The following is a 57,671-nucleotide window of genomic DNA, read 5'->3' as shown; positions in this document are numbered from 1 at the left end:
TAACCAGGAATCAAGCTAGGTTAGATATATTTGAATATATTGCTGGTTACTATAATAAAGTTAGACTACATTTATATTTAAATTACATGAGTCCGAAAAACTACGAGAAAAAGAGAAAAATGGCTTAATATAGTGTCTAATTTAATGGGGGAACCTCACATCTCCTACTTTCATTACAATATGAAATTTATCTACTACTATTTTAGCATTTGGAAATACTTCTTGAGCCATTGAATTATAGGTACTCCACATATCCATCGAGATAACTTTTATATTCTTTCTAACCTCTTCTGGCCATTCTTGTTCAAAATAGTTTATTAGATCATCTTTCTTTCTGCTTGGAAGAATAGCAATTAATTCTTTCTCTTTTGGATCAGAGTGTGCTACAGCATATTTATGCTTTTTAGGAATTGAAAACTCATCTAAATTTATATTCTCAATCAATGATTTAGCCTTATCTTCTACTGAATTTGAAATAGAAGTAAGTTATACTTCTATTTCCTTAGCTATATCTGTATAATCTCTTCTTTGAGCTAAATCCACTATATATATGCATCTGATCTTTTAGTTTTTCTAGAATATTTATCAATAATTTCATATTCTTCGTTAAATGGATTGCTATCACAGCTTTTACAACGATATCTTTTCTTTTCCAATCTAATTATAACCTGATTTTCTCTGATAGGACATTTCCACTCTTTCTTTTTAGCTTCTGCTATAAGGATATATATACCATCTAAAATTAATAAACCAGTAGCAATTAAGTTTGGTAAGTCAAGTAATTTTGTGATATTATAAGTTTACATTTGCTTAGATTCCTTTCTCTTAATCAAAATAAATTAAAGAAAGAAGAATTTCTAATGGAAGTTGAATCGAAACAAATAAATAATAAATTAAAACAAAAATTTGCTTAATAATATACTGAGTATAAATAAAGGGAAGAGAAAAGGATTAACTAGAGCATTAAAGTAAATTGTCTGATTATTAAAACAGTTTTAACTATTAACCTATAAAATTGAAATAATTCTTGATAAATTATAACTGAAGTGTTATAATTTTAGTAGAAAAATTGAAAATCAAATATAGTTGATAAGTGGATTATAATTACTACATAACTTATATTTATAATCCCTCCACATTATCAGTAATATTAAATTTGCGTAGTTAATGATGATGGGAGGGATTTTATGTTTTTTTTGAAATTTAATAAATTTTTAGTTAGCCTTATGTGTTATAAAATATAAGATTATTATTTTATAAATTTTATTAATGGTCATACCATTATAAGTGGTCATACCAATAGAACAATCTTCCTATAGTCCATATTAGGTGTAGGAAGTTTAAGTAATAGGGGTTAGGTAAAATATAATTCAAAGAGGGAGTGGTATTTATGTGGGAACAGGTAATTAATCCGCTAGGTAATATTTATTTGTCGGCACTAGTCTCCGCTATTCCTGTTTTAATTTTGTTCTATGCTTTAGCTGTTCAAGGTTTAAAAGGTCATCATGCTGGGATTCTTACTTTGGTTTCATCTATTTTAGTAGCTTTATTCATTTATGAAATGCCATTTAAATTGGCTATGTTATCGATGGTTTATGGTGTGTTTGTTGGTTTGTTTCCAATTGGTTGGATTGTTCTTTGTGCTGTCTTTTTATATAACTTAACTGTAAAAACTGGTTATTTTGAAGTTATTAAGGATTCTGTAGCTTCTATTACTGAAGATCGTCGTTTACAAGCTTTATTAATTGCTTTTTGTTTTGGAGCTTTTTTAGAAGGGGCTGCTGGATATGGAGCTCCAGTAGCAATTACAGCAGGAATGTTAGTAGGATTAGGATTCAAACCACTTTATGCTGCAGGATTATGTTTGATTGCTAATACTGCTCCCGTTGCTTTTGGAGGAGTTGGTATACCAATTATTACTGCAGGTAAAGTTGCTGGTATTAAGCCTTCTGTAATTAGTAATATGGCTGCTAATCAGTTGCCTTTATTATCCTTTGTAGTGCCTATGTTTTTAGTGTGGATTATGTCTGGTTGGAAGGGAACTAAGGAAGTTTTACCAGCTATTTTGGTTACTGGTATTTCGTATAGTGTTTCCATGTGGTTTGTAGCTGCTAAGATAGGTCCTATGTTACCTAATATAGTTTCTTCTATAGTTTCTATTATAGCTTTAGTGTCTTTCTTAAGGGTTTGGAAACCTAAAAACATTTGGAGATTTTCAGACGAGCCAGAAACTAGTATGGAAGTTAAAGAACATCCGCTTAGTAAAATTATAGTAGCTTGGACTCCATTTATTGTATTAACTATATTAATTGCTAATTGGAGTATTCCGACTATTAAAACTTTATTAAATATGGTTACTTTAAAAATTCCTATTGGTGGTTTAAATAATGCTATATTAGCTGGCAATGATCCAATCTCAGTAGTATATAAATTTGATTGGTTAGCTGCTGCTGGAACTGCAATTTTATTATCAGCTGTAATTTCTTCGATTATATTGGGTATTAAGTCTAAAACCTTTATTAAAGTATTTGCTGAAACTGTTAATGATTTAAAATTTTCTTTATTAACTGTAGCTTCTGTATTGGGATTTGCTTATATTTCTAATTTTTCAGGTATTACTCCTACATTAGGAAAAGCATTAACAGTTACTGGTAGCTTTTTTCCATTTGTGTCTCCATTTTTAGGATGGGTTGGTGTATTTGTAACTGGGAGTGATACATCTGCTAATGCTTTATTTTGTAATATGCAAAGAATTACAGCAGAGCAAATTGGAATTAATCCAGTATTAACCGTAACAGCTAATACTAGTGGTGGTGTAGCTGCCAAAATGATTTCTCCACAGAGTATTGCAGTTGCTTCTGGTTCGGTTGATTTAGTAGGAAAAGAAGGGGATTTATTCCGATTTACTGTTAAATATAGTCTTCTGTTCACATTTATTATGGGGATTGTAACTTATATTCAAGCTTATTTCTTGCCTGATATGATTCCAGAAATGATAGAAATTGGGCAGGCAGCTAATAAGACTGCTTCCAATGATGTGTTTGGTTTTACATTTGCAATTGTAAGTTTATTAGTTTTAGCGGGATTAGGTATTTTAGCAGCAAAAAGAGAAGGGAATGAAGTTAATGTTAGTGCATAAATAGTATTTTGAATTGATAGAGATATTTTTAGAATTTAAAATATAATTAAGGTGGTGATAGTTTTTTTAGTATAAATGGTTAGACCATTAGTCCAAGTGGAGTTTTTAATAATATAAAAGAGGGGTGAATCAATTGGAAATTTTAGTGTGTGTAAAACAAGTTCCAGAAACTAAAGATGTTGAAGTTGATGATGAAACTGGTAATTTAATTCGTGAAGGTGTAGATTCTATCATGAATCCGTATGATATGTATGCTCTAGAAACTGCTTTGAAGTTAAAAGAAAAGCATGGAGGAAATGTTACAGCTATTACTATGGGTCCTCCTCAATCTAAACAGGTTATTAGAGAAGCATATATGATGGGAGCTGATAAGGGATATCTACTTTCTGACATTAAGTTTGCTGGTGCTGATACTTTAGCTACTAGTTATTCTTTAGCTCAAGGCTTAGAAGTAATAGGAAAAAGGGATGCTTATGATTTGATTATTTGTGGAATGGAGAGTACTGATGGTGATACTGCTCAAGTTGGTCCTGCAATAGCTGAAACTTTGCAAATTCCACATGTGTCTTATGTTAGTGCTATTAAGGAATCTAGTGAAGAAAAATTAGTTGTGGAAAAAGAAATGGCTGATACTATCGAGGTAGTAGAATTTACTTATCCTGGATTAATTACTGTAACTAAAGATGTAAATCAGCCTCGCTTACCTTCTTATAAACTTAAGTTAAAAACTGAAGATAAAGAGATTAAGGAACTTAACTTTGCTGATTTACCTGATGATGATGAAACTAATTTTGGTTTAAAAGGTTCTCCAACACAGGTAGAGAAGGTATTCCCACCAGATGATGATATAGAGCAGGTTATGTGGGATGGAAGTGGAGAAGAATTATCAGATAAAATGTATAATGAGTTGAAGGAGTTGAAAATCATATGAGCAACTACACCATAGATTATGCAAATTGTAGTCTTTGTAAGAAGTGTGTTGAAGCATGTCCTTTTGATGCTTTAGAAGTAGAAGATGGAAAGCTTCAAATGACTGCTGCTTGTAAGGCCTGTGGAGTATGTGTTGATGCGTGTCCTGAAGACCTTATTCAACCAATTGAGGATGAAAGTGAAGCAATCAATAAAGAAGAATATGAAGATGTGTTAATTTTTGCCGAACAATTAGAAGGAGAAATTCATCCAGTAACTTATGAATTGATGGGAAAAGGTAGAGAGTTAGCTGATAAAATAGATCAAGAATTACAAGTGATTTTACCAGGTTATGAATTAGAAGATGCTCCTCAACAGATACTTGAACGTGGTGCTGATAAAGTATTTGTTTATGATCAAGAAGAATTGCATCATTATAGTGTTCAACCCTATACAGCAGTAATAGAAGATTGTGTTAAAGAAAATAAACCAGCTATTTTATTAATAGGAGCTACTTCTATTGGACGTTCTCTTGCACCGCGGGTTGCTACTAGATTAGGAACTGGTCTAACTGCAGATTGTACCATTTTAGATGTTCGAGAAAATACAGATTTAGTTCAAACTCGGCCTGCTTTTGGTGGTAATATTATGGCCCGGATTTTAACTACTAATCACAGACCTCAGATGGCTACTATGCGGTATAAGGTTATGGAACCTGCAGAAAAAGTAGCAAATCCAACTGGTGAGATTGTGGAATGTAAGGTTTCATCTACAAAGTTAGAAACTAAAGCTAATTTTGTAGATATTACTAAGAAGCCAGAAGTAGAAAGTATTGAAGATGCTAATATTATTGTAGCTGCTGGTCGAGGGATTCGAGAAGAAGATGATTTAGAAATGGTATATGAGTTAGCTGATTTATTAGGAGGAAAAGTTGGTACTACTCGTCCGTTAATTGAAAAAGGTTGGACTGATCATAAGCAACAAATTGGTCTTAGTGGTAGAACAGTAAGGCCTGAATTGATAATTACCGTGGGAGTTTCAGGAGCAGTTCAGTTTGTAGCTGGAATGAAAAACTCTGAGAATATTTTTGCTATTAATAGTGATGCAGAGGCTAATATTTTTGATGTAGCTCATTATGGAATAGTGGGTGATCTTTATGAGGTAGTACCTCAATTAATTGAGAATATAAAAAGTGGAGAGGAACTGGTTAAAGAACAGGTAGCTGCTGCTAGAGAGTAAATAAAGGGGGAAAATTAATGAGTTATAATAAAATTACTAAAAGTGATATAAAACGTTTAGAAGAGATTATGGATTCAGAGCGTATAACTTTAAGAGAAAATATTAATGAAGATTATTCTCATGATGAATTAGCAGAACTTCAAGTATATCCAGAGGTAATGGTAAAACCTGAAACAACAGAAGAGGTATCTGCAATTATGAAGTTTGCTAATGAAAGAAATATTCCGGTAACTCCGCGAGGAACTGGAACAGGACTTTGTGGTGGAGCAGTAGCTATGGAAGATGGAATTCTTCTATTAACTACTGGTATGGATGAAATTGTTGAAATTGATGAACAAAATTTAACAGCTAAGGTTCAACCTGGAGTTATTTTGATGAGTTTTGCTGAAAAAGTAAATGATTTAGGATTTATGTATCCCCCAGATCCAGGAGAAAAGAGTGCTACTTTAGGCGGTAATGTACTAACTAATGCTGGTGGGATGAGAGCTGTTAAGTATGGTGTAACTAGAGATTATGTATTAGGAATGGAAATTGTACTACCAACTGGTGAAGTCATTAATACAGGTGGTAAAGTAGTTAAGAACAGTTCTGGTTATAGTATCCAAGATTTAATGATTGGTTCTGAAGGAACATTAGGAATTGTTACGGAAATTACTTTAAAGTTAGTTCCATTACCTAAAAAAGAACTTACTCTATTATTGCCTTTTGATAGTTTAGAAGAAGCAATTGATACTGTACCAGAAATTATTAATGCTAAGATAATCCCAACAGGTATTGAATTTATGGAGCGAGAAGTATTATTAGCAGCAACTGACTATCTAGGTAAAGAATTTCCTGAAACATCTGCTCCAGCATACTTGTTATTAAAGTTCTATGGTAATGATAAAGAAGAGTTAGAAAAGAAATATGAAGCGGCAGCTGATGTATGTTTAGAAAATGATGCCTATGATGCTTATATTGCTAATACAGAAGAACGACAGGATGTAATTTGGGATACAAGAGGAGCTTTGCTTGAGGCACTAAAAGCTGTAAGTCATCTAGATGAATGTGATGTAGTTGTACCAAGAGATAAAGTTGCTGAGTTTGTAAAGTATACCCATCAATTAGAAGATAAGTATGATTTAAGAATCCGTAGTTTCGGTCATGCTGGAGACGGTAACTTGCATATTTATACTTTAAAAGATGATTTAGATGAAGAAACATGGGAGAAAAGAAATAAAGCTGTAATGGATGATATGTATGCTAAAGCTAGAGAAATGAAAGGCCAAGTATCTGGAGAGCACGGAATTGCTTTTGCTAAAAAGGAATACTTGCATCAAGATATAGGAGAAGTTCAAGTAAACTTAATGCAAGGAATTAAAGATGCATTTGATCCAAATGACATCTTAAATCCAGGTAAGACTGTATAATAGGATTATTTAAATGAATTAGTTTGTTTCTCCTTTCCAGAAGATCTTCTGGAAAGGAGAAACCTTATTATTTAATTTTAATAAAAATAATGTTAACTATAGCTTAATTATAAGCTGTTTTTTTGGTTTACATATCCTATTTTTTACTTTAAATTAAAAAAATATAATTTAATTAACTTATTTAATGTTATAGAAATTATATTAACTATAGGTTAATTATAGTTCATTTTATTTGTTGAGATATCTGATTTTTATACATTTTATTAAACAAAGGAGGAATACAATTGACAATAGTAAATTTACCATATGGAAAAGAAACTTTAGATGTTGAATTACCTGAGGAAAGATTAGAGGGAGTTCTTGTTTCTAAAGCCCATGAATATACTGCAGAAAAATCAGAAGAGGAATTAGTCAAAGAAGCTTTAAATAATCCAATTGAAAGTCCTAGATTAAGTGAATTAGCTCAAGATAAAGAGGAAGTTGTAATTATTTCTAGTGATCATACTAGACCAGTGCCTAGTCATGTTACAATGCCCATTTTATTAGAAGAAATCAGAGAAGGAAATCCTGATGCTGATATTACTATTTTAGTTGCTACTGGTTTTCATCGAGCCTCTACTGAAGAAGAATTAAGAGATAAATACGGTGATGAAATAGTAGATAATGAAAGAATTATTAATCACGATAGTCGAGATGAGGAAAGTATGGTAAAGGTTGGTATTTTACCTTCTGGGGGCGAATTGATTCTTAATGAAATTGCTATGGAAGCTGATTTATTGATAGCAGAAGGGTTTATTGAACCTCATTTCTTTGCTGGTTTTTCTGGAGGAAGGAAGAGTATTTTACCAGGTATAGCTAGTAAGATGACTGTGTTAGCTAATCATTGTTCAGAATTTATTGGACACCAAAAATCAAGAACAGGTATTTTAGAAGGTAATCCTTTGCATAAAGATATGCTTTATGCTGCTGAACAAGCTGATTTAGCTTTTATTCTTAATGTAGCTATTGATGACCAGAAAAAGGTAGTTAATGCTTTTGCTGGTGATCGAGAAAAGGCTCATTTAGAGGGTTGTGATTTTGTTGAACGGTTATCAGGAGCAGATGCTAAACCAGCTGATATAGCAATTACTACTAATGGTGGATATCCATTAGACCAAAATATTTATCAATCTGTAAAGAGTATGACTGCTGCTGAAGCTACTTGTAAAGAAGGTGGAGTAATTATAGTAGCTTCTCAATGTTCAGATGGACATGGTGGGGAGGAATTTTATAAAACTTTCCATGAAGCCGAGAAAGTACGGGAGGTAATGGATCAGATAGAAGCTAGAGATAGAAATGAAACTATACCTGACCAGTGGGAATCACAGGTTTTAGCTAGAATATTATTAAAATTTGATGTAATAATGGTAACTGATGTAGATAAAGAGATGATAGAAAATATGCATATGCATTGGGCACCTGATGTGCAAACTGCTATTGAAATGGCTGAAGGAATATTAGATAACGAAGAAGCTAGTATTACTGTTATTCCTGATGGGGTATCAGTTACGGTTAAGTAGTAGTTAGTTAAGATTAATTGATATATTGTGTCACCACAGGTGACACAGTCGTCAGCTATCTGCTATCTGCTATGAGCTATCAGCTAATTCAAAACCTTTAAATTCAACATTTAATTCTTTAAGATTACTATGTTTTCAGAGGTTGAACTAGGTTTATAATTTTGAATTGAAGAATTTGATTTGGCTCACGACAGACAGCAGACGACAGATAGCTGATATAAAGTGGCACGAAAGTGCCACTTTATATCAATAATATTTCATTTGATTATATTATAATAAGTTAATATAGACAAGAGAGTAGGTATAATACCTACTCTCTTGTTTTTTTAGTTTATCTATGCTAAAATATTAGTTAGCTGTTATATTATACTGAATGGGGTTAAAAAATGATTATTTTCTTTACTTTTTTGACTATTTTAATACTAGATCAATTAACCAAATACTTAGTTGTTAAAAATTTTTTTCTTTATCAATCAATACCAATTATTAAAGAGTTTTTTCACTTAACGTATGTTCAAAATAAAGGAGCAGCTTTTGGTATTTTGCAGGGTAGATTAATCTTTTTTATAGTTGTTACTTGTTTATTAGTTGCTATGTTGATTTATTTTTATCAAGAATTGCCCTTAGATAACCTAGGGAATCAAATTGCTTTAGGTTTAGCTCTAGCAGGAGCACTAGGTAATTTAATTGATCGAATTAGGTTAGGTTATGTAATTGATTTTTTGGACTTTAGAGTCTGGCCTGTATTTAATATAGCGGATTCAGCTATTGTGGTAGCAGTTTTTATTTTTAGTTATTGGATATTAATAATAGATGCTGATTAATAAAGGTGGAGTGATAATATGGAAGAACAACATAAGTTTAAGGTTTCTAGTGAAGCTAGTGGGCAGCGAGTAGATAAATTTTTAGCTACTCAAAATGATAATTTATCGCGGAATTATTTACAGAATTTGATCAAGGATGGACAAGTTTTAGTTAATGATAAGCAAGTGAAGAAAAGTTATCAATTAGAAACAGATGATCAAATAGAATTGACGATTCCCGAGGCAGAAGAGATGGATTTAGAGCCAGAGGATATTCATTTAGATATTTTATATGAAGATCAGGACTTAATAGTGATTAATAAACAACCAGATTTAGTTGTTCATCCTGCTCCTGGGCATCCGAATGGTACTTTAGTTAATGCTTTATTATACCATTGTGATAATCTATCAGGAATTAATGGAGTTATTAGACCTGGAATTGTTCATCGGTTAGATAAGGATACTTCGGGATCTTTAGTAGTAGCTAAAAACGATGAAACTCATCGTGGATTAGCTAACCAATTTAAAGAACGAGAGACGAAAAAAGAATATTTAGCTTTAGTACAGGGCCAAGTTAAATATAATAAAGGTAAAATTGATGCTGCTATTGGTCGTGATCCTTCTGACCGAAAAAAGATGGCAGTAACAAGTAAGAATAGTAAACGTGCTATATCCCATTTTGAGGTCCAAAAGAGATATCAAGATCATACTCTAGTTAAGGTTAGATTAGAGACAGGTAGGACGCATCAGATTAGATTACATATGGATTATATGAGCAATGCTGTAGTAGGAGATCAATTGTATGGGCCAACTAACAGCAAGTTAGATGTTTCTCGCCAGATGTTACATGCCCATAAATTAGGTTTTTATCATCCGCGAACTGAAGTCTGGAAAGAGTTTAAAGCACCATTATTAGCGGATATGAAAGAAACTATAGCTAACTTAGCCTAAAATATTGACAAACTAAATTTCTTATGATAATCTTCAGATAGCAAACTAAAAACCGCCCTTTTAAATTAGTCCAGTGAGACTAAGAAGGGGTAAGGTTACTGTTAATAAACATAACTTTGCCCTCCTTCTTACTGGCTATAGTAAGAAGGTTTTTTATTTAAAGGAGGAGTAGTCATGGTTGAGTTAAAGCGAAAGAAAGAATTAATTGATGCTACTGGTATCCGACGAGCTTTAACTAGAATTTCTCATGAGATTATTGAAAAGAATGAAGGACTAGAAGATATTGTAGTAATCGGAATTAGAACTCGGGGAGTTCCTTTAGCTAATCGGATTGCTAATAAATTAGCTGAGATTGAAGAGCAGGAAGTACCAAGTGGAAGTCTAGATATTACCCTTTATCGTGATGATTTAACTACTGTAGCTAACCAACCAATTGTACATAGAACAGAGATTCCTTTTGATATTACAGATAAAAAAGTCATTTTAGTAGATGATGTCTTATATACTGGTCGGACAGTCCGGGCTGGATTAGATGCTTTAATGGATTTAGGTCGGCCAGAAAGTATTCAGTTAGCTATTTTAGTTGATCGAGGCCACCGGGAATTACCGATTAGGGCTGATTTTGTTGGTAAGAATTTACCAACGTCTCAAGAAGAGGTTATCAGTGTTAATCTAAAAGAAATTGATGAAGCAGAGTCAGTTATTTTAAAAGAATATCAAGATTAACAAAGCCCTTTTAAGTTAGTCCTGTGAGGCTAAGAAGGGGAGTAGTGGTTAGTTATTATCCTAACTCCTTAGCCTGCGCAGGCTAAGGAGTTTTTTTATGGCTAGTTAGATTTATAATGAAATTAAATTTTAATAACCTAATAAATTAAGGAGGAAATGATAATGATCAAACAACGAATTGAAGAAAGCGATTTAGGATTCTCCAGTTTAGTAATTTTAGCTATCCAACATTTATTTGCTATGTTTGGGGCTACAGTCTTAGTCCCTAGTTTAACAGGTTTAAATCCTGGGGTGGCACTTTTTAGTTCAGGAGTTGGAACTTTATTATTCCATTTAATTACTAAAGGACAAGTGCCAGCTTACTTAGGTTCTTCCTTTGCTTTTATTGGGCCAATTATTGCTGCTAAAGAAAGTTATGGTCTGCCGGCAGCCTTATTAGGATGTTTAGTAGCAGGATTGATTTATATGACTTCGGCTTTTTTAATCAGTAAGATAGGTACTAATTTTATTGATGATTATTTACCACCAGTAGTAGTTGGCCCGGTAATTGTAACAATTGGTTTAGGTTTAGCACCTACAGCTAAAGATATGGCCATGAATCATCTTCCTACGGCTATTTTTACTTTAGCAGTGGCAATTGCTGTTAGCGTGTTAGGGCGAGGCTTATTAAAAGTGATTCCTATCTTAGTAGGTATTATTGCGGGATATTTATTTGCTTTAGCTAATGGGCTGGTAGATACTACTGCTATTATAGAAGCTAGTTGGTTTGCTATACCTGATTTTACTTCTGTATTTGCTTTGGATTCTATTAAAAATGGGATTTCAGCTATTACTTTGATTGCTCCAGTAGCAATTGTAACAATGGTAGAGCACTTAGGTGATGTCTTAGCTTTATCTAAAACAGTTGATGAAGATTTTATTGAGCAACCAGGATTACACAGAACTTTAATGGGGGATGGTGTAGCAACTGCTTTTGCCTCTCTAGTAGGTGGTCCACCGAATACGACTTATGGGGAAAATATAGGAGTTTTAGCTTTAACAGGAGTTCATAATCCGGTTATTGTAGAGTTGGCTGCTGTGATTGTATTAGCCATTAGCTTTATTGAGAAGATAGGAGCTTTAATTCAGACTATACCCGAAGCAGTAATGGGTGGGATTGTAATCTTACTATTTGGAATGATTGCTTCTATTGGGCTACGGACGTTAGTCGAGAATGAAGTTGACTTAAGTATTAATCGGAATTTAGTAATTGTCTCCACTATTTTAGTGATAGGTATCAGTGATATTCCTTTCACTATTGACTTTGTTCAGTTAACAGAGTTTTTACAATTAGCCAAGATAGATATAGTTAGTAGAATAGCCCAAGCAATTGATGTATTAAAGTTTCAAGGTATGGGATTAGCTGCAATGGTAGGTATTTTATTAAATATGTTATTACCTCAGCAGTCATAAATAAAATAATTTTATTATGCAACTCCTTGTCGTAAATTTCTACGGCAAGGAGTTTTTTTATGTCATAAATAACATTTTTTACTAATTTATTTTGATTTTTTGCAGGAATCTCTATTTTAAATATCTAATTAATAAAAAGAGATAAGGCTAGGTGGTGTTAATGTGAAAAAAATAATAAACAAATTATTAATTAATGTTTTATGGTTGATTTTATTAGCTGGGGTTGGTATAGTAATCCCTACAATCTTAAATCTTGATATTTATGATTGGATTAATAAATGTCCTTATTTTATTAAAATAGATAAATTTTATTTAGTTGAGTTTATATTGGAGGTAGGGGTTACATTTATTTGTTGGAATATTTTTTTATTATTGCTTCATACCTATCAAGCTAGTAAAAATAGTAAACAAATTTTTTTAGCAGTCAATTTTTTGTTTGCTGGAATAATCAATTTAAGTCATACAGTGTTAGTTTTTAGAAATTCCTATTTACAGTATTCTAGTAGTTCTCATCTATTTGCTTTAAGTACTCGCTTTATAGTAGTACTGGCTATTTTAATTAGTTGGTTGATCACTAAAGAGAAATTATCTAAATATTATTTTTCTTTAGTAAGTTTATTTAGTGGTATATACTTTATAAGTATAATTATGCTAGTACTTAATTTACAGGCTAACTATAGTGGAGTAATAAGGATTGTTAAATTATTATTAATTATTAGTATTATTTATGGTTTAAAGAAATTTATCAAACAACGAATAAAATCTGATCTATTATTAATTAATACTTGTATATTTTTAATTATTGGAGAAATTATTTTATTATTTAAAGTTGATATTTTTAGTTCTGCTTATTTTGTAGCCCATGTCTATAAAGTAACCGCTTTTATTTATTTGTTTAGAAAAATTTTCAATGAGGAAGTAACTAATGGGATTTTAGCTCAACAAGAAATTGAACTTAAAAATGTTAAACTAAATCATCAACAGGAGATGATTCAAGAGCTTAAAAGTCAACGACATGATTTTAAAAATGAATTACAAACTATTTATACTATGTTACAGTTAGATAAAACTAAAAAAGTTAAAAATTATGTTAAGGATATTCAAGTTGATTTAGATGAAACTAGAACTACTTTAAAGAATGAAGGGGGTGAATAATGATTACTGATAAATTGTATTTAGGAAAGAAATTTTATGTACAAGTAATTTTAATAACTATACTGTCTTATGTAGGATTTTATTTTATTTGTCAGAATGATCTAATATTTAATTTAAATTTACCAGCTTATTTAGTTGAAGTGATTTTAGAGTTAATAGTTAGTTTCATTTGTTGGAGTATAGTTGGGTTATTGTTATTAGTATATAAATATACTACAAAATTGAAAAATCTATTTATTGCTAGTTGTTTTTTATTCGCTGGAATAATGATTTTAAATCATAGTATTTTAGTATTCAATTATGAAGTTTTTGTGTATAATTCTAGTTCACATGTTTTTGCTGTCACTGCTATTATGTTAGTAGCCATTGGATTATATGTAATTAATAATAACAAGGAATATAATAATTATTTACTCTATTGTATTTTATTTAGTATAGGTTCAATTGTAATTATTATTTATCTAATGTTTAAAGTTTGGTCTGTTTTTCCTAAAATAACTTGGGTGATTAATTTTATATTAAAAATATTATTGTTTATTAATATTTTTAATAATAGATTTAAAGTAGAGGATAATAAAGAAAGATTATTATTAGTTAAGGGATTTATTTTTTTGTTGTTAGTTGAGTTATTATCTGTTATACAGATAAAAGTATTTGGAGTATTATATTTGATGATTCATTCATATAAAGTAATTGGTTTTAGTTATATTTTAATGAGTATCTTTAAACAGAAAATAACTAAAGGTATTTTAGCTCAACAGAAGTTAGAATTAAAACAGACTAAGGTACAATTAAAAAATGAAAAAATCAAGAGATTAAAGAGTCAAAGAGATGAATTTAAAGAACAATTAGAGACTATTTATACTATGTTACAGTTAGAAAAAGTAGAAGAAATAAAAGATTATATTAAACAGATACATAATAAATTAAATAATGTAACTGCTAAAGAAGAAAACAATGAATTATCAGTAGTTTTAACGCCTAAAAAGCAAGAAGCAGAAGCTAAAAATATAGAATTCAGTGCCCAAATTGATGCTCAAGTTAATAAGGTTAAAGTCACCCAAACTAAAGTATTAAAGATTTTATTTAATCTAGTGGATAATGCTATTGAAGCAGTTAGTACAGTATCTAAAGCTAAAAGAGAGGTAAAGGTAAAGTTAGTTGAGCAAAAAAATAGCATTGAATTGATTGTATATAATAGTGGGCCAATTATTCCAGAGGAAATGCAGAAGAATATTTTTACACCTGGTTATACTACCAAAGAAGATGGGAGTGGCTTTGGATTACATATAGTAGAAAATATAGTAAAAAAACATGGAGGTCAAATTGAATTTTATAGCCAAGAAGATTTTGGAACAGAGTTTATTTGTCAGTTTCCTAAAAAGTATTGACAGGATTATATAGATATGATAATCTTAGTTTAACTTAAAAGGAAAATGTAATGAATTTTTTTAAGTTAGTCCTGTGAGGCTAGTAAAGAATTCTGGGATATAGGATAACCAGCTCCTTCTTACTAGTCGTAGGAAGGTCTTTTTATATTATAAAAATTAAAATCCTTTAAACTAGTCCAGCGAGGCTAGCAAGGGTTGAATATAGTATACTTTAACTTTAGGTTATCTAGACCTAAGATATGGTATATAATTCTCGCCTCCCTTGTCGGCTTTGCTGGCAAGGGATGTTTTAGTTTTTTGATGAGTAATTTTTATTGGTAATTAAGTGAAAACTAATAATGTTGATATAAAGTGGCACTTTCGTGCCACAGCTATTAGCTATCTGCTATGTGCCGTGTGCTAATTCAAAATCAAAACCATTGATCTGATTCAAGCCCTTAAAACATAATAATTTTAAGGGGTTAGATTTTGAATTTAAAGGTTTTGAATTGGCTGATAGCACACAGCACACGACACACGACTGTGTCACCTGCGGTGACACAATATATCACTTAAGTTGTATTCTAAAGTTGGAGTATCAAGTAAAATAGGGGAGGGAATAAAGTGGGTTTAACCAGAAAGGATTTGTTAGGATTAGAAAAGGTAAGTGCTAAAGAGATAGAATCAATTTTAGATACAGCACAATCAATGACCGAAGTATTAACTAGGTCAATTAAAAAGGTGCCAACTTTAAGAGGCAAATTAGTTGTTAATTTCTTTTATGAACCTAGTACTAGGACTAAATCTTCTTTTAGCCTAGCTGCTAAAAGATTAAGTGCTGATGGGATGAGCTTATCTAAGTCAGGGAGTAGCTTACAAAAAGGAGAAAGTTTAGTTGATACAGCTAAGACTTTAAGAGCATTAGGGGCGGATGCTGTAGTAATGAGACATAGTATTCCAGGAGCAGCTAAGTTATTAGCCCAAACAGTTGATATTCCTGTCTTAAATGCTGGTGATGGAATGCATGAACATCCCACGCAAGCTTTATTGGATTTATATACAATTAGAGAAGAAAAAGAAGCTATTGCTAACCAAAAGGTAGCGATTATAGGAGATATTAAGCATAGTCGAGTAGCTAGATCAAATATTTGGGGCTTGAATAAATTAGGGGCTGAAGTGAGGTTAGTTGGCCCTAGTACATTAATGCCTGCTAATGTTGCCGAGATGGGGGCCCAAGTTTATACTGATTTAAAAGCAGGACTTAAAGATGTTGATGTAATTTATCTATTAAGAATGCAACGGGAACGCCAGGATAAAGGCTTCTTTCCTACTATTAGAGAGTATACTAAATTTTATGGTTTACGAAGAAGACATTTAGAGTTAGCTCAGGAAGATGCTTTAATTATGCATCCGGGACCAATTAATCGGGGGATTGAGATTTCAAGAGAACTAGCTTATAGTGATCAATCGGTAATAGAAGATCAAGTCTCTAATGGAGTAGCTATTAGAATGGCTTTATTATATTTATTAATAGAAGGAGGGTTAGAAAATGAATAAATTACTACTTAAAAATGGAGAAGTAGTTAATCCTATAACTAAAGAGAGAAGCCAACAAGATATTTTAATAGACCAAGGAAGTATAGTAGCAGTAGATAGTAATTTAACAGCCCAAGCAGATCAGGTAGTTGATTTGACAGGAAAAGTAGTTACTCCAGGTTTAATTGATCTGCATGTTCATTTAAGAGAGCCAGGTTTTGCTTATAAAGAAACAATTGCTTCTGGGACTAGAGCAGCTGCTAAAGGAGGCTTTACTACTGTAGCAGCTATGCCTAATACTGATCCAGTGATTGATAATCAATCTTTAGTTGAATCAGTATTAACTAAGGCTAAAAATAAAAGCTTAGTTAATATGTATCAGATTGGGGCAATTACTAAAGGAAGTCAAGGCCAGGAATTAGCTGAAATTGGGAGTATGCAACAAGCAGGAATAGTTGGTATTTCTGATGATGGTAGTGGAGTGATGAATGCTGAACTGATGCGATTAGCTTTCCAGTATGCCCAAGATTTTGATTTGCCAGTTATTTCTCACTGTGAAGATGAGAATTTAGCTGGAGAAGGAGTTGTTCACGAAGGGTATTATTCTACAGTAACAGGTTTAGAGCCGATTCCAGCTTCAGCCGAGGAAGTAATGGTTGCTAGAGATATCTGTTTAGCTGAAGAGACAGATAGTCAATTACATATTGCTCATATTAGTACACAAGGTGCTGTTGAATTAGTTAGACAGGCGAAACAGCGAGGAGTAAAAGTAACTTGTGAAGTCACTCCTCATCATTTTTCCTTAACTGATGCCCAAATCACTTCTTTTGATACTGCTACTAAAGTTAACCCGCCTTTAAGAAGTCAAGCAGATGTAGCAGCAGTTAAAGAAGGGCTCCAAGATGGAACGATTGATGCTATAGCTACTGACCATGCACCTCATGCTACTCAGGAAAAAGATGTAGAATATAATTTTGCTCCCTTTGGGATTTCTGGTTTAGAAACAGCTTTAGGATTAGTAATAACTGAGTTAGTAAAGCCAGGAGTTTTAAGTTTAACAGAAGCTATAGCTAAGTTAACTATTAATCCAGCTTTTATTTTGGGACTAGATAAGGGAAGGTTAGAAACTGGAGTAGAGGCTGATTTGACAGTTATAGATCCAGCTCAAAAGTGGCAAGTGAAAACGGAAGAATTTGTTTCTCAGGGCCCAAATACTCCCTTTGCTGGTCAGGAGCTACAGGGAAAAACAGTGCTGACCATTGTAGATGGAGAGATAGTCTATCAAGTTGAGAATTGATAGTAGACAGTGGATAGTTAAAACCAACTTCAAAAGCAAGTAATAAAGAACGAATAATAATGAAATGTAAGAGTGAAAGCAAGTGAAACATTATTGTCAATTCTAAATTAAAAAGTGTGGGGTGTAAAAATGAATTTTGCGGATCAATTAATAGATGAAGTACTAGCTAAACAAAGTCATGTTTGTGTTGGACTTGACCCTAGATTGAATAGAATTCCAGCTGAGATAAAAGAAAAAGCAGTTAAGCAGTATGGTAAGACACCAGAGGCTGTAGCAGAAGCTTTTTTAGACTTTAACCAAGGAATTATTGATGCCGTTAAAGATCATGTTCCAGTTGTTAAACCTCAAATGGCATTTTATGAACAGTATGGCTACCAAGGAGTAAAAGCTTTTGAAGAAACAGTAGCTTATGCTAAAGAACAGGGCTTGTTAGTAATTACTGATGCTAAACGAAATGATATCGGTTCAACTGCTAAGGCTTATGCTACTGGTTATTTAGAAGGGCCAACTGATTCCTTAACTGTTACTCCTTATCTAGGTGCAGATGGAATTAAACCTTTTCTAGATTATTGTCACCAGGATAAAGGAATTTTTATTTTAGTTAAAACTTCTAATCCTTCTGCTGCTGAACTGCAAGATTTAAAAGTAGAAGAGGGAGAGTTAGTTTATGAGAAGTTGGCTCAGTTAGTAGTAGAGTGGAGTAAGGGAACAATAGGAAATCAAGGATACAGTGCAGTAGGGGCTGTAGTAGGAGCAACTTATCCCCAGGAAGCTAAAAATTTAAGACAGTTAATGAAGCAAAATTATTTTCTAGTTCCTGGTTATGGAGCCCAAGGTGGAGGAGCAAAAGATGTTCTTCCTTGTTTTAATGAGGATGGTTTAGGAGCAATAGTTAATTCCTCACGTGGCATTAATTTTGCTTATCAAAATGATGATTATAGTGCTGACTATCAGCAAGCAGCTAAAGAAGCAGTAATTAAGATGAAAGAAGATATCAACAGTGCCTTAGAAAAAGCTGATAAGATAGCGTGGGAGTAATAATTGACAATTGATAATGTAGAATTGAGAATTAGTAAAAATAATAAAAACAAGAAAGATTTAGTTTTTAAGGTTTACTCAGACTCAAACTTAATCTAATTTTAATCATATTTTTGTTCTCTAATTGTCAATTATCAATTCTAAATTGTAAATTAAATACCTGGGAGGGATATAAATGCGACAAGCTAAATTGGTACTAGAAGATGGAACAGTTTTTACAGGGGTCAGTTTTGGAGCCCCCAAAGAGACTAGTGGAGAAATAGTCTTTAATACTTCAATGACAGGTTACCAAGAGATTTTAACAGATGCTTCTTATAAAGGTGAAATAGTAACAATGACTTATCCTTTGATTGGAAATTATGGGACTAATGAAGAAGATATTGAGTCTTATACTTCCCATGTTAATGGATTTATTGTTAAGGAGTTTTGTCAAGAACCTAGTAATTGGCGTTATCAAGATAAACTAGAAGAATATTTGCAAGAACATGATATTGTAGGACTTGCAGATATAGATACTAGAGCTTTAACTAAAAAGATTAGAATTGAAGGAACAATGAAAGGAATTATTACAGTTGAAGATAGAGCAAAGGAGGAATTGGTTACAGCAGCTAAAGAGGCTCCTGGATTATCTGGTAGAGATTTGGTAGGGGAAGTAACAACAGATGAAGTTTATAACCAAGGAGCAGAAAAGGAAGAATATAAAGTTGTATTAGTTGATTGTGGAGCTAAGAAGAATATAGTTCGTTCTTTAGTAGGGCGAGATTGTCAAGTGATAGTAGTCCCGGCTACTACTTCAGCTGAAAAAATCTTAGCTTATGATCCTGATGGGGTTATGATTTCTAATGGGCCAGGTGATCCCGAAGATGTTCCTTATGTAGTAGAGACAGCTAAAGAATTAATGGGCCAGAAGCCACTCTTTGGTATCTGTCTTGGTCATCAGATTATCGGACTAGCTTGTGGGGCAGCCACTTATAAATTAAAGTTTGGTCATCGAGGGGCTAATCATCCTGTCAAAAACTTAGCTACAGAGCGAGTATATATTACTTCTCAAAACCATGGGTTTGCTATTGAACCTGAGTCAATCCAAGACTTGGATTTAGAAGTAACTCATACAAATATTAATGATAATACTGTAGAAGGGATGAAACACAAAGAATATCCAGTCTTTTCTGTTCAGTACCACCCTGAAGCATCGCCAGGACCAGAAGATTCTCATCACTTATTTGATCAATTTATAGAACTGATGGATAATTCAATTGACGGTTAACAATGTACAATTTACAATTAAATTCAAAATAAAATAATAAAGGATTATAATTATTAAGATTATATATTTTGATATATGCTAATAGATTGTGTAATAATTGATTAGTAGTTTGTTTTATGTTTTTAATTCTCAATTGTCAATTCTAAATTGTAAATTATAATATTCAGGAGGTTATAATATGCCAAAGAGACAAGATTTAGATAAAGTAATGGTGATTGGATCAGGGCCAATTACTATTGGACAAGCAGCAGAGTTTGATTATTCAGGAAGCCAGGCTTGCCGGGCATTAGAGGAAGAAGGAATGGAAGTAGTACTAGTTAATAGTAATCCAGCGACAATTATGACTGATAGAAATATGGCCGATCGAGTTTATATTGAACCGTTAACTGTAGAATCAGTATCTCAGATTTTAGAACAAGAAAAGCCAGATGGTTTGTTACCTACTTTAGGAGGGCAGACCGGGCTTAATTTAGCAACAGACCTAGCTGAAGCAGGAATTTTAGAAGAATTAGGAATAGAATTATTAGGAACACCAATTGATACTATTCAACAAGCAGAAGATAGAGAGTCTTTTAAAGCGCTAATGGATGAAATTAATGAACCAGTTTTATCTAGTCGGATTACAGAAAATATAGTCGAAGCTAAGCAGATAGCTACCGAGATTGGGTATCCAGTTATTGTCCGTCCGGCTTATACAATGGGGGGCGCTGGAGGTGGTGTAGCTGAGACTCCAGATCAATTAGAAGAGATTGCTAATCGAGGTTTCAAGCATAGTTTGATTGGCCAAGTGTTAATTGAAAAAAGTATTAAAGGTTGGAAAGAGATTGAGTATGAGGTAATGCGTGATAGTAATAATAACTGTATTACAGTCTGTAATATGGAGAATTTTGATCCGGTAGGAGTGCATACTGGAGATAGTATTGTCTTTGCTCCTAGTCAGACTTTATCTGATAAAGAATATCAAATGTTACGTTCTTCAGCTTTGAAGATTATCAGAGCTTTAGGGATTGAAGGAGGTTGTAATGTCCAGTATGCTCTAGATCCAGATACCTTCCAGTATCAAGTGATTGAGGTTAATCCGCGAGTGAGTCGTTCTAGTGCATTAGCTTCTAAGGCAACAGGATATCCAATAGCTCAAGTATCAGCTAGAATTGCTTTAGGATATACACTAGATGAAATTGAAAATGCAATTACTAAAGAGACTAAAGCTTGTTTTGAACCGGCCTTAGATTATGTAGTAGCAAAGATTCCGCGGTGGCCTTTTGATAAGTTCCATTATGCTGACCGGGAATTAGGAACCCAAATGAAGGCTACTGGAGAAGTAATGTCTATCGATCGGACGATTGAAACATCATTATTAAAAGCAGTCCGTTCTTTAGAGATTGGAGTTTATGGCTTTAAACACGAAGATATAGAGAATATGTCAGAGGAAGAAATTGAAGAACAACTAGAATGGCCTACAGACCAAAGATTATTTGTCATAGCAGAAGCTTTACGAAGAGGTTATACAATAGAAGATATTTATGAGATTACAGAGATTACTACTTTCTTCCTGCATAAAATTAAACGAATTATTGATTATGAACAAAGATTAGAAGAAGAAGAGTTAACACCTGAATTATTAACCGAAGTTAAAGAATTAGGATTTGCTGACCAAGAGATTGCCCAGTTAACTGATAAACAAGAAACAGAAATCAAAAGTTTAAGGACAACCAAAGATATTAAACCAGTTTATAAGATGGTTGATACTTGTGCAGCTGAATTCGAAGCTAAGACTCCTTATTATTATTCATCTTATGGTCGAACTAATGAATCGGCTACTACTGGCCAAGATAAAGTAATGGTTTTAGGTTCAGGGCCAATTAGAATTGGGCAAGGAATTGAATTTGATTATTGTAGTGTTCATTCCGTCTGGGCTTTAGACGAAGTAGGTTATGAATCAGTCATTGTTAATAATAATCCTGAAACAGTAAGTACAGATTTTGATACTTCTGATAAATTATATTTCGAACCACTAACTAAAGAAGATGTAATGCATATTGTAGAACAGGAACAACCAGAAGGAGTTATTGTCCAGTTTGGAGGCCAGACCTCAGTGAATCTAGCTAAGCCTTTGGCTAAGGCAGGGGTTAATATCTTAGGCACAAGTGTAGAAGCAATTGATTTAGCAGAGGATAGAGATAAGTTTATTAATTTACTGCAGGATTTAGATATCCCAGCTCCAGTGGGCGATGTAGCTGCTTCTCAACAAGAAGCACGAGAAATAGCTGAAAAGATTGGTTATCCAGTCTTAGTAAGACCATCATATGTGCTAGGTGGTAGAGCAATGGAAGTTGTTTATAATCCAGAAGAATTATTTAATTATATGGAGACAGCAGTTAAAGTCTCTCCTGAACAGCCAATCCTAGTTGATAAATATATGGTAGGAACAGAAATTGAGATAGATGCTATTTCTGATGGAGAAGATGTAATTATTCCAGGGATTATGGAACATGTAGAACGAGCTGGAGTTCACTCTGGTGATAGTATAGCAGTTTATCCCGCTCAGAATTTATCAGCAGAGTTAGAAGCTAAAATTGAAGAGTATACTACTAAATTAGTTAGGTCTATGGATGTTAAGGGCTTAGTTAATATCCAGTGTGTGATCCATGATAATCAGGTTTATGTTATTGAAGTCAATCCGAGATCAAGTAGAACTATTCCTTATTTAAGTAAAGTAACTGGAGTACCGATGGTTAAATTAGCTACGAAGGCAATGTTAGGTACTAAATTAGAAGATATGGATTATCCAACTGGATTGGTACCACAACAAGATCACGTAGCAGTTAAAGTACCAGTTTTCTCTTTCTCTAAATTAACCAAAGTTGATACTAACTTGGGACCGGAAATGAAATCAACTGGTGAAGTATTAGGGGTCGATGAAGATTATGAAAAAGCTCTGTATAAAGGTTTTGTAGGAGCAGGGATGGATATTCCAGCCGAAGGAACTATCTTAGCTACAGTAGCAGATAAAGATAAAGCAGAGGCTATTCCGTATATTAAAGAGTTTGCTCAGTTAGGATTTAATATTGTAGCTACTAAAGGAACTGCTCAAGCACTGCGAGAAGAAGGATTAGAAGTAGAAGAAACTAAGAAGCTATCAGAAGGCTCCCCAAATGTAATAGATTTAATTAAGGAAGATCAGATTGATTTAGTAGTTAATACTTTAACTAAAGGTAAAGTGCCAGCTAGAGATGGATTCCAAATTAGAAGAAATTCTGTAGAGATGGGGATTCCTTGTTTAACTTCCTTAGATACAACAGAAGCAATCTTACATGTACTCCAAGAAATGAAATCGGGAGTTGAAATTACAGCTAAAGCTTTACAAGATTACGTGTAAATAAGCTGTGAGCTATGAGTCGTGAGCTTTGAGTTTAAAACTCAAGGCTCATTGCTCAAGACTCACGACTATAAAAGAAAGGGTGTTAACATGCCACAACGAGTAATTAGAGAGATTATTGCCCAGGAAAGAATCTGTCCTGATCATTATAAACTGGTGATTAATGCTCCTCAAGTTGCTAAAGAAGCTCAGCCAGGCCAATTTATCCATTTAAAAAGAGCTAACTTGGAAAATCAAACTGATCCTTTATTAAGAAGACCAATTAGTTTTAATCAAATTGATCAAGACCAAGGAACGATAACGATTGTTTATCGAGTAGTAGGCCGCGGGACGAAATTATTAGCTAATTTAGAAGCTAACGATAAACTGGATTTAATGGGGCCGTTAGGAACAGGATTTGAGATTTCTGAAGGTAATGAGATTGCTGTAGTAGGCGGCGGAATGGGGATTGCTCCTTTGTTGCCGCTAGTAAATAAATTAGTAGCAGCTGATAAAGAGGTAACAGTCTTACTAGGAGCTAATCAACAAGAGCAAGTCTTAAATTTACAAAAGTATCAACAGTTAGATGTAGATTTAAAAGTAGCTACAATGGATAATAGTTTTGGTTATCAAGGTTTTGTAACAGATTTATTAGCTGATATTAATGTAGATTATGTGTATACTTGTGGGCCTGAGGTAATGATGAACAAGGTCCAAGAGTGGGCCCACCAAGAAAATATAGCCGGCCAAGCTTCTTTAGAAGAAAGAATGGGCTGTGGAACAGGAGCTTGTTTATCCTGTGTTTGTAAGATCAAAGTAGGAACTGAAGATGATTGGCAGTACCGAAAAACTTGTACCGCAGGGCCCATTTTCCCTTTGACTGAGGTGATTTTTGATGAGTAAGGTAAATTTAGAGGTTGACCTAAATGGACTTAAATTCCACAATCCAGTAACTACTGCCTCGGGAACCTTTGGCTTTGGAAAAGAGTATCAAGATTATGTGGATTTAGATAAATTAGGTGGAGTCATGGTTAAAGGGACTACTTTAAATCCTAAAGAAGGTAATCCCACGCCACGAATTGCTGAAACAAAGGCTGGGATGTTAAATGCTATTGGACTCCAAAATCCAGGGGTAGATTACTTTTTAGAAGAAACTTTACCCCAGATTAAAGATTATCAGTTTAAAACGATTGTTAATATTTCTGGTAATACTGTTGCTGATTATGCTCAATTAGCTAGTAGATTAGATCAGGCTGCAGTAGCTGCTTTAGAGATTAATATCTCCTGTCCTAATGTGAAGAAAGGTGGTTTAGCCTTTGGAACACAACCTGAAATGGCTGCTGGAGTAGTTAAGGCGGTGCGCGAGGAGACAGACTTGCCGTTAATTACTAAATTATCTCCTAATGTAGCTGATATAACTGAAATAGCTAGAGCAGTAGAAGAGGCGGGAACTGATATTATTTCTTTAATTAATACTTTATTGGGGATGAAGATTGATATTAATACCCAACAACCTATTTTAGCTAATAAAATGGGAGGTTTATCAGGACCAGCTATCAAGCCAGTAGCAGTGAGAATGGTTTATCAAGTTGCTCAAGCTGTAGATGTGCCTTTGATTGGGATGGGCGGGATTAGTACTGCTCAAGATGCTATTGAATTTTTATTAGCAGGAGCTACTGCTATTTCAATTGGGACAGCTAATTTCGTGAATCCCGAAGTAACACTGGAAGTGTTAGCAGGAATAGAAGAGTATTTAGTAGAGCATGGTTATGATGATGTTAATGATATAGTGGGGCAAGCAATTGAGAGTTGAGAATTGATAATTGACAATTAATAATTAAAATCAAAAGTTATCAAAAGATTTCAAGGGTAGAACAATTAATGCTTTCTACGGTTAAAAAGTTATTAGAGATAGCAAAGAATATTAGTCTATATATTACTTGCTTATCTCAATCGTGATTCGCACCCCAAGAGTATTTCCTCATTTTATTCGGGGCACTGATTGTTCTAATCAAACCAAAACCAAAGCAATCTTTTTTAATTACTAGGTAAGAGTTTCACAACGACATTTGAATTTTTTAGTAACGAATCTTAGCGAACTGGAGTAAAAATAAGGCTCGAATTATCTAATTTGCAGAATATTAAATTAGATTAGCCTTATTTTTAAGCAGTGAGCTCTAGATGAGTTTAAAAAATTCAGGGAGTGAGAAAACTTTTGTCTAGTAAACTATAAAAGTTATACTTTATATCAATTAAGTTTCATTTAATGTTAAAAATCTATTAGCAACTATTAATTTTAAATTGTAAATTAATATAAAAATGGAGGGATAATTATGAAGAAAGAAAGAGTAATTGAAATTTTTAAGAAGACTGGAGTATTACAGGAAGGACACTTTAAATTAAGTTCAGGATTACATAGCAGTCAGTATTTACAGTGTGCTCAAGTTTTACAGCATCCTGTTTATGCCCAAGAATTAGCAGCTGCTTTAGCTGATAAATTTGTTGATATAGAGTTTGATGTGGTTGTTGGCCCGGCTATGGGAGGAGTTACTTTATCTTATGCAGTAGGTCTTGCTTTGGAAAAAAAGACAATCTTTACTGAACGAGTAGAGGGGGCGATGGCTCTCCGGAGAGGTTTTCAGTTGAAACCTGATGATCAAGTACTAGTGATTGATGATGTACTAACAACTGGGACATCTGTTGATGAAGTTATTGAAGTACTAGATGCTAATGATGCTCAGTTAGCTGGAGTAGGAGTCTTAGTTGATCGGAGTGGAGGAAAAGTTGATTTTGGTGTACCTATTAAAGCAATGCTGGAGGTAGAGGTAGAGGCTTATCAACCAGAGGAATGTCCTATGTGTGAAGAGGATCAAGGTTTTGATCAGCCAGGGAGTCGTTACTTAAAGAATTAATAGCTAAAAAAATAAAACCTATTAATTAATCAGCTAGCCTGTAAAGGCTAGTTTTTTTATTAATTATAATTTCTTTAAAAGTAGCTATTATATGATATAATTATAGTGATTAGTGTTTTAACTTGTTTAGAGAGGTTAAATGGAGGGGAAAAGATTGGTTACTGATACTCAAGTTTCTTTATTTGATATGGTGATGTGTTTATCGGATGCTTTAGATTTAGTTAATCCGGTAGTTACAGGGCATCATAAACGAGTCGCTTATATTGCATCTAGTATAGCAGAAGAAATGGAATTGTCTAATGAACAAAAGAAAGATATTTTAATTGCTGGTGCTTTGCATGATGTAGGGGTTTTATCTCTAGAGCATGATGTTAGCGATCTATTTTTTGATTTTAATATTTTTTATGATACAGGTGATCATGCTCAATTAGGTTATCAGTTATTACATAAATTTTCTCCTTTTGGTCAGATTGCAAAAATAATTCGTGATCATCATAAGCGTTGGGATGAAGTTACTGATCAATCACAGCTAGCAATAGGAAGCCAGATTTTGCATTTAGCAGATAGAGTTGATGTATTAACTGATCAGGAAGCAGAAATTTTAGGTCAAAGAGATAATATAAGAGCTCAAATAAAAGATAAATCAGGTACTGTTTTTGCCCCAGAAGTAGTCACTGCTTTTTTAAAGTTGATTAATCGAGAAGCATTTTGGTTTGATATAAGTTCCCAGGAAATGTATTGGATCTTAAAGAATAAAGACTATGGGGTTACTGTTGATTTAAATCTGAAGCTGTTATTAAAATTATCGAGATTATTTGGACAAATTATAGATTTCAGAAGTCAGTTTACTGCTACCCATTCTAGTGGGGTAGCGGCTAGTGCTGAAATATTAAGTGAATTAATTGGCTTTTCTGCCGACCATTCTACTCTAATTAAGACTGCTGGTAATCTACATGATTTAGGTAAATTGGCTATTCCTGCTGATATAATTAATAAAGAGGGTAAATTGACCCAGGAAGAGTTTAATATTGTTAAGCAACATCCTTTTTATACTTATCAAATTTTATCTAGAGTTAATGGCTTAGGAGAGATTATAAATTGGGCAGCTTTTCATCATGAGCAGTTAGATGGTAATGGTTATCCCTTTGCTTTAGCAGCTGATCAATTATCTTTAGAAGCAAGGGTCATGGCTGTAGCTGATGTATTTACTGCTATTACAGAAGATCGTCCTTATCGGGTAGGTATGAGTCAAGCAGAAGCAATTAAAGTGTTGACTAATATGGTGGATAATGAAGCTTTAGATGGAGAAGTAGTAGATGTGTTAATAACAAATTATGGTCAGGTAAATAAAGTTCGTAATTTGGTTCAAACTAAAGAAAATAAAGAATATAATCAGTTGAAGGTAAGTTCTTAAGTTTGTTTGTGCTATAAACACATATTTTTTGTTAGTTAAAAACATAATAATAAGGTGATTATGGAAAAAAGAAGGAATTAAAGGCTTTAGCAAGAAATTATAAATAATTAGCTAGTTACATATTATAGACTAGTTATTTCTTACAAAGAGGTGATGTTATGCAGCAGTTTGTATATACGAATGAAGGAAAAGTTTTATTGCGAGAAGCTAAGGAAAGTGATATTCCAAAGATTTATGATATGTATCAGGATTATTATCCAGAGTCCTGGTGGCAGAGTGAAGAGTTAAATGATCTACGGTATGAGATAATCAAGGAAGCAAATGGTAAAGTTTTTGTAGCTGTTTTAAATGAGGAAGTGATTGGTCATGCTGAAACAGTTTTACCAACAGATAAAGAAAGACCAGTTTATCTAGTTAGATTGGATATTCATGATGACTATAGGCGGCGAAAATTTGGAATAGAGTTAGTCCGTTATTCAGCAATTATTATGAAGGACCTTGGTTACGAAGGATATGTTACTTGGCCTGATGTGGATAAATCAAAGGGCTTATTTAAAAAAGTTGGTCTGAAAGAATTAACTAGAGACCCTCAATTAGAGGTTACAATTACTGACCAGAGATCAGTTGAGGTAGAGAAGATAACAGAATTATCTTTTGCTGATCGTCCTAGTGAGTTAGAAGTGGCAGTTGGTTGCCCGTGGGGTAGAGAATATAATTGGAAGAAAGTTTTTCGGGCTTGCCAAGAGGAAGTCTTAGATTATCAAGGACCTTTTATTCACCAAGTAGAAACGCAAGGGGTAACAGGAGTAGTTTTATTAGATGGAGTTAGCTTACAGATTTATTTACCTGCTGATAAGCAAGAAGATGTAGATTTGATTACGGAATTAATAGCTTATGGTTCTAATTTAGCTTTGGAGCAAGGTATTGAAGAGTTACGGATTAATTTACGAACAGATTTATGGGCTGCAATGGATATGTCAGATATTTGGGAAGTCGAAGATAATCAGGAACGATTAGAAATGAAGATGGATTTTTAGATTAAATTGGGGCCTTGTTAGTTGGCCCCAATTTAGTTATTCTTTTTTTAATTCTTCAATTAATTCTTTATCTGGGGTAGCATACAGAGTTGATTCCTGTTTATAATAGACCAATCCTGGTTTACCTCCTGGAGCTTTAGCAACGTATTTGACTTGAGTGTAATCGACTGGTACATTACTTGATTTACGACCTTTACTATAAAAGGCAGCAATATGTGCTGCTTCAAATAATGTTTCTTCTGGGATTTCCTTTCCTGTATGATTTCTGATAATTACATGAGAGCCTGGTAGATCTTTTACATGAACCCAGGTGTCTTGGTTATTAGCTATCCTGTGGGTTAATTTATCATTTTGTTTGTTATTTCTGCCGACTAGAATTTGATAATCATCTGAAGATGTAAATTTTAAAGGAGGTAATTTTTTGTCTTGTTTATCATCATTATTACCAGTTTGTTGTTTGATATATCCTCCTTCAATTAATTCTTCTTCGATTTTTCTTAATTCAGCTAAAGATTCTGCCTGTTCTATATTATGTTTTACTTGTTTTAAATAATCTAGCTCAATATCAGTCTTTTTAACTTCTCTTTTCAGATATTTAACACTGCTTTTAGCTTTTTCGTATTTATCAAAGTAACGTTGAGCATTTTCCGCTGGAGTTAATTCAGGATCCAGTTCAATAGTAATTTCTTGGTTATTCTCGTCATAGTAATTTTCTAGGGTAACTTTCTTGTGCCCTTGTTCTAAGCGGTAAATATTAGCAGTGATTAATTCACCTTTGAGTTGGTGTTTATCTGCATTTTTAGCTCCTTTAAGTTGGCCTTTGACTCTACGGTATTTTTTTTCTGCCTTGTTTAAATTATCAGTGACTACTTTTGTCATTTTTTTAGTTAGTTTACTTATTTTACGGCGGGTGATGCGGTTAGTAAAGTAGTAATCGAGTAATTTATTAATAGATGAAAAACTTTCTGTAGGTAATTGAAACTGTTGTAAGTCAAATGGTTTATATTCTTTAAAGTTATCATCTGTATCTAAGACTAAGGTATGATTAAATTCATTATTTTGGACTCTAGTAAATAAATTATTAAAGGCTGGCCACAAATTATTTATTTCCTGGGGATTGGTTAATTGTTGATCAGTTGCAAATCCAGCCCGACAGGTGATTTCTTGGCCCATAGTTGGCCCGATACCGCGGTAGTTATCCATAATAGCTTTATACATTGGCTCTTCTAATTTAGTAGTTAATAATTCTTTAAATTCTTCTGAATTAGTAGTTAAAGGATTGACTTTTCCTTGTTCAGGAGGTGGGGAATACTCTTTACCAGGTAATAATTCTCGGTAGCGACTAATTTTTTTAGTAACTCGTTTAATACAATCTAGAATCTGCTTATCAGGTTTGGTTAAAATAATATTACTGTGTCTCCCCATTAATTCCACTACCAGCTTTTTATCTATTAGTGTTCCTTCGTTATTCTTAAACTGGATAACAATTTCTAAAATTCTTTCGAAGTCTGGTTGCTTTATTTCCTTAATTCTACCACTATGTAGATGTTTTCTTAATAACATACAAAAAGCAGGTGGCTTATAAGGATTATCAAAGTCTTGTTCTGTGATATAGATTCTAGGATTTTGGGGATTAGCTGAAATTAATAGTTTGATATTTTCTCCAGGCTGTCTAATTCTAATAGTTAATAAATTATCTTTAGGTTGATAGATTTTATCAATTCGACCGCCAATTAATTTATTCTTTAGCTCTGTTTTGATTGCTGCTATGGTAATACCATCTAAAGCCATGTTAACAACTCCCTATTATTAGTAATTAGTACGTATATATAATGTAACATTTTATAGCGTTGATTTCAATCACGTGAGATGATTTATAGTTTATTGTTGCATTTTTACTAGTGAATTATTTATAATGTATATTATAAAGGTATATAATAGTTTCACTAATATAAGTATAATAGATTTTAAATAGTAAAAAATCAAGTAGGTAGGTGATAAATATGGGGCGTTTGAATACGTTTAAACAAATTATTAATAGTATTAAGTTAGCAGCAGATTATTTAAAAGACCCACAAGCCTCAATGGGAAAGAAGGTATTATTAATTTTTCCTCTAATTTATATTATAACCCCTTTTGATTTAGTTAGCGATTTTATTCCTTTATTAGGTTGGTTAGATGATACAATAATTGGATTAGTTGTTTGGAAGTATGTTTTTTCTTCTTTAAACAGTTATCAATCTAAGAATGATGAACACCAAGAGCAAGAGGAAGAAGCGGAGGAAGATGCTGATTATACATTAGAAGATGATGAATATGATATAGAGTAATAAGTTATGTAGTATAGGTTAATTGAATATATATTAAGTAGGTGGTTATAGTGGATAAGAAATGGAAAAAGGTGCAGGAAAAAATCATATATAGTCAAGGTTTTGTGCAGTTGAAAGAAGAATTATGTAATCATACACAGAAAGAAATTCAACATCGTTTTTTTAGAATGGAGTTTTTGGATTGGGTCAATATTGTACCGATTACTGCCCAAAATGAGGTAGTATTAGTTAACCAGTATCGTTTTGGAACTGAAGAAGTTACTTTAGAAGTACCTGGAGGGACTTTAGATGAGGGAGAGAATCAACCTTCTTTAGCAGGACAAAGGGAATTACTAGAAGAGACAGGTTATCAAGCTGAAGAAATTATTTCTTTAGGTCAAGTAGCTGTCAATCCAGCTATCCAGAATAATTACTGTCATTTTTATTTGGCGCCTGAGGTTACTAAAATTCAAGAGCAAAATTTGGATGCAACTGAAGATATTAGTCTTGAGTTGATTCCTATAGAAGAAGTGTCTTCTCTACTCCAGGCTGGAGAAATAGAACATTCTTTATCAGTATTAGCTTTATTGTATGCGCAAAGTTATTTAGGTGTTTGAGCTAAGAATATAGTATTTAGAGGTTAGTAACTGTACAACTCCAAGAATAGGAAAGGGGGTGAATTATTTTATCAGGTTTATTATTTGAAATTTCTGTTTTTGGGATGCTGACTTATTTTATAATGAAATTAGATATATTTTCCCAGATTTTAATGAAAGATTTAGATTATAAAAGAAAAGTTTATTTAAGTTGGATCTTATTAATTATTTCCATGGGACTATTGTATATTTTTACAGTAGATCAGCTACCAATTTATACTTTAGGGATTATATTAAGTGGTAGATTATTTGGTTTTCCTTATGGTAGTTTAGTAGGTATAGTACTTTTTTTACTGGGGAGGCCCTTAGTAGATTTACACTGGGTAGTGATTATAATAGGAGGAATTAGTGATTTATATCATGCCCCCTTATTAAACAGACTAAAATTAAGACTTAAAGATATAGTAGTTAGTTTATTGTTGACTTGCGGTTATCTTTTATATATCAGAAATTATAAATTATTATTATATTATATATGCTTTTATGTAGTACTTACTATTGTTAGTAATTTTAAATTACAGTTAAAATCATTTCAGAGACAAAAGCGAGAGTTTAAGAATGCTTGTCAAGCTCGAGATAGTTTAGAGCAGTTACATTCTATTAACGAAAAACTAATTTCTAATTTTAAAGTTGAAGAAGCTTGTGAAGAATTAGTAAAAATTGGTTGTCAACAGTTAAATGCTAAATATGGAGGAGGTCTACTTTATAATAAAACTAAAGAGAAATTTGAATTAAAGTGTAAACAAGGCTTGGATAAAAAATATATAACAAAACTACAGTTAGCTAAGTCAGCTTCTTTTGTTGCAGATTTAGAAAAGGAAGATATTTTAGTTATTGATAATCTGAAAAAATACTGTTATTATAACTGCTCTATTTTTTTAGAAGATGGTTTTAGGTCAGCTGTAATAGCACCTGTTTTTAAACAACAACAAATAAAAGGGGTTCTTTTCTTTTTAGCTAAAAAGAAAAACTTTTTTTCTGATTTAAATTTAACTCCATTACAAACTATAATTGATCAAGCTCCTTTAGTAATTGAAAAAGCAGAGATTTTTGAGAAGATGGAGCGTAATGTAGCAGGTCTATCAATGTTACAGCGGACTAGTAATATAATTAATTCTACCTTGAAGCAAGAAAAGGTTTTTGAACATACAGTAGATATGATAATGGGAACAATGGGTGTTTCGATGAGTGGATTGTTTTTGGTAACTGAAGAGGAGTTAGATTTAGTAGCTGCTCGAGGGGTTCCTGACCAGAATCGAGAATTGATAGTTACAGAGACTAAAGAAGTTGCGTGGGAAGTAATTGAGAGCAAAGAAATTTTAATTAATGATCAATTAGAGAATAGAAGTGATAAATATAGTTTTGAATTGATAGATGTAAAATCAGTAATGTTCGTTCCGCTAAATATTAGAGGAAGAGTAATAGGAGTAGTTGCTGCTGCTCAGATAGGTTTTGAGCGTAAATTTAAAAAAGCAGATCAAAGATTTGTTACTACTTTAGCCAATCAGATAGCTGTTGCTATTGAAAATGCTAGTATGTATAAAAAAATGGAAAAATTAGCTAATGAGGATGGATTAACTAAATTATATAATCATAGTTTTTTTCAGGAGCGATTGGGAGAAGAATTAGAAAAAAGCAGTCGCCATAATCGTGACTTATCTTTGTTGATGTTAGATATTGATAATTTTAAAGATTTTAATGATTTATATGGGCATCAGGCAGGAGATAAAGTTTTAAAAGAGATAGCTAAGTTATTAAAAGAAAATGTAAGAATAGCTGATGTGGTAGCCAGATATGGAGGAGAAGAATTTGTTATTATTTTACCTGAAACTGATAATCAGGGAGCTTATGAAATGGGACAGAGAATTAATCAATTAGTACGCAATAACATTATCAAGTATAATGGCTTAGAATTAACAGTAACAACCAGTATTGGCGGGGCTACTTATCAACCTAATCAATCCCCAAAAGATTTGATCAGTCAAGCGGACCAAGCCTTATATAAAGCAAAAAGTAGTGGTAAAGACCGGATTTATATAATTGGCGGGAGGTTTGTAGGTGAAGATAGGAACAATTAGTGATTTACTTTTAATAGTTGGAGATATCTTATATCATGGAGCTAGGAATCCCTTACCAGCTGGTTATGATACTCCAGCTGTAGTAGAAGAGCTAAACCAAATGGAGGATGATTTCTTAGCTATTAAAGGGAATGTAGATACAGTAGTTGAAGATAATGGGCGAAGAATTGCTATGTATCATGATTATCAGCATGAAACTAAAGAGGAACGGGTTGATTTTGCCTAGCAATTAGGAGCTGATATTTTAGTATTTGGCCATACTCATGTGCCTTTAGTAGAGGAAGTAGATGGTGTTACTCTATACTACTTAACCCAGGTAGCATTGCTCTTTTTAAGCAAGAATCTGCTATTCCTGCATTAGCAGTAATTGAAAGGGATAAGCTTCAATTAATTTCACTCGAGACTAAAGAAGTACTAACAGAATATAGTTTAGAGTAAGTAGTAAATAAGAGCTAACAATTTTGTTAGCTCTTTTAAATATATTCAACAGTTTATAGAAAACAATTAGCAACTATAATCTAAAGTGAGGGATGAATATGTATGATTTTGACCAAGTAATTGATCGTAAAAATACTAATTCTTTAAAGTGGGATAAGTACAATGGAGAAGATATCTTACCAATGTGGGTAGCAGATATGGATTTTGAGAGTCCACCACAAGTGAAAGATGCTTTAGCCAACAGAGTAGACCATGGTGTTTTTGGTTATGCTGGGGATTATGATCAATATTATAAAGCAATTGTTAATTGGATGGAACAACGTCAACAATGGCAGATAAAGAAGGATTGGATTTCTATTAGTCCAGGAGTTGTACCTGCTTTAAATATGTTAGTAAGATCCTTAACTAATCCTGGAGATAAAGTAATTATTCAACCTCCTGTTTATTATCCTTTCTATCAGGTAGTGGAGAATAATGGTTGTCATGTAGTGGAGAATCCTTTACAGTTTACTGGGCAGCAGTATCAGATGGATTTCTCTGATTTAGAACAAAAAATTGATAATCGAGTTAAGTTACTGATCTTATGTAGTCCGCATAATCCAGTAGGGCGCGTTTGGACGAGAGAAGAACTGAATAAATTAGGAGAGATTTGTATTGAAAATGATATACTTGTGATTGCTGATGAGATCCACTCTGATTTAATTTTACCAGGTAATGAACATACAGTATTTGCTTCTTTAGCAGAAGAGTTTGCGCAAAATTGTGTAGTTTGTAATGCTCCTAGTAAAACTTTTAATTTAGCAGGAATCCAAACCTCTAATATTATTATTCCTAATGCCCAATTAAGACATCTATTTGAGACAGCTTTGGAGAGTAATGGCTTAGGTAGACCAAATGTATTTGCTATTCCAGCTTTACAAGCAGCATATAATCATGGTCAGGAATGGTTAGATGAGTTATTAGTTTATTTACAGGCTAATTTAGAGTTTTTACAAGATTATATAGCAGAGAATATACCGCAAATAAAGGTGATTGAACCAGAAGGAACTTATTTGTTCTGGTTGGATTTTCGCCAGTTAGGTTTAGATGATAAGCAAATAAAAAGATTATTATTTAAAGATGCTAGATTGATTTTAAATCCAGGAGATATTTTTGGAGAGCAGGGAAGAGGCTTTCAGAGGATTAATATTGCTTGTCCTCGGTCGTTACTAAAAGAGGGATTAGAAAGATTAAATAGGGCAGTCAAGGAATATTGTTAAAGTAGTGAAAGTAGGAAATAATCATTTTAATAATGAGAAGAGTGATAAAAATAAATAATTAGCTGATTAACATACCCAAATTTGGGTATGTTATTTTTTTCTGTGCACTTCTTTTGTTTAGCAGGCATAAACTGATACAAAGATCTATTAGTAAAAAGGAGGGAGTTTATGCCTGTTACCCTAAATGCTTTACATTGGGTTTACTTACTTTTCATTTTAGTGATTATTGGGTTTATGGTTTGTAAGCGGGATACATCATTAATATGTATTATAGGGATCTTTACTTTAGGTTTCTTGGCGACAGGTACTTTAGCCCAAGCAGTAATTGGTGTTTTTAATAGTTTGATTTATGCTACTAAGGAATTAATGGGGACTATATTTATTATTTCAGTAATTTATGGAATGAGTCAACTATTGCAAGTTACAGGGATTAATGAAGTAATGGTAGCTCCAGTTACTAAATTTATTAAGACACCTACTTTAGCTTATTGGATTATAGGATTTTTGATGATGGTTATCTCTTGGTTCTTTTGGCCTTCTCCAGCGGTAGCACTTATGGGGGCAGTTTTGTTGCCTATAGCACTTAGAGTGGGTCTGCCAGCTATAGGCGTGGCAGTAGCTATGAACTTATTTGGGCATGGAATTGCTTTATCCAGTGATTTTGTTATTCAAGGTGCACCTAAGTTAACAGCTGATGCAGCTGGTATTCCTGTTGGAGACGTCGTTAGTGCTAGTCTTCCTTTAGTTTTGGTTATGGGAGTTGTAACAACTGTAGTAGCTTTTTGGTTCTTAAAGCGAGATCTTAAGCAAGGAAAGTTGACAGTTGATCAGGAAACAATAGAGGATATTTCTACCGAAGATAGTACAGAAGAAATTGAGGCTACTTTATCAGCTACTAGGCAAAAATTACTTGCTTTATTGATTCCGGGATTATTTATTCTTGATGTAGTAGTAATGATTATGGCCGGATTGCAAGGTGGTGATGCTACAGCTTTAGTAGGAGGAACTGCTTTATTTATTCTACTTCTTATTGCTATGTTGGCCCACAAGAAGGAAGGCTTAGAAAAGGTCACAGAATATTTGATTATCGGGTTGAAGTTTGGGTTTAAGGTATTTGCTCCAGTGATTCCGATAGCAGCTTTCTTCTATATGGGGGATATGGGTATTGTATCTGTTTTTGGTAAGGTGCTACCAGCTGGCTCTAATGGTTTAGTTAATGATTTAGGTGTAGCTTTAGCTCATACTGTTCCACTTAATAAAGGAGTTGGAGCTGTAACATTAACTCTTGTTGGTAGTATTACTGGACTAGATGGTTCTGGTTTTTCTGGTATTTCCTTAGCAGGTTCAGTAGCTAAATTATTTGCTACGGCTATTGGTTCTGGAGTAGCTACTCTGACTGCTTTAGGACAGGTAGCAGCAATTTGGGTAGGTGGTGGTACTTTAGTTCCCTGGGCTCTTATACCAGTGGCTGCTATCTGTGGAGTAAGTCCTTTTGAATTAGCTCGCAGAAATTTAATTCCAGTTATTATTGGGCTGATCGTAACTACGATTGTAGCTATCTTTTTAGTTTAAGAAAGTAATTATTTAAATTTAACCAGAAATCAGTTAAACTGTATAATGAACAACGAATTAAAAAGATTAAATTAAAAGATAATAATTAAGTCAGAAAGAATACAATCTAGTGCTACATTTTGTGATTGATAACCAATTAAATCTGAGAGAGTAATTGAATGGGGTAATTGAGATGGAGGGAAAATATGACAGATCCTATAGACTTAGATACTAAATTGTTAAATATAGCAATTGAAGAATGGCTTACAGCTCAACAGAGGTTAACTCCAGTAGCTCAACAAGAATATCTCAATTATAGAACTGAAGTTTTTGATAATTTTATTGCTTTATTTGAGATCACTATTCCTGATGATATTAAGGAGGATTATGAAGAGTATATTTGTAATTGGTTACAGAATTATTTTACCGCAGAGGGGTATCTTGAAGAAGTTGAGTTAGTAGATATAGAAGAATTCATTTTCTATTTAGCAGAGGATAAAAAATTAAAATTTAAAATTTATCTACGTTATTTTCTTCATTTAGCTCAGCGCTTACACCATTATCAGCATAATAAAGCTGACTTTGTTCTAGCCATCCAAGATTTGAACAATGAGGTTTTATTACAAGCAATTAATAAATATCGGGGCCAAGAAAAAATAAAACAGATTAGATATCAGATAGCTAGAGCTGTTTTAAATAATGACTTTTCTGTAGCTAAGCTAGAGAAGATAAAACAAGAGGTCAGTCAGCAGTACGAAAAGAAAATACTCCAGGCTTGGTCCGATTTTAGTATTCTATTCCAATTATACTATGATCAGTATCAAGAAAAGATCCAGAAACTATTACAGGAGATTTATACTATATTAGCTGAAGAACTAAAGCAAAGAGGCCATAATTTACAGTTTCAATCCAAATTAGCTGATTTTGCTTGGAATAATACTTTTGGGACTGATAGTTGTTGGTTAGCCTTATATCCAGTCGACAAGTCTTCTCATCAAAAAGCAGCCCAATTATTTTTAAAAGTGACTAGAGGGAGTTTGATTGAATATGGTTTAGCTCTAGGAGATAGATTAGAACAGACTGGTAACTCTGATTTAGAGATAATAACTAGTCTAGCTAATCTGAAATTAGAGACGATAATTAATAAATTTAGTTCAGTTATCTCTGATTACAGAAGGATTAATGGTGAATCTTCTGCTCTGACAGTTGATTTTAGTCAAGAGTTGAGTATAAATCAACTTTACTTTCCACCCAAGGAAAAAGGAAGGATTAAGAGGCAAGTCAGAGCTGCTTTAAAGAATAATAAACACATAATTTTAGTTGGTCCTCCTGGGGTTGGTAAATCAAAATTGGCCGAAGAGATATGTGCTAGCTATCAAGTTACTTCCCAGCTGGTAACAGCTAATCCAGATTGGTCTACTTTTGATACTATTGGTGGTTATCAACCTACTAGAGAAGGTGAGTTATCGTTTAAACCAGGGGTGGTATTAAATTGTCTAAAAGCGGATTCACAAACAATTAAAAATCAGTGGTTAATAGTTGATGAGATAAATCGAGTGGATATTGACCAAGCTTTTGGGGCTTTATTTTCAGTTTTGACTGGTGATACTGTGACTTTAAGCTTCCAGGCTAATAATGGGGAAAATATCCAGCTTGGCCCCCAAAGAGGAGCAAAATTGGAAAAGCTAGCAGAGCATGAGTATGTAGTTCCTGATTCTTGGCGGCTGATAGCTACTATGAATACCTTTGATAAGACATCTTTATATGAGATGAGTTATGCTTTCATGAGACGGTTTGCCTTTATTTCTTTATCTGTACCAGAGGAAATTACTACTCAAGTAGTAACTAATTATCTTGAGTGTTGGAGACTAGAGGATACAGCCTATTTAGAACAGGTAACTCAATTATGGCAGGTAGTTAGAAGTTATCGAGAGCTTGGCCCGGCAGTGATCAAGGATCTCTATCACTATTTGCTAACTACTAAGGGAGATTATGCTTCAGCAGTTACAATGTATATTTTGCCTCAGTTAGAAGGTTTATTAGCTAAGGAATTAACTAGTCTTCTTGCTGAAATTATTAATCTTGATTTTATTGTTAATCAGACCCAGATAAAACAATTTACTAGAGATTATTTTAATCTGGAGGTAGTGAATAATGAAGACTAAGGCAGAAGAATTAATTAAAGAAATAGCTGAGGAGTTAATTATTTATCTTAAGGCGGGCCAACTAAGTTTAACTCCTTTTTTACAACAGATTGAGCCTAGTATTAATAATTTTAGGCAATTGTTACGGATTCATTTTATTTTACAACCAGAAGTAATTGCTTTTATAGAGCAATTACCAACTGAGTTGAGACGAATTAAGACTTCCAGCCAACAAGTAAAGAAGATATTACAAGGAGAGGTTAGAGGACAAGTTGATTGGCAACAGACAATTAAGCAACGCTATCAGACCAATTGTCAAGCCCAGTCTTCTTTTGTCTGTCAGCAGAGAAATAGTAATTATAATGTTCAGGAAAATCTAGTACTAAAGAAATTATTAAACCTGCTCCAAACTATTGTAGAACAGGATTTACCCCAGAAAGATTATAATTGGTTAGGGGTGTGGTGGGGAGCAGATAAGTCCTACCAGACAATCCAAGAAGTTTATCTGAATAATTCTTACCTACAGGAAGTTGATTTAAGCCAAGTAGAAGTTACGGACAGGATGATTAATAATGTCCGTCAGAGTAGAAGACGATTTTATCGTCAGGCAGCTGATCTATTGGCTAGCTATCGGGAGTTAGTTGATTTTAATAATCAGCATAAGGAATTAGTTGGTTTATTAGAAACAACTTTTATTCGGCCTCACAATATAGAGACTTTATTTGAATTGTATTGGGTTATTAGATTGATTAGATCTCAGACGGATAATGCTCAGTTACAATTATTAGAGGGGGAGAATAATTTAGTAGCCAGGTGGCAGAAGCAGGATAGGCATTATTACTTATATCATGATGCTACTGGATCTGAGTATTTGGACTGGCAAGTTTCTTTGGGGGAAGTAATAGCTAGTGATAATAGTTATCTACAACAAAAGGTGGCAGCCCATAGAAAAGAAGAGCAGTTAGCCAAAGAACTATTTAACAGTCAGGTAACTGATAATTATTGGGCTGGTCGGCCTGATATTGTATTAGAAATAGTTGCTGGCGCAACTAATGAATTAGAGAAGGTGGTAATTGGCGAAGTGAAGTATACTACCAAACAATCTACAGCTCGGCAAGGACTCCAAGAATTACTTGAGTATTTAGCTTTAGTCAAATATAAAGGGGATTACTTAAATAATAGAGAGTTAACTACGGATCAAATAGATGGGTTATTATTAGTAGATGATGTAGAGTTAGGAACAAAGAAGTCAGCTACAGTAAAGGTGTATAATACTCAAGATGAAGTGCAATTAGATCTTTGAATGGGAAGTGGTTAGATGAAAAAAATCAATGTACAGGCATTATCTATAGCTTTTGGGGTTGCTTGGGCAATTTTAATGTTGCTGCTTGGTATTTTAGCTATGTGGAATGGGGAAATTAAAATGGTGAATCTACTTGCCGATATTTATATTGGTTTTAAACCAACTTTTGTAGGAGTCATAATTGGAGCTTTGTGGGGGCTTAGTAGTGGAATCATGTGGGGCGGGATGATTGGGATAGTATACAATTTATGCACTGATTAAATAGATATAACTTAAATTTGCGCAAGACTCCATGTGGTCGATTACATTGAGTCTTGTTTTGCTTTTTTATTGGCCATTCTGGCCCTGAAATTTATTCTAGTTAAAATAATGATTCAGTTAATTAAAACATATATTATAAAGTGATCTATCTGTTATTTATTATAATATTTAATAAAATATATCTTTATTTATATTTTTTATAAAATAGGATAGGCTAACTTATAAATGGAGGGGCTATAATGGAGAAAGAAAAAAAGAAAGAGTTAATTAGAAAGTTGCAGAAACAAGTTAAGCAGGAGTATCAAATTGGAGTTGAGGAGTTTGCTGAATTAGCTCAGAAGTTGGCCCGGTAAAATATAACTCAAGAAGAATCTAGAGAATTATATACCGAAGTTAGTCCTGGATTATATAAAAAGATGGAGAATAATTAATAAATAATAGAATTAATGAATATAAAATACTTTTATGGCAAAAATAACCTAAAACACATAGTAAGGAGTGAGAACTATGTTGAATCAGGTAGGGTTAGTAGGTAGAGTAGCTAAAGATCCAGAATTAAAGGTATTATCTAGTGGTACTAAGATGACTAATTTACTAGTAGCAGTTGAACGTAATTATACTAATCAAGAAGGGGAACGAGAGGCAGATTTTATCAGTGTTGAAGTCTGGCGGAGACTAGCTGAAAATTGCGCTAAGTTTTTGCAGAAAGGTCGTTTAATTAGTGTGCAAGGGAGACTAGAAGTTGATAATTGGGAGGATCAGGAAACAGGAGAAAGGCGATATAAGACTGGAGTTGTAGCAGATCAGATTCAATTTTTAGATCAGCCAGCTGATTCCAGTTCAGATCAGGAAGCTGGGGAGGCTTCTGCCTAATAATTCTTTTTTTAGGCTGCGGGAGTTCCTGCAGCCTATTTATTATATGGTATTTAAATGTTAAACTAGGTTTAGGAGGTGACTGGAATGAGGAAACAATTAGTAATTATCAGCTTAGTAGTCATTTTTGTTAGCTTAAACTCGTTAGGGTATACCTTAGAATTAGAGAAGGGCTTCCAGGTTCAGCCAGATAAATTAACTAGTCTTCAGGAGGTGGAAGTGCTAAGAGTAATTGATGGGGATACTCTTGAATTAACTACTGGTCAAAAAGTTAGATTGATTGGAATTGATACTCCTGAAACAGAATCTTCTTCGCAACCAGCGGACTATTATGCTACTCAAGCTACTGCTTTTACTAGAGAAAATTTAGCAGGAGAGACTATTTATTTAGAGTATGGAGTAGAAAAAAGAGATCATTATAATAGATTGCTAGCTTATGTATTTAAGCAGAATGGTATTTTGTTTAATGCTCAACTGTTACAGGAAGGATATGCTACTTTATTAACTATTCCGCCTAATGTTAAGTATGTAGATACCTTTCAACAGTTAGTTAAAGATGCTCGTAAGAATAAGAGAGGTTTATGGGCCAAAGATTTAGTTGCTACTAATTCTGACTTGCCTGTTATTAACTGGCAAGATGCTACTAATCATTTAGGAGAAGAAGTGATTGTTCAGGGGAAGATAGTTAATACTTATAATTCTAGGGGACCTATCTTCTTAAATTTTGCTTCTGACTATAGGGCACATCTGACTGCTGTGATTTTTGTTACTGATCAGAATAATTTCAGTGTTACTCCAGCTGATTATTTTTTAGATCGAAAAGTAATGATTAAAGGAAGAATTAAAGAATACGAAGGAGCTCCAGAAATTATTATTACTGAACCTAGACAGATCCAGGTAATAGATTAGACAGGAAGTCTAAACTTAGACTTCCTGTCAGTAGTGAACTCTAACTTATTATTGGAATTCTTGTTGTCTTTTATCTGCTGTTAGCGCAGATAATTTATCCTCTAGGGATTGATGTTGGAGTAAGTCAATACTTCCTAATAAAATATGAGCTAATCCGAAGCCAGTTACTCCCCAACTTAATCTAGCATCTTTAGATCGTAGGCTGATGCCTAGACTAGTTACTAAGCCACCTAGAATAGTAGGAAGTAATCCTTCCCGAATTTTATTTCTAATAACTAATCCCTCCTTAATTAGAGTTCGGTTTTATTATAAGAGAGATTAAGGTTATTTATACAATCAGGAGATAAAGTTAGTTATTTGGGTACAGATGTTATTTAAGTCATCAGATTCTATTTGCAAAGCAAAACTTTTTTCATATTTTTGTAGGGAGTGATTATAAAGTGGATCATAGTATTTAGTTAATAGGGTTTTAATAACTTGTTTTATGTTACCTTGTTTACAGTTGCTTACTAGTTGTTGGTAACCATCTTGGCCAATTTTACGGATGATATGTTTTTTAATAGCTGTAATTGATTCTAAAGCACGTTCGATAAAAGCCTGGGGATTATCTTGATAAGCTGTTGCATATTCAGCAAAAATACGTTCTACTCTTTTTTCTAGGGAACTTTCAATTAAAATATGAACTCCTTGTTCCATAGCTTGGCTAAAGAAATCAGGTAGGACAGAAATACCTATCCGTTTGCTTTCGGCTTCTACAGCGATAAGTGGTGCTCCATTGATTTCTTCTAATTCTTTCCATAATAAAGAATCAAAGTATTTTTGATTGGTTGGCTCACCTAATCCAATACTTCCAAAAGCTGACCCGCGATGGTTAGCTAATTTTTCTAGATCTATAATAGGTATTTCTGCTTCTTTTAGTTTATAGAGTAGTTCGGTCTTACCTACTCCAGTATTGCCATGAAGTACTAGTAATTTACTTTGGAGCTGGTAATTTGCTAGTTGGTCCATGATAAAGTGGCGATATCCTTTATATCCTTTGTCTAGTTTATAGATATCCAATCCAGCTATGTCTGCTACTAGTCCAATACTTTCGCTGCGCATACCTCCTCGAGCACAAAATAGTACAGTATTTTTGTATTGGTTGGATAAGTCTTTTATTTCCTTGATTAGGCGAGGTAATTTAGGTGCTACAATTTCTATGCCTAGCATTCTTGCTTTTTTTGGTGATTGTTGGGTATAAACAGTTCCTACTTGTTCGCGTTCTTGATTATTAAAGATAGGAATATTAACTGCATTGGGAATAGTAGCTTCCTTAAATTCTTGCGGTGCTCTTGTATCAATATAAACTACTGATTCTAAGTTTAAACTCTGTTGATAAGTTATTAGATCCATAATTTTAGTCTCCTTATTATTTATTTTGATAGATTAGTTTCTAATTTAATATTGTAACATAATGAAATTAAGATGCCAAAAATTAAAAAAAGTAAGTTAGAATGGTATAATAAATAATGTAATCTTGATTAATAATTGGAGGTAGAGTAGGTAATGTACCATATTACAAAGCGAATAGGACATAAGGTGGATATTTCTTTATTGACTGTGGCTGATGAATCAGGTACTAAGTATAGGGTACAGGAAGGGCTGATATTGAAAATTTAAGGGAGCAAAAGCAATTATATGCTACTCCAGATGAAATAGCTGCTAATCAGGAAGTTAAAGAGAGAGCAAAACGGATTTATATTTAATCGCCCGCAAGAAAAATAAACTAGTTTTAAACTGAGACCATATGGTCTCAGTTTAGTTATTTATTGACTATATGCTTTAGAAAAGGAATCTCAGAGATAAATGATTTATATAAGTCATTATAGCTTTTCAGTCCGTAAATAACCTCTAATAATTCTTCTAAAATCCACTCTTTAGTAGTTAATAACCGATGAATTTGCTCAGGAGCAAAAAAGAAGAAATTAGTTAATAATTTGGCTTGCTTGAATTCAGGTACTAGTTGTTGATTGATTGCTGTAGTGTATCTAGTTAAGGTATTAGAGCCTTGTAGTATATCTAATATAGTCTTGCTAGCTAGTTGAGCGCTTTTTAAAGCATAAAAGATACCTTCCCCTGATAAAGGATCAACTAAGCCAGCAGCATCGCCAATCAGGAGTCCTGAGTTAGTATTTAATTTTCTAGTTGTCTGCCAGACAGGTAATAGATGGCCTTTAGCTGTTAGTTCTTGGTAGGAGCTGAGATCTTCTTGAACTAAATATTCTTGTAACTTATGTTTTAAATCAAAACCATGTTTATAGGTTGCTATGCCAACTGATAAATGATCTTGTTTAGGAAAAATCCAACTATAGCCTTGGGGAATAGTTCCGTAATCTAACTTGATTTTACCTCTGTAGCTATTTAGTTGTTGAGCAGGAACTTTTATTTCCTTTTCCCAACCTACTGCTGGTTCTGCAGTAGAGGTTAATCCTAATTTAGTTGCTACTAAGCTATTTACTCCATCAGCTCCAATTACAAATTGGGTTCTAAATTCGGTTTGAGGTGTGATTACTGTAGTATTTTTCTCAGTTGATATTAGATCAGTTACTTTAGTATCAGTAATTACTTTTACTCCTGCTGCTTGAGCTTTGTTAACTAAGAAGTGATCAAACTGATCTCTCATCACTAGGTAAACAAAGGGACGGGTGAAATCAATTTTTATTGGTGCTTGGAACTGATAAGCAAATTCTACATAACTAATTTTATCTTCTAGTACTGGAGTTAAATCTAGGCCAGATAATAATTCTGTAGTCTTGAGTGAGACTGCGCCCCCACAGGATTTATAACGGGGTAATTTTTGTTGTTCAATCAATAAGACTTTTAAATTTTCTTGGGCCAACTTATAGGCTGCATAAGCCCCAGCAGGTCCAGCACCAACAATAATAACATCATATTGCAATCTAATCACCACCATTTTGAGGAGTTAATAATATCTTATTTCATATCTTGGTAAATAATTAAATAATACTCTTACCAATAAGATATCACAATTTTGATCTAATTTAAATAGAGTTCTAATCAATTCTTTTGTGATTATCCGGCTTTGTGTTGCATAAATTGATAATAGTAACTAGGAGAGGATACTATGAAAAAAATGATTAATAAGTTCAAGCGGGTAACCCAAAGTTTAGGTAATTCGGTTAACCAGACGATTATTGTGGGCGGAAATGAGGTTAGTATTCAGTTGGCTCAACATTTAATTCAGTTAGGTCAAGATGTAGTTGTTATTGCCAAGAAGGAGGAGCAAATCAAACAAATTCAGGAACGAGTGGATGTCTTAGTCTTACAAGGTAGAGGAACTAATCTGGATACTCTATATCAAGCTGGAGTAGAAGAAACTGATCTGTTAATTGCTATTACAGATAATGATCAATCCAATCTATTAGCTGGTATTTATGGGCGTAATTTAGGAGTAGAACAGGTAATAGTCCAACTTAAAAATCAAAAAATATTTCATCCTGAGTTACAAACTAAGAATTTGGATCTTAATCTGGTTTTAAATCCCTTTTCTATGACAGTTAAACGGATTAAAGATTTAATTAAACCAGGTGTTGGTTCTGATTTGGATAAATTATTAGGTAGTAAGACTCAAGTTTCTAAGTTGCGAGTGTCGCACCAAGGTGATTTTGCCTACCAGACAGTAAGTGATCTGGAATTGCCAGAAGAATCATTATTATTAACAGTTTTACGACAAGGTAGAGCTTTATTGCCTTGTGGTGATGATAAATTGTATCCTGGAGATGTTTTATTTATTATTTCGCAGCAGACTTTCAAAGGGAAGTTAGGTCAGTTGGTTAGTTATACTACCAGGAGTAAGAATAAAATAGTATTAGCTGGTGGAGGCCGGATTAATTACCAGTTAGCTAAATCATTTGCTTCTCATTCAGTAGTTACTTTAATTGAAGAGAAGCAAGAGAAATGTGAAGAAATAGCTGATGAGTTAACAGATATTTTAGTGCTCCAAGGTCAGGGAACAGACCTTGACTTACTGAAAGAAGAAGGGATTGCTAAAGCAGATGCCTTTATAGCTGATACTAATAATGATGAGGCTAATTTATTACTAGCTAATATAGCTAAAAAGTTAGGAGTTAAGTCGGCAATTGCTATAGTATCTAATATTAATTATAGTTCTTTAAGTGACTTGCTATCTGTAGACCAGATTATTAGTCCTTCTTTGTTGGCTATTGATACAATTTTGGATTATTTGCACCAAGGACAAGTTGCAGATAATACTGTGTTTGCTGGTCAAGTTAAATTTACCAGAGTAGAGAATAAAAAGAGGACTAGAGTGGAGCAATTAAACTTACCTACTGATTTGTTAATTGGATTGGTGACTAGAAATCAGAAGACTTTAATTCCCGATGGTGCTACTAAATTAGAACGAGGAGATGAGTTATTAATCTTTTCTTTGCTGACTAGAAATGATATTCAGAGTTATTTTAGCTAGTAGGAGGCCAGTTTATGAGATTAAAGTTAGTTTTTGGGATGTTAGGTATGTTATTGGTTTTTGTAGGACTTAGTATGTTGCTCCCTATCTGTGTAGCTCTTTATTTTGGGGAGATAGAGGGGATAGCTTTTGTTGTAGCAATGGGGTTTACAGTTAGTTGTGGCCAATTATTAAGGAGTTTAGCTAGTGAACAATCAGCTATTAGACACCGGGAAGGATTTGCAATAGTAACTTTAGGTTGGTTTACCATTTCTGCTGTTGGGGCTTTACCATTGTTGTTAGCTGGTACTTTTGATAATTTTATTAATGCTTTTTTTGAAAGTGTAAGTGGTTTTACTACTACTGGAGCCACAGTAATTATGTCTTTAGAGAGTTTATCCCATACTATTTTATTCTGGCGGAGTCTGATGCATTGGTTAGGTGGGATGGGCATTATAGTAATGTCGATTGTTATTTTACCAGAATTAGCTGGTTCTATGCAGTTATTTAAGGCAGAAGTCCCTGGTCCAGTTCATGAACGGTTAAAACCCCGGATTAGAGAAACAGCTAAGACAATCTGGGTTGTCTATATTGTGTTAACTTGTCTCCAATTTATGGTTTTGTATCTGAATGACTTACCTGTTTTTGATGCTATTATCCATTCTTTTGGTACAATTTCTACAGGTGGTTTTTCTTCCCGGACATTAAGTGTTAGAGCCTATGATAGTTTGCTGATTGATGGGATTATGTCCTTTTTTATGTTTATAGCTGGAATTAATTTAACCTTACACTATCAAGTTATAAAGGGGAATCTAAAGTCAGTTTTAGAAAATAAAGAACTTAAATTTTATGTTTTATTAGTAGTAGGATCTATTATATTAATTACTATTAATCTCCGGTTTAAAGTCTATAATCACCTGGCAGAATCATTTAGGTATGCTGCTTTTCAGGTAACTTCCATTATTAGCACAGCTGGTTTTGCTACTGTTGATTATGATATCTGGCCCCCTTTTTCGCGAGGTATTTTGTTAATTTTGATGTTTATTGGAGGTTGTGCTGGTTCCACTGCCGGAGGAATTAAGGTGATTAGAATTTATGCGCTAATGAAGAAAGGGTTTCAGGAACTACACAAACTAATTCATCCCCGAGCTGTAACTTCTTTAAAGATAGGTAACCGGGCTGTTTCAGATGAAGTTTCAACTAGTATCTTAGGTTTTTTCTTTCTCTATATTATTGTATTTGTAGTTTCTACAATTACTTTAACTTCCTTTGGGATTGATTTAATCAGTTCTATCTCTGCTGTAGCAGCAACTTTAGGGAATATAGGTCCGGGATTAGGGTTGATTGGCCCGCTAAATACTTATGTGCCGTTGCCTATAACTGGTAAGTTATTACTTAGTTTTTGTATGATTCTAGGTAGATTAGAGATTTATACAGTATTAGTCTTTTTATTATCCGGTTTTTGGAGAAAATAGATTATAAGTCTCACTGGAGGGGATAGAGTCGTGTGTCGGGACCTGTGTGTTGTGAGTAAGTTCAAAATTTAATTTCTAGGCTAATGACAATCAATAGATTAATTTTGCTAATCAGCTCTAAATTGATATAATACCTATAGGGAACTAGTGGGAGGAATAAATATGCAACCTAAAATTTTAGTAGTTGATGATGACCAAAATATCTGTAAGTTAATTAATATTTATTTGCAAAGAGAAGATTATCAAGTAATAACAGCTACTGATGGTCAGATGGCGCTTGATAAATATTATGAGTGCAATCCTCAATTAGTGGTTTTAGATATTATGCTACCTGAGTTAGATGGTTGGCAGGTTTGTAAAAAAATTAGAGAAGATTCTAATGTGCCGATTTTGATGTTGACTGCTAAAGGAGAAAAGCAAGAAAAAATAAAAGGATTAGAAATTGGAGCGGATGATTATGTAACTAAACCTTTTGAACCAGAAGAGCTAGTAGCTAGAGTCAAAGTTATTCTGCGGCGGACAGATATTAGTCAAGATAAAGAAGTATTAACTTTTCCTAATCTCCAGATAGACCACCAGAAGCGACAGGTAAAGGTCCAAGGAAGAAAGCTGGAGTTGGCCCCTAAAGAATATGATCTGCTTTATTGTCTAGTACGTAATGAACAGCAGGTACTTAGTAGAGAACAGTTACTAGATAAAGTCTGGGGCTTTGATTTTGTAGGAGATATTAGAACAGTTGATAGTCATATAAAACGCTTAAGAAATAAAATTGATAGTCAAGTAGATGGTTATAAATACTTTCATACTATCTGGGGAGTGGGCTATAAATTTGAAGCTAAACAAGAGTCTGAATAGTATTTCAAGTAAATTATTAGTTAGATTTGTAGTAGTTAGTTTAGTTACTTTATTGGTTTTAGGAGCTGCTTTAGCTTATCTGTTTCAAGATTATTATTATAGCAATCGAGAAGAAGAGTTTATTAATCAGGGCAAAAAGATAGCTAATCTAGTTCAGAGTTCTTTACATAAAGGAAATTATCAACAAACTTTATCGTTTTTAAAAAATTCTCGTCGTTTTTTCACAGGAGAAGTCTGGGTGGTTAATTCTAAAGGGTTAGTATTGGGAACTACTCAAGAGGAGAAATTTGAAGGCGTCCAGCTAGAAAAGGAAGAAATAAGACAAGTGTTTCAGGGCCAAATCATCAGCAAACGAGGTTTTTCTCGTTATTTTGATGAACCTATGTTATTTACTGCTGTGCCGATCATTTTCCAACAGCGGGTGATTGGAGCAGTCTTTGTTTTTTCCCCATTAGCTGGTTTATCTGCTACTTTAAAGGAATTAACTTGGTTATTAGTCTATGCTGCTTTAATATCTGTTGCTTTAGCTTCTGTACTTAGTTTTACTTTATCGAAAAGATTTTCTCGCCCGTTACAAAAGATGAAAGAAATAGCTGTTAGAATGGCTCATGGTAATTTTTCCCAGAGGGTAGAGATTAATTCTAATGATGAAATCGGTCAGTTAGCTACTTCTTTTAATTATTTAGCCGATAAATTAGAAGAGACGATTGCTTCTTTACAAGAAAAAGAACAACTCCAGAAAAGATTTGTAGCTAATGTATCCCATGAGCTACGGACTCCTTTAACTTCTATCCGTGGCTTTATTCAGGCATTACAAGATGGGGTTTATGAAGATAAGGAAGATCGTGAGGAATATTATGCAATAATTAGTCAAGAAGTACAGCGGTTGATTAGACTGGTTAATGATCTGCTTGATCTGTCTCGGATTGAATTAGGCCAGATTAAAATGGAAGAGGAAACTGTGGATTTAAAATCATTACTTACTAGTGTAGTTAAGAACTTAAAACCAACTTTAGAGGAGAAAGAACTGGAGATTGATTTAGAGTTGCCAACAGCAGATATCTTAGTCTGGGCTGATCAAGATCGAATTGAACAAGTGTTGATTAATTTAATTAGTAATGCTATTGATTTTACTCCTGCTCAGGGACAGATAACTATTCAACTCCAGAAAAAAGAACAACAAGTAGAGGTCTTAATCCAGGATACAGGACCAGGGATTCCTGAAGATGATTTAGATGATATTTGGAATAGATTCCATAAGGTTGATAAAGCCCGAGTTAGTACTAAAGGTGGGACAGGACTAGGGTTATCTATTGTAGAAGAGATTATAACTAGACATGATGGTCAAGTCTGGGTTACTAGTCAGGTAGGTGTAGGATCTACTTTTGGTTTTAGTCTTCCTCTAGCTTAATTACAGTGATTTGTTAAAATAATTTTGCCTCGTCATAGTTTCGTAAAAAAAGAGAGGTATAATAATTAATGAATTGTTTAGTTTGAGTGGGATAAAATAACAACTGCAGGGGGGATAGTGATGAGAAAAATTAATAATAAGTTTGCAGTTTATAGTTCTGTACTATTAGTAGGTATTTTACTAGGTAGTGTATTATTCACTAATCCGCAAGTACAAGCTTTTTGGGGGACTGACGAGGAAGCAACTTCGAGTGCCCAACAAGATCAGTCAGCTAAGCAAAAACAAGTTGTAGTTCCCCAGGAGGAAGCAGTCAAAAAAGTGGTTGCTGAAGTTGGCCCGGCAGTAGTTAGTATTGTGACGAGGAAAATGCAAATCAGTCGTGACTCCTTTTTGCAGCCTGTTCCTCGGGAAGCAAAGGGATTAGGGTCAGGAGTAATTTTTGATCAGCAAGGATATATTCTGACGAATAATCATGTAGTCCAAGATGCTAAAAAAATCAAAGTATTATTATCGGATGGTAGAGAATTTGAGGCCGATTTAATAGGTAATGATCCTCGCAATGATTTAGCAGTAATTAAGGTGGAAGGTGCTGATTTGCCTGTAGCACCTCTAGGGAATTCTGATAAATTAGATGTAGGCCAGTTAACAATTGCTATTGGTAGTCCCTATGATGTAAAGTTTAGGAATACAGTAACTACTGGAGTAGTTAGTGCTTTAAATCGAACTATTAGAGCTGGTTCCTCAGGAACTGTTTTAGAGGGATTAATCCAAACGGATGCTTCTATTAATCCTGGTAATAGTGGGGGCCCATTATTAAATAGTCAAGGAGAAGTAATTGGGATTAATACTGCTATTATTCAGAGTGCGCAAGGAATTGGGTTCTCAATTCCCATTAATAAGGCAAAACAGATAGTAGATGATTTAATTCAGTATGGTAAAGTAAAACGACCTTGGATAGGAATTTATGGTACTAAAATCAATGATAAATTAAAAGAATACTATAATTTATCTGTTTCTAAAGGTGTATTAGTGATGGAAACAGTCCTAGATAGTCCAGCAGATAAATCCGATTTATCTAAAGGAGATATTATTATAGAAGCTAACCATAAGAAGATAAATAATATGCAGGATTTAAGGGGGATTATTAATCAACAAGAAATTGATAGTGAATTACAATTACTTGTAATGGACCACCAAGGTGACTTAAATCCGGTAACTGTTACTTTACAAGAAATGCCAACTAAAGATGAAAGATAAATTATTAAGGAGGCTTTAAAATGGATATTGGATTAGTTATTCCAGCATATAACGAAGAAAAAAGGATTCAAAATGTAATCAAGACAGTACAAAGGGCAGATGCTTTTTCAGAAATAGTGGTTGTTAGTGATGGATCAACTGATAATACTGTGCAAGCTGCTCTAGAGTGTGGAGTACAAACAATTGCTTTACCAGTTAATCAAGGTAAGGGAGCAGCTATGCAACAAGGAGTGGAGAATATAGCTGCTGATATAATTGTCTTTTTAGATGCTGATTTAGTAAATCTTACCGCAAAACATATTGATCAGTTAGTTAATCCTATTTTAGAAAGAGGAATTGATATGACTTGTGGTATTTTTCAGTCCGGTCGAGATAGTACTGATATGCATCATAAAATAACCCCTTGGTTGACTGGACAACGAGCTCTTAAACGAGAAGTGATAGAATCTTGTACTGATTTAATTGATTCAAAATATGGAGCTGAACTTTCTTTAACCAAACAAGCAGTGGAAAAAAAACTAAGAGTCCAAAAAGTGACTTTAAATGGATTAACTCATAAGACTAAAGAGGAAAAAATTGGGTTAATTAAAGGATTTTGGGCGCGATTAAAGATGTACTGGCAAGTATTTAGTTATTTTCGGAAGAATAATTTAACTTATGATAGTATTGAAGCAGTAATGGAGTAAAATTAAATAATAAAAGAGCCAGCTTAAGCTGGCTCTTTTATTTATTCTGTAAATTGACCTATAAATTTAGGCTCTGTTTCTAATTGAATTCCACTTTCCTGATAGACCTGATGTTGTACTTTTTCAATTAATTGTTTTATATCTTGAGCAGTAGCTGATCCTAAGTTAACAATAAAGCCAGCGTGTTTAGTAGATACTTGGGCGTCTCCTACTCTTGTTCCTTTAAGTCCAGCTTCTTCAATTAAGGCCCCAGCATAATGGTTAGCAGGTCGTTTAAAGATACTACCAGCACTAGGTAGTTCCATAGGTTGTTTGACCCATCGTTTTTCATTTAGGTCTTCCATTTGTTGTTTGATCTTTTCTTGTTTTTCGGGTTGGAGACCTATCCGGACTTGATAAGCAATTAGATCCTGTTCCTGAAAGATACTATGACGATAAGATAAATTCAACTCTTCTTTGGTTAATTCAATTTTTTTACCAGCTTCATCTAAGCAAACTACTTTACTGACTACCTCTTTGATTTCTCCTCCATAAGCCCCTGCATTCATATATAATGCGCCGCCTAAACTACCAGGAATCCCAGAAGCAAATTCTAGTCCAGTTAATTCAGCTGCTAAGGCTTTGTCTGCTAGGTCAGTTAAAGTAGCACCTGTTTGAGCAATAAGTTGTGTCTTATTAACTTTAATTTCATTTAAGTGAGTCATATTGATAACCAATCCAGAAAATCCTTGGTCACCAACAATTACATTACTGCCTTTTCCTAGGACAAATTTATTTAAATCCTGATGTTGGATAGTTTTAAGCATTTTTTGTAGTCCAGTAAGGTTTATAGGAGTAGCAAAGATTTCAGCTGGGCCACCTACTTTAAAGGTTGTGTGTTCCTTGAGAGAATGATTAAATTTAACTTCTAAATTTTGGATTTTCTGTAATTGATTCTTTAATTTCTGGTCAATAGCCATTTTATCTCCTCCTTGTATTCTATATATAGTTTATCATACTTCCACTATACATAATCAACCCTAAAATCGAATATATTTTGAAAAGATAGTTTTAATAAGGTATAATTAAATAATAGATTGGAAAAATCAAGGAGTTTAATAAAGAGAGGTGGAAGAGTGGCGACTAAAAGTCGATATCAAGTGAGTAAAAAAGTTAGTCTAATTAATTTAGTAGCTAATATATTATTATCTATTTTTAAGATAGTAGTAGGACTGATGTTTGCTAGTCAAGCGCTAATAGCTGATGGATTTCATTCTGTATCAGATGTTATCTCTACAATTATTGTTTTAATGAGTATTAAAGTATCCCAGGTACCTCCTGATAAAAAACATCCTTATGGCCATGGCAAGGCAGAAGCAATTGCCACTAAGATATTAGGATTAATATTGATAGTTACTGGCTTGGGTTTAATAAAAAATTCAGCTACTAACATATTACAGGGAGTAGAGAATATACCAGGAGATTTAGTCTTATGGATAGCTGGATTATCTATTATCAGTAAGGAAGCTTTATACCATTATACAATCCATATGGGGCATAAGATTGATAGTAAAGGGCTAATAGCTGATGCTCATCATCATCGTTCTGATGCTTTATCTTCAGTAGCTGCTTTGTTAGGAGCTGGAGGAGCTAAGTTAGGATTTCCTATTTTAGATCCTATTGCTGGAGTAGTAGTAGCTTTATTAATTATTAAGGTAGGAGTTGAGATATTACTAGAGGCTATTTCTGATTTAATGGATGCAGTACCTAACCAAGATAAAAAAGAAGAGATTATTGCTCAAGTTGATAGCTTAGAAGAGGTTGTTACGATAGGAGAGGTTAAATTACGAACTTATGGTCCCTATCTATATGTGGATTTAAATGTGGTAGTAGTTAATGATTTAACAGTTATTGAAGGACATAAAGTAGCTGTAGAAGTTAAAGAAAAGGTAAAAGAATTACATCCTAAAGTAGAAGAAGTTATGGTCCATATTGATCCTAAAAGTGTTTATCAGACTTAAATAAGGAGAGATAGTAGAAGATGAATGGCCCAAAGAAGTATATTCTTTTATGTGTGATAGCAATATTTAGTTTAGCACTTACTAGTTGTAATCAGCAAGTAACAGTTAAGAATTTGCAGGTAAACTCTGATTTTTATCAGCAGACTGGCCATCTACTAGGCAATAGTCAAGTAGAATTGGAAGTGGAATTAGAGAAACAATTAAATCAGGATTTAACTTATTATTGGAAGGCAAGTGGAGGTAAGTTTTTAACGCAAGGTGAACGAAAAGTTACTTATTCTACTCCTAAGTATCCAGGAAATTATAACTTGAAATTAGTTATTAAACAAGGAAATCAAGTATTGACAACTTTTAATTATCCCTTTACAGTTAAAGGAGATTATCCACAACAAGTTAAGTTAAAAAGAGTTACTAGCAACTCTTTAGAGTCAGGGGTTAAATTAAATTGGTCGCGATACCAAGAAGAAGATTTTTATGGTTATAAAATATTAAGAAGCGATAATTATTATGTAGATGATAAAGCAGAAGTGGTAGCAAATATTAATCAGGAACAACAAAATTATTATGTTGATCAAGAAATTGAACCAGATCAGACTTATACCTATCAGATAATGGTAACTAATAATCGAGGTTATCTATCTGCTAGTAATGAGCAGACAGTCCAAGTTTTACCGCAAGGGATAGATAGAATACCTGTTGAGGGTAATCTGTCTGATATTATGCTTGCTCCCGAAAGGGCTAAAGGATATTTAACTGTCAAGAATCGACAACAATTATTAGTATTAGATATTAAGCAAGGTAAAATCAGCAATAGTTGGGGGTTAGAGTTAGTTCCGGAGAAGATGGTTTTGGATTCTAAAGCAGGATATTTATATCTGCTAGGGGTTAAAGGAGATAATTTAGTCAGAATTAATTTAGATTCGGGAAGCCAGAGGAAATATGATTTCGATTCTCAGATAAAAGATCTGGCAGTTAGTCAAGAGGATGTTTATTTATTGACCACAGGAGAGAAGAATCTTCTCCAGTTTGATAGCGAGCAAGGTGAGATCAAACATCGTTTTTCTATTAGGCAAGAATTTAAATTAGTTAAAGGTCAACAGATTAAAATATTAGCTAATAGATATTTGTTAGTGGATAAAATATTTGGGGCAGCTTTTATTTATGATCTAACTGATCTTACTAAACCACTGACTAGTCTGGAGTTAGGAACTCTAGCAGATAGTGAGCTGATAACTGGTGCTAATAAACACCAGTTATTGATTGCAGATAAAAGTAAGCAAGTTATTAAGTCTTATTTAATAGATCAAGATCAACAGCTAAGAGAACAAAAGGAGATTGTAGTTGATTCCTATCCTCAAAATTTAACTATAGAAGAAAAGACTAATTCTTTATTTGTAACTTATGATTCACAAGAGGTTACAGTTTTTTCTCTCCAAGATTATAAGTTACAGACTAAGATCAAAGTAGATAATTATGTTTATGATCTAGCTATAGATCGAAGTCAGCCTAAATTATATTTAATAACAGGAGATATCACACAAACAGATAATAATCTAACAGTAATTGACTTAAGAGGTGAGGACTATTATTAAAGCTGGGTTGTTAGTTTTGTTAGTTATAGTATCGTTGACTCAATTTGATAGCCTAAAACAGTTGACTACTAGTCTGGAAAGATGGTGGGATAAAGTAGTTAACTTATTAATTACTTTAGTTACTTTGTGGTTAGGATTTAAGTTAATTGGGCTAGTTAGCACTAAATTATTGTAGATAAGGCAGGGATAGTATGGGACTTAATATTAATTATGCTAATCGAGGAAAGAATTTAGAGAGTATGATTGAGACTTCGAACCAAAGGTACTCTTTTCAGGGCCGAGCATTAATTCAGAAGATTCCTACCCCTATTAAGGTACTTGATATCAATTCTAGAACAGGGAAGATTAAGAATGGATTTTACGAACAAAAATCCACTGTTGATTATATTGGATTATACGAAGGGATTCCCATTGCTTTTGATGCGAAGGAGACTAGTATAGAAACTAGGTTTGATTTAAGTAATGTTAAACAACATCAATATAAACATCTAAAGGATTGGGTAGAGAATGGAGGTATTGGTTTTTTAATTATTTATTTTAATAGCTTAGATGAAATCTATTATCTTCCATTTGAATTATTAGATGAATACTGGCAAGGAAGAAAACAAGGGGGACGAAAAAGTATCCCTTATGCAGAGATTGCCCAGGAAAAATTTTTGATTGAAGGTCAGGGGTTAGTTGTAGTCGATTATTTAAGTATTATAGATAAGCTAAAAGATAAGAATTAATTGTAGCTTGAATTTTAAGGTGAAATGTAATAAAATATTATAGAGTGTGATTTTATACATAAAACCAATCAGGATAAAAGACTTTATTGTTTATTGTTTGAGGAGGAAGAATAATTGGGAAAAGAAATATTAATTACAGATGATGCAAATTTTATGTGTACAATGTTATCTAAAATTGTTAAAGAAAATGATTACGAAGTGGTAGGTATGGCAGAAAATGGAGAAGATGCTATTGAAAAGTATAAAGAGTTAGATCCTGATTTAGTAACAATGGATATTACAATGCCTGGTATGGATGGTATTGAAGCAACTAAAGAAATTATTGATTATGATCCAGAGGCTAAAATAGTAGTTTGTAGTGCTATGGGCCGCAAACCAATGGTCTTAGAAGCTATTGAGGCAGGGGCTAAAGACTTTATTGTAAAACCTATTAAGCCCGAAAAAGTAAATGAAATTTTAGAAAAATTATTGTAGGGGAGACTAATTTAGAAACAGTTAATCTTCACCTTAACTGGAGATTAACTGTTTTTTTAACTGGTTAAAAAAAGGACTTTTATTTTTTTTATTGAAAATAAAGATTAGGGCTTAAAATCTAATATAACAAACCAAATACTTATTAATATTATAATTCAGGGAAATAATATTATTAGAAACTACAACTGAGGGGGAGTTTTATGTCTGATAAAGCAATTAAGGCAGTAGTTGAAGGACGATTACAAGGAGTTAGTTATCGTGCTTCCACTCAACAACAGGCTACTAGATTAGGAATTACAGGTTATGTCAAGAATGCTGGCGGGAATAGAGTCGAAGTGATTGCGGAAGGTGAGGAAGCTGATTTAGAGAAGTTGAT

The 57,671-nt window shown here is 33.4% G+C and carries 50 protein-coding genes and 1 pseudogene (2 of these 51 cut by a window edge); 45 read left to right on the top strand and 6 right to left on the bottom strand.

Features of this window, described 5'->3' with window-relative positions:
- Positions 1–128, top strand: a pseudogene (locus ACYQ3D_RS08645) (IS3 family transposase); it begins 1,003 nt to the left of the window's first position.
- A gap of 13 nt (positions 129–141) precedes the next feature.
- On the opposite strand, the gene ACYQ3D_RS08640 reads toward ACYQ3D_RS08645, so the two are convergent.
- Positions 142–444, bottom strand: coding sequence for an ISL3 family transposase (locus ACYQ3D_RS08640; RefSeq protein ID WP_459837844.1), 303 nt, complete (start codon positions 442–444; stop codon positions 142–144).
- Between the two features lie 946 nt (positions 445–1,390).
- On the opposite strand from ACYQ3D_RS08640, the gene ACYQ3D_RS08635 reads away from it, so the two are divergent.
- From ACYQ3D_RS08635 to ACYQ3D_RS08535, 21 genes are all read left to right on the top strand, one after another.
- Positions 1,391–3,139: an L-lactate permease gene (locus ACYQ3D_RS08635; RefSeq protein WP_459837843.1), complete on the top strand. Its 1,749-nt coding sequence runs from the start codon at positions 1,391–1,393 to the stop codon at positions 3,137–3,139.
- Positions 3,140–3,272: 133 nt separating this feature from the next.
- On the top strand, positions 3,273–4,070 hold the full coding sequence (locus ACYQ3D_RS08630) for an electron transfer flavoprotein subunit beta/FixA family protein (RefSeq protein ID WP_459837841.1): 798 nt from the start codon (positions 3,273–3,275) through the stop codon (positions 4,068–4,070).
- Positions 4,067–5,287 carry an FAD-binding protein gene (locus tag ACYQ3D_RS08625; RefSeq protein WP_459837840.1) on the top strand — a complete coding sequence of 407 codons (1,221 nt, stop codon included), beginning with the start codon at positions 4,067–4,069 and terminating at the stop codon, positions 5,285–5,287. The genes ACYQ3D_RS08630 and ACYQ3D_RS08625 overlap by 4 nt, the downstream gene beginning before the upstream one ends.
- Before the next feature lie 17 nt (positions 5,288–5,304).
- Positions 5,305–6,696, top strand: a complete 1,392-nt coding sequence (locus ACYQ3D_RS08620) for an FAD-binding oxidoreductase (protein ID WP_459837838.1) — start codon at positions 5,305–5,307, stop codon at positions 6,694–6,696.
- A 284-nt stretch (positions 6,697–6,980) separates the two neighbouring features.
- Positions 6,981–8,255 carry a nickel-dependent lactate racemase gene (gene larA / locus ACYQ3D_RS08615; RefSeq protein WP_459837836.1) on the top strand — a complete coding sequence of 425 codons (1,275 nt, stop codon included), beginning with the start codon at positions 6,981–6,983 and terminating at the stop codon, positions 8,253–8,255.
- A gap of 386 nt (positions 8,256–8,641) precedes the next feature.
- On the top strand, positions 8,642–9,079 hold the full coding sequence (gene lspA / locus ACYQ3D_RS08610) for a signal peptidase II (protein WP_459837835.1): 438 nt from the start codon (positions 8,642–8,644) through the stop codon (positions 9,077–9,079).
- Between the two features lie 18 nt (positions 9,080–9,097).
- Positions 9,098–10,009, top strand: a complete 912-nt coding sequence (locus ACYQ3D_RS08605) for an RluA family pseudouridine synthase (RefSeq protein ID WP_459837833.1) — start codon at positions 9,098–9,100, stop codon at positions 10,007–10,009.
- A 174-nt stretch (positions 10,010–10,183) separates the two neighbouring features.
- Complete coding sequence (gene pyrR, locus ACYQ3D_RS08600) at positions 10,184–10,735, top strand: bifunctional pyr operon transcriptional regulator/uracil phosphoribosyltransferase PyrR (RefSeq protein WP_459837832.1); 552 nt, start codon at positions 10,184–10,186, stop codon at positions 10,733–10,735.
- Between the two features lie 156 nt (positions 10,736–10,891).
- Positions 10,892–12,187 carry a uracil-xanthine permease family protein gene (locus tag ACYQ3D_RS08595; RefSeq protein ID WP_459837830.1) on the top strand — a complete coding sequence of 432 codons (1,296 nt, stop codon included), beginning with the start codon at positions 10,892–10,894 and terminating at the stop codon, positions 12,185–12,187.
- Positions 12,188–12,349: 162 nt separating this feature from the next.
- Positions 12,350–13,342 (top strand): MASE3 domain-containing protein, encoded by a 993-nt coding sequence (locus ACYQ3D_RS08590; RefSeq protein ID WP_459837829.1) that lies wholly within the window; start codon positions 12,350–12,352, stop codon positions 13,340–13,342.
- Entirely contained in the window at positions 13,342–14,733 is a 1,392-nt protein-coding gene (locus ACYQ3D_RS08585; RefSeq protein WP_459837827.1) for a sensor histidine kinase, read from the top strand. The genes ACYQ3D_RS08590 and ACYQ3D_RS08585 overlap by 1 nt, the downstream gene beginning before the upstream one ends.
- 603 nt (positions 14,734–15,336) lie before the next feature.
- Complete coding sequence (locus ACYQ3D_RS08580; RefSeq protein WP_459837825.1) at positions 15,337–16,269, top strand: aspartate carbamoyltransferase catalytic subunit; 933 nt, start codon at positions 15,337–15,339, stop codon at positions 16,267–16,269.
- Complete coding sequence (locus ACYQ3D_RS08575; protein ID WP_459837824.1) at positions 16,262–17,545, top strand: dihydroorotase; 1,284 nt, start codon at positions 16,262–16,264, stop codon at positions 17,543–17,545. The genes ACYQ3D_RS08580 and ACYQ3D_RS08575 overlap by 8 nt, the downstream gene beginning before the upstream one ends.
- A gap of 129 nt (positions 17,546–17,674) precedes the next feature.
- Positions 17,675–18,583, top strand: coding sequence for an orotidine-5'-phosphate decarboxylase (pyrF, locus tag ACYQ3D_RS08570; protein WP_459837822.1), 909 nt, complete (start codon positions 17,675–17,677; stop codon positions 18,581–18,583).
- A gap of 175 nt (positions 18,584–18,758) precedes the next feature.
- Positions 18,759–19,850, top strand: a complete 1,092-nt coding sequence (carA, locus tag ACYQ3D_RS08565) for a glutamine-hydrolyzing carbamoyl-phosphate synthase small subunit (protein WP_459837821.1) — start codon at positions 18,759–18,761, stop codon at positions 19,848–19,850.
- 178 nt (positions 19,851–20,028) lie between these two features.
- The gene (gene carB / locus ACYQ3D_RS08560; RefSeq protein WP_459837819.1) at positions 20,029–23,229 is read left to right on the top strand and encodes a carbamoyl-phosphate synthase large subunit; all 3,201 of its coding nucleotides are present in this window, start codon (positions 20,029–20,031) and stop codon (positions 23,227–23,229) included.
- Positions 23,230–23,319: 90 nt separating this feature from the next.
- A complete protein-coding gene (locus tag ACYQ3D_RS08555; RefSeq protein ID WP_459837818.1) occupies positions 23,320–24,111 on the top strand; it encodes a dihydroorotate dehydrogenase electron transfer subunit in 792 nt (263 codons plus the stop codon).
- Complete coding sequence (locus tag ACYQ3D_RS08550) at positions 24,104–25,021, top strand: dihydroorotate dehydrogenase (protein ID WP_459837816.1); 918 nt, start codon at positions 24,104–24,106, stop codon at positions 25,019–25,021. Before ACYQ3D_RS08555 ends, ACYQ3D_RS08550 begins: the two co-directional genes overlap by 8 nt.
- Positions 25,022–25,541: 520 nt before the next feature.
- Positions 25,542–26,120 carry an orotate phosphoribosyltransferase gene (gene pyrE / locus ACYQ3D_RS08545; RefSeq protein ID WP_459837815.1) on the top strand — a complete coding sequence of 193 codons (579 nt, stop codon included), beginning with the start codon at positions 25,542–25,544 and terminating at the stop codon, positions 26,118–26,120.
- A gap of 154 nt (positions 26,121–26,274) precedes the next feature.
- A complete protein-coding gene (locus ACYQ3D_RS08540) occupies positions 26,275–27,534 on the top strand; it encodes an HD domain-containing phosphohydrolase (protein WP_459837814.1) in 1,260 nt (419 codons plus the stop codon).
- A 158-nt stretch (positions 27,535–27,692) separates the two neighbouring features.
- Positions 27,693–28,571, top strand: coding sequence for a GNAT family N-acetyltransferase (locus ACYQ3D_RS08535; RefSeq protein WP_459837813.1), 879 nt, complete (start codon positions 27,693–27,695; stop codon positions 28,569–28,571).
- Between the two features lie 36 nt (positions 28,572–28,607).
- On the opposite strand, the gene ACYQ3D_RS08530 is transcribed toward ACYQ3D_RS08535, so the two are convergent.
- On the bottom strand, positions 28,608–30,362 hold the full coding sequence (locus tag ACYQ3D_RS08530) for an Rqc2 family fibronectin-binding protein (RefSeq protein ID WP_459837811.1): 1,755 nt from the start codon (positions 30,360–30,362) through the stop codon (positions 28,608–28,610).
- A gap of 212 nt (positions 30,363–30,574) precedes the next feature.
- On the opposite strand from ACYQ3D_RS08530, the gene ACYQ3D_RS08525 reads away from it, so the two are divergent.
- The 11 genes from ACYQ3D_RS08525 (at position 30,575) to ACYQ3D_RS08475 (ending at position 42,352) form a co-directional block, all read left to right on the top strand.
- Complete coding sequence (locus ACYQ3D_RS08525; protein ID WP_459837809.1) at positions 30,575–30,901, top strand: YkvA family protein; 327 nt, start codon at positions 30,575–30,577, stop codon at positions 30,899–30,901.
- 50 nt (positions 30,902–30,951) lie between these two features.
- Positions 30,952–31,497, top strand: a complete 546-nt coding sequence (locus ACYQ3D_RS08520) for an NUDIX hydrolase (protein WP_459837807.1) — start codon at positions 30,952–30,954, stop codon at positions 31,495–31,497.
- Positions 31,498–31,619: 122 nt separating this feature from the next.
- The gene (locus ACYQ3D_RS08515; protein WP_459837805.1) at positions 31,620–33,614 is read left to right on the top strand and encodes a sensor domain-containing diguanylate cyclase; all 1,995 of its coding nucleotides are present in this window, start codon (positions 31,620–31,622) and stop codon (positions 33,612–33,614) included.
- Positions 33,595–33,840: a metallophosphoesterase family protein gene (locus ACYQ3D_RS08510; protein WP_459837803.1), complete on the top strand. Its 246-nt coding sequence runs from the start codon at positions 33,595–33,597 to the stop codon at positions 33,838–33,840. The genes ACYQ3D_RS08515 and ACYQ3D_RS08510 overlap by 20 nt, the downstream gene beginning before the upstream one ends.
- 310 nt (positions 33,841–34,150) lie before the next feature.
- Positions 34,151–35,311: a MalY/PatB family protein gene (locus ACYQ3D_RS08505; RefSeq protein WP_459837801.1), complete on the top strand. Its 1,161-nt coding sequence runs from the start codon at positions 34,151–34,153 to the stop codon at positions 35,309–35,311.
- Between the two features lie 168 nt (positions 35,312–35,479).
- Positions 35,480–36,883 (top strand): hypothetical protein, encoded by a 1,404-nt coding sequence (locus tag ACYQ3D_RS08500; protein WP_459837800.1) that lies wholly within the window; start codon positions 35,480–35,482, stop codon positions 36,881–36,883.
- 185 nt (positions 36,884–37,068) lie between these two features.
- Positions 37,069–39,027 (top strand): AAA family ATPase, encoded by a 1,959-nt coding sequence (locus ACYQ3D_RS08495; RefSeq protein WP_459837799.1) that lies wholly within the window; start codon positions 37,069–37,071, stop codon positions 39,025–39,027.
- Positions 39,017–40,309 carry a hypothetical protein gene (locus ACYQ3D_RS08490; RefSeq protein WP_459837797.1) on the top strand — a complete coding sequence of 431 codons (1,293 nt, stop codon included), beginning with the start codon at positions 39,017–39,019 and terminating at the stop codon, positions 40,307–40,309. The genes ACYQ3D_RS08495 and ACYQ3D_RS08490 overlap by 11 nt, the downstream gene beginning before the upstream one ends.
- 15 nt (positions 40,310–40,324) lie before the next feature.
- Complete coding sequence (locus ACYQ3D_RS08485; protein ID WP_459837795.1) at positions 40,325–40,570, top strand: hypothetical protein; 246 nt, start codon at positions 40,325–40,327, stop codon at positions 40,568–40,570.
- A gap of 507 nt (positions 40,571–41,077) precedes the next feature.
- On the top strand, positions 41,078–41,443 hold the full coding sequence (locus tag ACYQ3D_RS08480) for a single-stranded DNA-binding protein (RefSeq protein ID WP_459837792.1): 366 nt from the start codon (positions 41,078–41,080) through the stop codon (positions 41,441–41,443).
- Between the two features lie 87 nt (positions 41,444–41,530).
- Positions 41,531–42,352, top strand: coding sequence for a thermonuclease family protein (locus ACYQ3D_RS08475; RefSeq protein WP_459837790.1), 822 nt, complete (start codon positions 41,531–41,533; stop codon positions 42,350–42,352).
- A 48-nt stretch (positions 42,353–42,400) separates the two neighbouring features.
- Here ACYQ3D_RS08475 and ACYQ3D_RS08470 read toward each other — a convergent pair whose 3' ends face one another.
- The 3 genes from ACYQ3D_RS08470 to ACYQ3D_RS08460 form a co-directional block, all read right to left on the bottom strand.
- Positions 42,401–42,613, bottom strand: a complete 213-nt coding sequence (locus ACYQ3D_RS08470; RefSeq protein WP_459837856.1) for an asparagine synthase — start codon at positions 42,611–42,613, stop codon at positions 42,401–42,403.
- A 75-nt stretch (positions 42,614–42,688) separates the two neighbouring features.
- The gene (gene mnmH, locus ACYQ3D_RS08465) at positions 42,689–43,744 is read right to left on the bottom strand and encodes a tRNA 2-selenouridine(34) synthase MnmH (RefSeq protein WP_459837787.1); all 1,056 of its coding nucleotides are present in this window, start codon (positions 43,742–43,744) and stop codon (positions 42,689–42,691) included.
- Between the two features lie 409 nt (positions 43,745–44,153).
- Complete coding sequence (locus tag ACYQ3D_RS08460; RefSeq protein WP_459837785.1) at positions 44,154–45,290, bottom strand: NAD(P)/FAD-dependent oxidoreductase; 1,137 nt, start codon at positions 45,288–45,290, stop codon at positions 44,154–44,156.
- A 186-nt stretch (positions 45,291–45,476) separates the two neighbouring features.
- Between ACYQ3D_RS08460 and trkA the strand changes: the two genes are divergently transcribed.
- From trkA to ACYQ3D_RS08430, 6 genes are all read left to right on the top strand, one after another.
- Positions 45,477–46,838: a Trk system potassium transporter TrkA gene (gene trkA / locus ACYQ3D_RS08455; RefSeq protein WP_459837782.1), complete on the top strand. Its 1,362-nt coding sequence runs from the start codon at positions 45,477–45,479 to the stop codon at positions 46,836–46,838.
- 14 nt (positions 46,839–46,852) lie between these two features.
- Positions 46,853–48,292, top strand: coding sequence for a TrkH family potassium uptake protein (locus tag ACYQ3D_RS08450; protein WP_459837780.1), 1,440 nt, complete (start codon positions 46,853–46,855; stop codon positions 48,290–48,292).
- Positions 48,293–48,454: 162 nt separating this feature from the next.
- Positions 48,455–49,147, top strand: a complete 693-nt coding sequence (locus tag ACYQ3D_RS08445; protein WP_459837778.1) for a response regulator transcription factor — start codon at positions 48,455–48,457, stop codon at positions 49,145–49,147.
- Entirely contained in the window at positions 49,122–50,558 is a 1,437-nt protein-coding gene (locus tag ACYQ3D_RS08440) for a sensor histidine kinase (protein WP_459837777.1), read from the top strand. Before ACYQ3D_RS08445 ends, ACYQ3D_RS08440 begins: the two co-directional genes overlap by 26 nt.
- Positions 50,559–50,678: 120 nt before the next feature.
- On the top strand, positions 50,679–51,815 hold the full coding sequence (locus ACYQ3D_RS08435) for a S1C family serine protease (RefSeq protein WP_459837776.1): 1,137 nt from the start codon (positions 50,679–50,681) through the stop codon (positions 51,813–51,815).
- A gap of 20 nt (positions 51,816–51,835) precedes the next feature.
- Positions 51,836–52,501, top strand: coding sequence for a glycosyltransferase family 2 protein (locus ACYQ3D_RS08430; protein WP_459837774.1), 666 nt, complete (start codon positions 51,836–51,838; stop codon positions 52,499–52,501).
- Between the two features lie 41 nt (positions 52,502–52,542).
- Here the strand turns inward: ACYQ3D_RS08430 and murB are convergent, their stop codons facing one another.
- A complete protein-coding gene (murB, locus tag ACYQ3D_RS08425; protein ID WP_459837772.1) occupies positions 52,543–53,460 on the bottom strand; it encodes a UDP-N-acetylmuramate dehydrogenase in 918 nt (305 codons plus the stop codon).
- 156 nt (positions 53,461–53,616) lie between these two features.
- Here murB and ACYQ3D_RS08420 point away from each other — a divergent pair, with 156 nt between their 5' ends.
- From ACYQ3D_RS08420 to ACYQ3D_RS08395, 6 genes are all read left to right on the top strand, one after another.
- Positions 53,617–54,501, top strand: a complete 885-nt coding sequence (locus tag ACYQ3D_RS08420) for a cation diffusion facilitator family transporter (RefSeq protein ID WP_459837771.1) — start codon at positions 53,617–53,619, stop codon at positions 54,499–54,501.
- Between the two features lie 20 nt (positions 54,502–54,521).
- Entirely contained in the window at positions 54,522–56,093 is a 1,572-nt protein-coding gene (locus ACYQ3D_RS08415; protein ID WP_459837770.1) for a YncE family protein, read from the top strand.
- 16 nt (positions 56,094–56,109) lie between these two features.
- Positions 56,110–56,268, top strand: coding sequence for a hypothetical protein (locus ACYQ3D_RS08410; protein WP_459837768.1), 159 nt, complete (start codon positions 56,110–56,112; stop codon positions 56,266–56,268).
- A gap of 16 nt (positions 56,269–56,284) precedes the next feature.
- Positions 56,285–56,821, top strand: coding sequence for a Holliday junction resolvase RecU (gene recU / locus ACYQ3D_RS08405; RefSeq protein WP_459837766.1), 537 nt, complete (start codon positions 56,285–56,287; stop codon positions 56,819–56,821).
- Positions 56,822–56,935: 114 nt separating this feature from the next.
- On the top strand, positions 56,936–57,295 hold the full coding sequence (locus ACYQ3D_RS08400) for a response regulator (protein WP_459837765.1): 360 nt from the start codon (positions 56,936–56,938) through the stop codon (positions 57,293–57,295).
- A 200-nt stretch (positions 57,296–57,495) separates the two neighbouring features.
- A protein-coding gene (locus ACYQ3D_RS08395; RefSeq protein ID WP_459837763.1) for an acylphosphatase crosses the window boundary here: on the top strand, positions 57,496–57,671 show its 5' portion. 103 nt of this gene lie beyond the right edge of the window; the window shows 176 of its 279 coding nt (coding positions 1–176); the start codon lies at positions 57,496–57,498; its stop codon lies off the right edge, out of view.

The organism is Halanaerobaculum tunisiense (assembly GCF_054657635.1).
The sequence above is the reverse complement of the archived record's forward strand: the minus strand, read 5'-3'. Positions and strand labels throughout refer to the sequence as shown.

Bases quoted from the DNA above. Each gene is read 5' to 3' on its own strand.
- ACYQ3D_RS08535 (WP_459837813.1), top strand. From the start codon at position 27,693: ATGCAGCAGTTTGTATATACGAATGAAGGAAAAGTTTTATTGCGAGAA.
- mnmH (WP_459837787.1), bottom strand. From the start codon at position 43,744: ATGGATCTAATAACTTATCAACAGAGTTTAAACTTAGAATCAGTAGTT.
- ACYQ3D_RS08620 (WP_459837838.1), top strand. From the start codon at position 5,305: ATGAGTTATAATAAAATTACTAAAAGTGATATAAAACGTTTAGAAGAG.
- carB (WP_459837819.1), top strand. From the start codon at position 20,029: ATGCCAAAGAGACAAGATTTAGATAAAGTAATGGTGATTGGATCAGGG.
- ACYQ3D_RS08445 (WP_459837778.1), top strand. From the start codon at position 48,455: ATGCAACCTAAAATTTTAGTAGTTGATGATGACCAAAATATCTGTAAG.
- pyrF (WP_459837822.1), top strand. From the start codon at position 17,675: ATGAATTTTGCGGATCAATTAATAGATGAAGTACTAGCTAAACAAAGT.
- ACYQ3D_RS08485 (WP_459837795.1), top strand. From the start codon at position 40,325: ATGAAAAAAATCAATGTACAGGCATTATCTATAGCTTTTGGGGTTGCT.
- ACYQ3D_RS08555 (WP_459837818.1), top strand. From the start codon at position 23,320: ATGCCACAACGAGTAATTAGAGAGATTATTGCCCAGGAAAGAATCTGT.
- ACYQ3D_RS08480 (WP_459837792.1), top strand. From the start codon at position 41,078: ATGTTGAATCAGGTAGGGTTAGTAGGTAGAGTAGCTAAAGATCCAGAA.
- ACYQ3D_RS08585 (WP_459837827.1), top strand. From the start codon at position 13,342: ATGATTACTGATAAATTGTATTTAGGAAAGAAATTTTATGTACAAGTA.
- ACYQ3D_RS08530 (WP_459837811.1), bottom strand. From the start codon at position 30,362: ATGGCTTTAGATGGTATTACCATAGCAGCAATCAAAACAGAGCTAAAG.
- ACYQ3D_RS08605 (WP_459837833.1), top strand. From the start codon at position 9,098: ATGGAAGAACAACATAAGTTTAAGGTTTCTAGTGAAGCTAGTGGGCAG.
- ACYQ3D_RS08635 (WP_459837843.1), top strand. From the start codon at position 1,391: ATGTGGGAACAGGTAATTAATCCGCTAGGTAATATTTATTTGTCGGCA.
- recU (WP_459837766.1), top strand. From the start codon at position 56,285: ATGGGACTTAATATTAATTATGCTAATCGAGGAAAGAATTTAGAGAGT.
- ACYQ3D_RS08595 (WP_459837830.1), top strand. From the start codon at position 10,892: ATGATAATGATCAAACAACGAATTGAAGAAAGCGATTTAGGATTCTCC.
- ACYQ3D_RS08505 (WP_459837801.1), top strand. From the start codon at position 34,151: ATGTATGATTTTGACCAAGTAATTGATCGTAAAAATACTAATTCTTTA.
- ACYQ3D_RS08475 (WP_459837790.1), top strand. From the start codon at position 41,531: ATGAGGAAACAATTAGTAATTATCAGCTTAGTAGTCATTTTTGTTAGC.
- ACYQ3D_RS08550 (WP_459837816.1), top strand. From the start codon at position 24,104: ATGAGTAAGGTAAATTTAGAGGTTGACCTAAATGGACTTAAATTCCAC.
- trkA (WP_459837782.1), top strand. From the start codon at position 45,477: ATGAAAAAAATGATTAATAAGTTCAAGCGGGTAACCCAAAGTTTAGGT.
- ACYQ3D_RS08515 (WP_459837805.1), top strand. From the start codon at position 31,620: ATGAAATTAGATATATTTTCCCAGATTTTAATGAAAGATTTAGATTAT.
- ACYQ3D_RS08525 (WP_459837809.1), top strand. From the start codon at position 30,575: ATGGGGCGTTTGAATACGTTTAAACAAATTATTAATAGTATTAAGTTA.
- ACYQ3D_RS08450 (WP_459837780.1), top strand. From the start codon at position 46,853: ATGAGATTAAAGTTAGTTTTTGGGATGTTAGGTATGTTATTGGTTTTT.
- pyrR (WP_459837832.1), top strand. From the start codon at position 10,184: ATGGTTGAGTTAAAGCGAAAGAAAGAATTAATTGATGCTACTGGTATC.
- ACYQ3D_RS08495 (WP_459837799.1), top strand. From the start codon at position 37,069: ATGACAGATCCTATAGACTTAGATACTAAATTGTTAAATATAGCAATT.
- ACYQ3D_RS08575 (WP_459837824.1), top strand. From the start codon at position 16,262: ATGAATAAATTACTACTTAAAAATGGAGAAGTAGTTAATCCTATAACT.
- lspA (WP_459837835.1), top strand. From the start codon at position 8,642: ATGATTATTTTCTTTACTTTTTTGACTATTTTAATACTAGATCAATTA.
- ACYQ3D_RS08490 (WP_459837797.1), top strand. From the start codon at position 39,017: ATGAAGACTAAGGCAGAAGAATTAATTAAAGAAATAGCTGAGGAGTTA.
- pyrE (WP_459837815.1), top strand. From the start codon at position 25,542: ATGAAGAAAGAAAGAGTAATTGAAATTTTTAAGAAGACTGGAGTATTA.
- carA (WP_459837821.1), top strand. From the start codon at position 18,759: ATGCGACAAGCTAAATTGGTACTAGAAGATGGAACAGTTTTTACAGGG.
- ACYQ3D_RS08625 (WP_459837840.1), top strand. From the start codon at position 4,067: ATGAGCAACTACACCATAGATTATGCAAATTGTAGTCTTTGTAAGAAG.
- ACYQ3D_RS08430 (WP_459837774.1), top strand. From the start codon at position 51,836: ATGGATATTGGATTAGTTATTCCAGCATATAACGAAGAAAAAAGGATT.
- murB (WP_459837772.1), bottom strand. From the start codon at position 53,460: ATGGCTATTGACCAGAAATTAAAGAATCAATTACAGAAAATCCAAAAT.
- ACYQ3D_RS08415 (WP_459837770.1), top strand. From the start codon at position 54,522: ATGAATGGCCCAAAGAAGTATATTCTTTTATGTGTGATAGCAATATTT.
- ACYQ3D_RS08435 (WP_459837776.1), top strand. From the start codon at position 50,679: ATGAGAAAAATTAATAATAAGTTTGCAGTTTATAGTTCTGTACTATTA.
- ACYQ3D_RS08500 (WP_459837800.1), top strand. From the start codon at position 35,480: ATGCCTGTTACCCTAAATGCTTTACATTGGGTTTACTTACTTTTCATT.